The sequence below is a fragment of the Streptomyces montanus genome, from assembly GCF_005786655.1.
Lineage (GTDB): Bacteria > Actinomycetota > Actinomycetes > Streptomycetales > Streptomycetaceae > Streptomyces > Streptomyces sporangiiformans.
Genome location: NZ_VBZC01000030.1, coordinates 54,519 through 112,189, shown reverse-complemented (window position 1 = coordinate 112,189; position 57,671 = coordinate 54,519). Strand labels below are relative to the sequence as shown.

Below are 57,671 nucleotides of genomic sequence, written 5' to 3'. Positions count from 1 at the left end.
AGATCTTCCGGCTCTCCAGGTCCGAGCGCACGGTCAGATAGGTGTACGTCTTCTCCGTGCCGGTGCCCCACGTCAGCCGGACCGTCGTGTACGTGTGGCCCATGCCGCTGTCGCCGCGGGTGACCTTCCAGGCGCTCGGTACGTGCTGAGCGCGCAGGATGCCGTCCGTGTCGTGGCGCTTCTCGAAGTCGAGGAGGCGGGTGCGGAGATCGCGGGTCAGGTAGAACTCGCGGAGCTCGGCCGCGGCCGCGTTGCTGCCGGGGTCGTGTGCCACGTCGATGTACGCGCCGTAGAAGTGCGCGACCCGCTCGTAGACGGAAGCGGGGTTGCCGCTGTGGGACGGCGCCGGAGGCGGACCGCCGGGGGCGTCGGCACGCGCCGGGACCAGAACGACCGTCGCCAGCAGCAGTGTGGTGGCGACGAGCACCGAGCCGATCGTTCGTGAGCGATTCATGGCGGACCGCCTTTCACTTATGACCTGTTGAGGCCACGGGTGAACGGGCGGGTCGACCTCAAACGCCCCAAAGCCCCCCAACGCGGCAAACGGCTCATTGTGTTCGACGGGGCAACCATCCGGCGTACGTCATGCGTCCGTAGGTCAGTACATCAGTACGCCGATTGCTGTGGGAGGGACAAACCGTGGACAAGGCCGCGATACGCCGAAGGGCGGCGCTCGGTATGGCCGTGCTGACCGCCTCGGGCCTGCTGGTGGTCGCGGGCCCGGGCACGGGTGACGCCGAGGCGGCGGCGCTCTGCTCCGGACGCAAGGTGCGTACGCTGCCCTTCTCCACGGGCTCCGTTCAGGTCTACAAGAGCCGTGGTTACGTCTGCGCGGTGACTCTCCCCAAGAATCCGGGCCCTTGGCGGAAAATGTCCGTGAGCGTGCGGGCACGCGGCGGCCGGGCGGCATTCGACGGGGGGCTCTTCAGGCGGCATGCGGGCCCGGAGGACGTGTACGCGGGTCACCGCTGTGTGTGGGTGACGGGTTCCGTCGGCTCGGGCTCGGTGAGCTCCGGCTGGATTCTCTGCTGAGTTCCCCGCCGAGTGCACTGCCGAGTGCACTGCGGATTTCTCGCCGGATTCTCCGCCAAGTTCCCCGCGTAATCACCGCATAGCCACAGCTTTTCCCAAATCCCCCTGGTGTCACGCCAGTTGCTCCGCTAGGTTCCGGCGGACATCTGCGTTTTCCAGGGGAGAGTGCATGCGCAAGACGCTCAGATGGCTGCTGTCGCTCGTGGTGCTCACCGGCACAGTGAGCACGGCCGGCGCGGCCACCGCCGCCCAGCCGGAGGCCACCGGCACGAGTACCAGCGCCAGTGCCACCAACAGCACCACCACGGACACCGCCGCCGACATCAAGGACCGGCTCCTCGCGATACCGGGCATGAGCCTGGTCGAGGAGAAGCCCTACACCGGCTACCGCTTCTTCGTCCTCAACTACACCCAGCCGATCGACCACCGGCAGCCGTCCAAGGGCACGTTCCAGCAGCGCATCACGGTGCTGCACAAGGACACGGCCCGCCCGACGGTCTTCTACACCGGCGGCTACAACGTCTCCACGACCCCGAGCCGCCGTGAGCCGACCCAGATCGTGGACGGCAACCAGATCTCGATGGAGTACCGCTTCTTCACTCCGTCCCGGCCCGACCCGGCCGACTGGTCCAAGCTGGACATCTGGCAGGCGGCCAGCGACCAGCACCGCATCTTCAAGGCGCTGAGGCCGATCTACGACAAGAAGTGGATCTCCACGGGCGGTTCGAAGGGCGGCATGACCGCCACGTACTACGAGCGCTTCTACCCGCGCGACATGGACGGCGTCGTCGCGTACGTCGCCCCCAACGACGTGGTGAACAAGGAGGACTCGGCGTATGACAAGTTCTTCGCGAACGTCGGCACCAAGGAGTGCCGCGACAAGCTGAACGCCGTGCAGCGCGAGGCGCTCGTACGCCGTGAGCCGCTGGAGAAGCGGTACCAGGAGTACGCCGCAGCCGAAGGCCTCACCTTCAAGACGATCGGCAGCCTCGACCGGGCGTACGAGGCCGTCGTCCTCGACTACGTGTGGGGCTTCTGGCAGTACAGCCTGCTCGGCGACTGCGACACGATCCCGGCGGACGCGGCGACCGCGACCGACGACGAGATCTGGACCTCGATCGACACGATCTCCGGGTTCTCGGCCTACGCCGACCAGGGCCTCGAGCAGTACACGCCGTACTACTACCAGGCGGGTACGCAGCTGGGGGCACCGACGATCAAGTTCCCGCACATCGAGTCGAAGCTGATCCGGTACGGCTACCAGCCGCCGCGGAACTTCGTACCGCGCGACATCCCCATGAAGTTCCAGCCGTCGGCGATGCGCGACATCGACACCTGGGTCAAGCACAACGCCCGGCAGATGCTGTTCGTGTACGGCCAGAACGACCCGTGGGGCGCCGAGCCGTTCCACCTCGGCAAGGGCGCACACGACTCGTACGTCTTCACGGCCCCCGGCGCCAACCACGGCGCCCGGGTCACCGGTCTCGTCGCCGACGAGCAGGAGCTGGCCACGGCCCGCATCCTGAAGTGGGCGGGCGTCGCCTCCGCCACGGTCCAGGCGGACCCGTCGAAGGCGAAGCCGCTGGCGAAGTACGACGCGAAGCTGGACAAGCGCGAGGTGGAGCACCAGCTGCGTCCCTAGGACGGCAGTAGGACGGCAGTAGGACGGTAACTCCATTGCCGCGTCCGCCCGTTGACCACCCAGCCACCCGGTGTGGCTACAACGGGCGGGCGCAGCCCACTCGCTTGGGGCCGCCGAGCTGCACATACAGAGCCGTCGAGGACGGACAGTCGGTGCGCTCGTCGACCGCCGAGCTCACCTTGAATTCGGGCGCTTTCTTGCCCTTGCCGTCGCACGACGTCTCGCGGACCTCGCCCGCGCCCGTGCTGTAGACGCAGTCGCCGACGATGGTGCGCGGCCCGCCCCCGCCCCCCGGATCGCCGGGGTGCGGGGCTTCGAGGTTGCGCATACAGGCGTAGCCCTGCGGGACCGCGCCGTCGCCGTCCTCGTCCGCGGACGGTTTCTGTGCGCTGATGTGCAGCACGAAGTCCGTGGTGGCGGGGCACGACGGTCCCTCGTTCACCTTGCCGTCGTGGCGCGCCACCACCCGCGCCGCCGCCCTCTCGCTGGTGCACGGCACCTCGGTGAACGACTCGCGCCCGAAGGAACTGCACTCGTCGATGCCGAGGAACGTCGCCCCGTGCCCCGAGGTCCGCGTCGGCGTGGACGTCGCCCTTCCGTTCTCGTCGAGCCGCCCGTTCTCGGCTCCCGAGACCTGCTGGCACCCGGTGAGCGCCACCACCAGCATCAGCAGTGCGCCCACCACCCTCACACCACATGCATCGCGCATGACGCTCCCCCCCGATACCCCCGCCCAGCGTGACCCGCCACAGCGGGCGCACGCCAGACATGTGGGACGCTTTGCGTCACTTGGGGGTGGTGCGCCTTGTGTGCGACGTACGTCGGGTACGGCGGATTACCCAGCTGTACGTCATCCTCTGTCCGGCTGACGACCTAGTAACCCAGTCCGTGCCCGATCGGATACAGCACCCGCGCCGGATCGTCCGCCCGCTGCACCGGCACCGGCAGCCTGCCCGCCGGATCGACGCGGCCCGCGATCACCCGTGCCGCCGCGCGCAGTTCGACGTCCGTCCAGGAGTACGTCGCCAGGTACGCGCGCACATCGGGCAGGTGGGCCACGTCGTACGGATTGCGGACGGCCAGCGCGACCACCGGACGTCCGGTCGCGATCAACCGGCCGACGAGCGTCTTCTGGGAGCTCGTCGCCGTCACGTTGTAGGTGGCGACGAGTACCGCGTCCGCTTCCTGGGCCGCCGCCACCGCCTGCGCGATGGTCGTCGCGGAGGGGGCCGTACCGGTGGACAGCGGGGTGGCGGTGAAGCCCAGCTCCGTGAGCGCGGTGGCGAGTACGGTCGTGGGCGGTCCGGTGGTTCCGGACGGCGACGCGGGATCGGCGCCCACGACGAGCACCTTCTTCCGCGTACGGCGGGACAGCGGCAGCAGTCCGCCCTCGTTGACCAGCAGCGTCGTCGTCCGCTCGGCGATGCGGTCGGCGGCCCTGAGATGCGCCGGGGTGCCCACCGTGCGGTCGACGCCGCGAGGGGAGACGTACGGGTCCTTGAGTAGCCCCAGCTTCGCCTTGAGCCGCAGGATCCGCAGGATCGACTCGTCGAGGCGCGCCTCGGTCAGCTCGCCGCCGCGGACGGCCTGGAGGACCGCGTTCCAGGCGACGTCCAGCTTCGGCGGGTTCAGCAGCTGGTCGACGCCGGCCTTCAGCGCGAGTACCGGCACCCGGTCGTCGCCGTACTTCGTCCGTACGCCCTGCATGCCGAGCGAGTCCGTCACCACGACCCCGTCGTAGCCGAGCCGTTCGCGCAGGATGCCGGTGAGGATGGGGCGGGAGAGCGTGGCCGGGTCGCCGGACGGGTCGAGCGCCGGGACCATGATGTGGGCGGTCATGATCGAGTCGATCCCGGCCGCGATCGCCGCCCTGAACGGCGGCGCGTCCAACTGCCCCCACTGCTCTTCGGTGTGCTCGATGACCGGGAAGCCGTAGTGGCTGTCGGTCTCGGTGTCGCCGTGCCCCGGGAAGTGCTTGGCCGTCGCCGCGACATCGGCGCCCTGATAGCCCTTCACCTGGGCGGCGACCATACGGGACACGGCCTGCGGGTCGGCGCCGAAGGAGCGTACGCCGATGACCGGGTTGGCCGGGTTCACATTGACGTCGGCGACCGGAGCGTAGTCCTGGCGGATGCCCAGCGCGCGCAGCTCCGCGCCCGCGATCTGCCCCGCCCTGCGGGCGTCCGTGCGCGAGCCGCCCGCGCCGAGCGCCATGGCACCCGGGAAGAGCGTCGCGGGCTTGCCCACGCGGGCGACGATCCCGTGCTCCTGGTCGGTGGAGATGAGCAGGGGCAGGCCGCGTGGCTGAGCCAGGCCGGCTCGCTGGATCCCGTTGGACAGGTCGGCGATCTGGTGCGGGTCACGGGTGTTGTGCGCCCAGGCGAAGTAGATGATCCCGCCCACCCGGTACTTGGCGATCAGCTCGGCGGCCGTCCGTACGCCGATCTCGCTGAGGTTCGCGTCGATGTCGGCCTGGTCGGGCGCGGTGGCCGAGTGGCCGTACACCCGCATCACGAAGAGCTGGCCGACCTTCTCTTCGAGGGTCATACGGGAGATGAGCGCGCGCAGTCGCTGGTCGTGCCGCTTGTCGTCGTCCGCCCGGGCAGGGGTTCCACCGACGGCGACGGCCGCCGCCGAACCCGCTGCCGCGGCGAGCAACGTACGTCTGGAGGTGCCGGACTTCCTCGTGCGTTCGTACACGTGCGCTCCTTCCGGAGAGGGCCTCAAGGGCCCGTGGAGGGGCGGGAATGAAGGAAACTTCCGAGAAGTCACGGATATCGGGGAAATTTCTGCCCGTCAAGACAGGGGCCGCCATCGGCGCTGTTGGAGGGGGCGCGCCGATGACGGCGTGCTGCCGGCCGCAGGCGGCGGAGAGGGTTGGTCAGCGATCGCAGCCAGCAGCGAGGGCCGACACCGCACTGCGGAGACTCATCCGGCAGCTTGCGGGTTGGACGGGGGGTGGCGCATAAGGGTTCCCCGATTTCCGGAGATTCAGGGAAAGTGGTGCGGAGGCGGTCACAGGGGTGTGTGGGCCGCGGTGTGCGGGTTGAGTGGTGGCATCTCAGACTGCGGAGGTGACGCGGCGCTCCTGTTCGGCGCGGAGCTTCACATGGAGGAGGGCGGCCACCGAGCACACGGGCGGCAGGATCACCAGGGGGAGCAGCAGGAGGGCCGCCGCGGTCGGTGTGATCAGGACCAGGACGCCCGTGATGTACACGTTGTCGTCGCTGAGCCGGAGCATGGCCAGCCCCAGCGGATGGGCGACGGGTTTCGCCGCGTACTGGACGAGGGTGAAGACGAGCGCGACGGTGGCCGTGAGCAGCAGACCGAGGCCGTACGTCTTCCACGGCGCGCCACCCGTCAGCGCCCACGAGCGCCGCACGGCCGCTTTCGGCGAGGACTGCTCGGACACGAGCGCGGCCGAGGCCACGGAGTGGCGGAAGTACACGAGAAGACCGAGCCCGGCGACGGCGATCGGCAGAGCCCAGCCCACGATCCGGTACTGCATGGTCGCGGTCTCACCGACCAGCGTGCGCTCCACACCGGGCACCGCGCCCGCCTCGACCAGGTTCCACAGGACGATCCCCGGAAAGGCCGTGCCCAAGGCGCGCAGCCAGGTCCGTGCCTGGACCCGGACGGCGGCACCGACGTACGGGCGCGTGCGCGCCCACAACTCTCCGGTGCTCAGGCTTCCCCGGTCGTTCAGGTCGTGGTCGACGGCGACCGCATGTGCGGTGAGCAGCACCGCCAGAACGACCGCCGCAACGATCAGGAGCAGCACCGTGACGACGACTGCGACCATCCACAACGTGTCCATCTGTTCGGCGTACGCCACGTAGGAGTCCTCGGCGGCGATGGAAAACTCCGCGTCTTTCCGGGCGTCCTCGAAGGCGCCCCAGGACACGAGGAAACCCGCCGCCACGATTCCGCCGCCCACGAGGGTGGTGAGGGCGGTGACGACGAGGCCGAACCCGTACAGCGGGCGCCGGTTGCGGCGCAGGACGCGGAGGGCGTCGCCGACAACACTCACGCCCGCACGCCCGAGGTCACGCCGACTCGTTGAGCAACCGCGCCAGATGCTCCCGGCCGGGCCCCAGCAGGTCCGGCAGGGGGGCGGCCGTCTCGTACCAGCGCTTCTCGTACTCCCAGCACAGCCAGCCGTCCCAGCCCTCGCGGCTCAGGACTTCGACGCACTCGGTGAGCGGGAGGACTCCCGAGCCGAGCGGCAGGGGGGTCTTGTCGTCGGCGGAGGCGATGTCCTTGACCTGGACATACCCGAGGTACGGCGAGAGCGCGGGGAACGTCGACGTGGGCTGTTCGCCGCCGAGCCAGGTGTGCATGACGTCCCAAAGGGCGCCGACCTGGCGGTGGCCGACCAGGCCGAGGACGCGCATGGCGTCCGCGCCGGTGCGGTGCGAGTCGTGGGTCTCCAGCAGGATGCGTACGCCGAGGTCGGCGGCGTACTCGGCGGCCGTGCCCAGGCGGCGCGCGGCCGTCGCGTCGGCTTCCTCGGGGCTCTGTTCGGTGCCCGCGCCGGGGAAGACCCGGATGAAGGGCGCGCCGAGGTCGCGGGCCAGCTCCAGGAGGTCGCGGATCTCCTGGAGCACGGGCTCGTCGTCGCCCGGAGCCGCCACGCGCGCGTATCCCGCCAGTCCCAGGATCTCGATGCCGGCCGCCTTGAACTCGGCGGCCACGTCCGCCCGTTGGGGCAGATGCAGGCCCGGATGGACCGGCTCCTCGGGGTGAGCTCGCAACTCGACACCGTGGTAGCCGTGCGTGGCCGCGAGCCGTACCACGTCGGGGATCGGGAGTCCGGGAACGCCGAGGGTGGAGAACGCCAGTTTCATGCGGTGGACCATACCGTTCCTAGCGATGTCGGCCGGTGTTGGCCGAACCAACGCGTTCCGGGCCAGGTGTGAGGCGTCTGGCGCCGGGTGCACCCCGAACGGTCCTGGGTGCTGGGAACAGCACGAGCTGGTCACCTCGGCTCCAGCAGGTCTTGCCGCCCTCGTGGGGCGTGCCTGTGGTCCTGGGTGAGCTCGTGGCCCCACGCGGCCTGGGCACGCATACGGTCTGGCCGGTAGCTCTCCGCTGCCCGATCCTCCGGTCGGAAGCGGTCACACCTGGCCGACGCCGGATCCGTTGTCCCAGGCCGCGTCTGCCGATCGCCACGGCGGCCGCGTGATGCCGGGTGACAGTGGTCTTCGATTGATCGTCGAGGGGCCCTTGCCAATGCTGGGCGCCCCAGCGAGATGTGTAGGCCGGGTCCACGGCGACTACGACCAGCCCCTGGTGGTAGGCCATGCCGCGCAGTCGTTCCCGGAACCTCGCGGTCGGGATACCGGCCACAGTGCGGCGGAAGGCCTTGCCGCGCCGACCGCGTCCCATCGTCTCCCGGCCCGTCTGCCGGGCGTCGGTGAAGCTCAGGTTCTCGACCACGATCCCAGTACAGTCGTGTGTCCTGGCCATCCCGATCAGCGAGCTGACAGCGGCCCTCAGCCTGCCGTCCCGCCGGGACGCGTCACCGGTCAACTTCAGTGGCACCGTGATGGGTTCGCCGACGGGGTTGCCCTGCGGGTCGAGCACGTACGCTGCGAATGGTCGGCGTTCAGGTCGACCGCGAGCATGCGCCCGCCTGCCGCCCGGATCTCCTGCGGCGACGGCACCATGGCCTTTGCTGCCGACCACGAGGCATCGAGATACCAGCGCCCGCGTACGGGGTCGCGCACGATGTCGTAGCGGACGGCCTGGTTCGTGGCGACGCGGTCCAGCCACTCCTCCCTCCGATGGTGGAAGGCGACGATGCAGGTCAGCCGGTAGCGGCCACGTGATGCGTTCGCGAGATACCTGAGCGGTTCGGGCAGCACGATCGTCACGCTGCCGTCCGCCGGATCCACCGTGATGGTGTAGTTCCCGTGCGGGACCCCGGACTCGCCGTCCGCGGTAAGGAACAGCCGGGCCGCGTCCCACCGCGTGCGCCAGTCCTCGGTCGTGAGCTGGGCGTCGGCCAGGTTGTGCCGGGTCTTCGCCAGACGGCGGCAGCCCACCACAAGGGACGGCCGGCCCTCGCCGATGTGCTGCTCGACCACAGCAAGACGGGCTTTGAGTGCTTGGAGGCGGCGCTGCTTCTGGAAGCGTTCGCCCTGGCCCTGGTAGCCGCGCACCCGGCCCGTACGTTGCCCGCACGGCACCGCGAGACGACGGGTGATGTTACCGATCGCGCGACGGAGCCCGGCACGCTCGTTGTACAGACAGCGCATGCTGAGCTGGTACTGGTCCTCGCTGGCGCGGGTCATCGCCCCTGCCCAGCGCGACGACGACACCGTCGTCAGCTTCTTCTTCCGCTCGGCCCGCCGGTTGTCCTTCACCGGCACCGGGCCGATCGCAACGCGCTCAGCGAGATCCGCCCGCTGATGACGGCCGAGGTGCTGCCCGACCATGGTGAGGACCTTCTCGTCCGCGACATCGACGCGCAGCCGGTCTCGGATTCGGGCACCCGAGGGTGCGGCCACCGTGAACGGGGGTGCAATCGTACGCAACGCACGCTTCCTCCCGCGCTGCCGGGCCACTGGCCTCTCCCCTCTCGCCGGGTCACCACGAACTCAGCTGCCGTCACCGATCATGCGTTCCCCGCATGCGCGGGATCCCGGTAACCGGCCTCGTTCACTCTGACGAGGGATGCGCTGGCCAGCTGTGGCCAACAACCGAATCAGCAGTTGCTGACCCGTCACTCGTACGCGCAGTGCAGGTTCATTCCTGCGTCCCCTGCAGGTCCAGACGCCAGTCCTGGCCGACGAGGTCCACGCCGAAGGAGCGGTGCGGTTTCTCGGTGACGAGGACGAAGCCGTGGTGCTGGTAGATGCGGCGGGCGGAGGACAGGATGTCGTTCGTCCACAGGACCATCTCGCGATAGCCGACGTCTCGCGCGAACTCCACGCAGGCCCGGACCAGCCGGTCGCCGATGCCCAGGCCGCGGGCGTCCGGTTCGACGAGGAGGAGGCGCAGGCGCGCGGCGCCGGGTGCCTCGTCCCGTACGCACATGATGCAGCCCACCGCACGCCCGCCCAGCTCCGCGATCCACACCCGCTCCAGGTGCGGGTCGTGATCCTCCGCGTAGTCCGCGACGATCCGCGCGACGAGGCCCTCGTAGTCCAGGTTGAACCCGTATTCGGCGGTGTAGAGCGCGGCGTTGCGCTGCACGATCCAGCCGAGGTCGCCGGGGCCGGATTCGCGCAGGACGACGTCCTCGCGGCGCGGCGGCCTGCCCTTCGAGAGGACCTCCTGGATCGTGCCCATCGCCTCGGAGAGGCGGGGCCGGTCGGCCTCCGGAACCGTGGCCAGCAGCGACCCGACGGCCTGCCCCGAACGCTCGTCGAGCAGGTCAGCCATCTCGCGTCCGCGCGCGGTGAGCGTGATACGGCGGCGCCGGCTGTCCTTCTCCGAGGGCGTGCGCTCGATCAGTCCGTCCTGCTCGAATTTCGCCAGGATCCGGCTCAAGTACCCGGCGTCCAGCGACAGTTCGCCACGCAGGTCGGCGGCGTCCGTGCGCGGCGAGTGCACGAGTTCGTACAGCACGCGGGCCTCGGTCAGCGTGTACGGGGCGTAGAGCGGGCGACTGTAGTCCAGCGCGCCGATGACGTTGGTGTAGAAGCGGTTGAACGAGCGGATGTCCTGCACGGTCATGGGTCCCACCCCCGGATAGTTGACTCAGTCAGAGATATCGCTGACCTGAGAGTAAGCCGACTCCGGCCCCTCGTCCACGGAAATGCAGAGAACGGCGAACGACAGGCCTGCTGGGTCCTGACCGGACCGTCCAGCCGTAGGCGATCACAGAAGCGGGGCCGGCGCTGCTGTGCAGTGCCGGCCCCGCTGCGATTCAGAAAGCCACCCGATGCGCGTTCCTCGCGTGCAGTTCAGGAGTGATGCGTGTCAGTTCTTGGGCACCCCGGTGGACCCCCGCACCATCAACTCCCCCCGCACCGTGGCGATCCCGCCCGGCGGCGGCTCCTCCCGGCCCATCGCGATCCGCCCGGCCCGGGCGCCGGCCTCCGACAGCGGCAGCCGCACCGTCGTGAGGGCGGGCACGGCGTCGACGCTGAAGGGCAGGTCGTCGAAGCCGACGACCGAGATGTCGTCGGGGATACGGAGTCCGGAGTCGCGCAGAGCGGCGCACGCCCCGAGGGCGACGGTGTCGTTCGCGGCGACGACCGCGGTCAGATCCGGGTCGCGGCGCAGAAGTTCGAGCGTGGCCTCGTAACCGGAGCGCCGGTCGTAGCGGCCGTACACGGTGTGGCGGGGGTCGTCGGGAAGACCGTGCGCCGCCAGCGCCGCCCGGTGGCCCTCCAGGCGGTGGCGGGTCGTGGTGCGTTCCTCCGGGCCCGCGATGTAGCCCATGCGGCGGTGACCGAGTTCGATCAGGTGCTCCGTGAGCTGCTGCCCGCCGCCGCGGTTGTCGAAGGTGAGCGCCACCGCGTCGGTGCCGGCCGGTGCGGGCGGCCGCCCGCACAGCACCACCCGCGTCCCCGCGTCCGCCAGCTTCCGCAGCTTCGTCGCGACGGCCGCCGCATGCGCGGAGTCCTCGACGGCCCCGCCGGTCAGCACGACCGCCGCGGCACGCTGGCGCTGAAGCAGCGTGAGGTAGGTGAGTTCGCGCTCCGGCGAGCCGCCCGTGTTGCAGACCACGCCCAGCCGCTCCCCGCCCGCGCGCCCGCCCGGACCGCCGATCTCGGACTGGATCGCCGCCGCCATGATCCCGAAGAACGGGTCGGCGATGTCGTTGACCAGGATCCCGACCAGGTCGGAGGTCGCGGCGGCCAGCGCGCTCGCCGGGCCGTTGAGTACGTAGTCCAGCTCGTCCACGGCCCGCAGCACCCGCTCCCGCGTCGATGCCGCCACGGGATAGTTGCCGTTGAGCACACGGGACACGGTGGCGGGCGAGACCTCCGCGCGAGCCGCCACGTCCGCCAGGGTCACGGTCATCTGGTTGTCCTCCGGTCACGCCTGTCGCCTGTCGACGCCGGCACGTCGTCCACGTCGTCCGTCATCTTCGTCGTCCGTCATCTTGTCGGTACGCCGTCCACGTCGATACACCGTTGTCGCGGGTACGTCGTCTTCGTCGGTGTGTCGTCCACGCCGGTCGTCCTCAGGACGCGGATCGTACGACCGCATATCTCACCACCGCACGGTCTTGTCCGATCCGCTGCACAGAGGCTAGCTTCTCATCAGGTAGAAAGCGCTTGCTGTAACGCTCACCTGTTCAGCTGTGGGGCGTACCCGGCGCAGGACGCGTACGAAAGGAATGACGTGACACGCAAGACGGTGCGCATCGCGATGAACGGCGTGACGGGACGCATGGGCTACCGACAGCACCTCGTCCGCTCGATCCTCGCCCTGCGCGAACAGGGCGGCCTGGATCTCGGCGACGGCAACGTGCTGTGGCCGGAGCCGGTTCTGGTCGGCCGCCGCGAGCATGCGCTGAAGGCCCTCGCGGACCAGCACGGACTCGAGCGCTGGTCCACCAGCCTGGACGCCGTGCTCGCCGACCCGACCATCGACATCTACTTCGACGCCCAGGTCACCTCCGCCCGCGAGGAGGCGATCAAGAAGGCGATCGACGCCGGCAAGCACATCTACACCGAGAAGCCGACCGCGACCGGCCTCGAGGGCGCCCTGGAGCTCGCCCGGCTGGCGGCAGCCAAGGGCATCAAGCACGGCGTCGTGCAGGACAAGCTCTTCCTCCCAGGCCTGCTCAAGCTGAAGCGTCTCATCGACGGCGGCTTCTTCGGGCGGATCCTGTCCGTGCGCGGAGAGTTCGGCTACTGGGTCTTCGAGGGCGACTGGCAGTCCGCCCAGCGCCCGTCCTGGAACTACCGCGCCGAGGACGGCGGCGGCATCGTCGTCGACATGTTCCCGCACTGGGAGTACGTCCTCCACGAGCTGTTCGGCCGGGTCAAGTCCGTACAGGCGCTGGCCGCGACCCACATCCCGCAGCGCTGGGACGAGCAGGGCAAGCCCTACAACGCCACCGCCGACGACGCCGCGTACGGCATCTTCGAGCTGGAGAACGGCGCCATCGCCCAGATCAACTCCTCCTGGGCCGTCCGCGTCAACCGGGACGAGCTGGTGGAGTTCCAGGTGGACGGGACCGAGGGCTCGGCGGTCGCCGGGCTGCGCAACTGCCGTGCCCAGCACCGCAGCGCGACCCCCAAGCCGGTGTGGAACCCCGACATCCCGGCCACCGAGGTCTTCCGCGACCAGTGGCAGGAAGTCCCCGACAACGCCGACTTCGACAACGGCTTCAAGGCCCAGTGGGAGCTCTTCCTCAAGCACGTGTACGCCGACGCCCCCTACCACTGGGACCTCCTCGCCGGCGCCCGCGGCGTCCAGCTCGCCGAACTGGGCCTGAAGTCCTCGGCCGAGGGCCGTCGTTTCGACGTACCGGAGATCTCGCTGTGACCATCCAACTGCCGGGCGCGGGCGGGGAGCTGCGCGCCTATACGCCGCGTACCGAACCGCTCGCCGTCACCACCGGAGCCCCGCTCACCTCCCGTACGGTCTTCTCGGCGGCGCACGTCGTGGCCGACCCGTACGCGGACGTTTCCCCCGACTCGCCCGCCGTCGTCGACTGGGACGCCACCCTCGCCTTCCGCCGCCACCTGTGGTCGCACGGGCTGGGCGTCGCCGAGGCCATGGACACCGCCCAGCGCGGCATGGGCCTGGACTGGGCGGGCGCGGCGGAGCTGATCCGCCGCTCCTCGGCCGAGGCGAAGGCGGTCGGCGGCCGGATCGCCTGCGGGGTGGGCACCGATCAGCTGCCCGCCACCGAGATCGGCTACCCGTACAACCTCGACGAGATCCGGGCCGGGTACGAGGAGCAGCTCGCCGTGGTCGAGGCGGCGGGCTCCCAGGCCATCCTCATGGCCTCCCGGGCCCTGGCCGCCGTTGCCAAGAGCCCCGAGGACTACCTGGAGGTCTACGGTCATCTGCTGCGCCAGGCGTCCGAGCCGGTGATCCTGCACTGGCTCGGCCCGATGTTCGACCCGGCGCTGGAGGGCTACTGGGGCAGCACCGACCTGGACGCCGCCACCTCCACCTTCCTGGAGGTCATCGCCGCCCACCCCGACAAGGTCGACGGCATCAAGGTCTCCCTGCTGGACGCCCAGCGCGAGATCGACCTGCGGCGCAAGCTCCCCGACGGGGTGCGCTGCTACACCGGCGACGACTTCAACTACCCCGAGCTGATCGCGGGCGACGACCAGGGCTTCAGCCACGCCCTGCTGGGCATCTTCGACCCGCTGGGGCCCCTGGCGGCCGAGGCCGTACGGGTGCTGGACACCGGCAATATCGAAGGCTTCCGCGAACTCCTCGATCCCACCGTCGAGTTGTCCCGCCACCTCTTCCAGACCCCGACCCGTTTCTACAAGACCGGGGTCGTGTTCCTGGCGTGGCTGGCCGGCCACCAGTCGCACTTCACGATGGTCGGCGGCCTCCAGTCGGCGCGCTCGCTCCCGCACTTCGCCCGCGCGTACGAACTGGCCGACGGGCTGGGCCTGTTCCCGGACCCGGCGCTGGCGGAGGCGCGCATGAAGAACCTGCTCTCCCTGTACGGAGTGAACCAGTGACCGAACTGTCGCGCTTTTCCATCAACCAGATGACAGTGAAGCAGCTGTCCATGCCCGAACTGGTCGAGGCATGCTTGGAGTTGGGCGTTCCGGGCATCGGTCTCTGGCGTGAGCCGGTCCAGTCGTATGGCCTGGAGGCGACCGCGAAACTGGTCCGCGACGCGGGCCTGACGGTCACCACCCTGTGCCGGGGCGGCTTCTTCACGGCGATCGACCCGGAGGAGCGCGCGAAGGCCCTGGACGACAACCGGGCGGCCATCGATGAGGCCGCCACCCTCGGCACGGACACGCTGGTCCTGGTGTCGGGCGGCCTCCCGGCGGGCTCCAAGGACCTGCACGGCGCACGCGAGCGCATCGCCGACGCCCTGGGGGAAATGGGCCCGTACGCGGCCGAACGGGGCGTCCGCCTCGCCATCGAGCCCCTGCACCCGATGTACGCCTCGGATCGCTGCGTGGTGTCCACCCTGGCCCAGGCCCTGGACCTCGCGGAACGTTTCCCGGCGGACCAGGTCGGCGTGACGGTCGACACGTACCACATCTGGTGGGACGACACGGCTCCGGCCCAGATCGCCCGCGCGGGCGCCTCGGGCCGCATCCACACCTTCCAACTGGCCGACTGGACGACCCCGTTGCCCGAGGGCGTCCTCACCGGCCGTGGGCAGATCGGCGACGGCTCGATCGACATGCGCGAGTGGAAGGGCTACGTCGAGGCGGCGGGCTATACCGGGCCCATCGAAGTCGAGCTGTTCAATGATGTGTTGTGGGCGCGAGACGGGCGAGAGGTCCTCGCGGAGACGGCGGCGCGGTTCGTGGAGCACGTGGCGTAGCCCGCAACAGGATTCGCGGATCGCGGATCGCGGATCACGAATCACCGTCATCCGGAGTCGCTGCCCGCCCGTGGTCTCTTCCACGGGCGGGCAGCGAGCGGGCATTGTGGTGCCTGTGAGTGACGTTGCGCTCTACTTCCCGTATGTCAACCTCCCCGCCGACGCCTGGGTCAAGGCTGCCGCCCTGCACTGGCCACAGCTCGGGCGGATCCGCCCGCTCGGCTACTACGGCCTGCGGGACTCCGACACGGTCAAGCGTCTGAAGGACGAGTTCGACTTCGTCGTGGACGTAAGGCCCGGCTGGGGCAACGAGTCCTGGGTGGACGACGACGTTTTGGGGAGAGTGGGTGGTGATTACGCCCTTCGGGATCACCGGCCTGTGAATACCGAGGATCAAGTCGACGCGCTGTTCTACGACTTCCTCGACAGACACCAGGATGAGCTGATCTCCCGGTACGGGGCCGCCGCGCTCGGTGTTGAATCCCTGCGCACGTGGGAGGTGTACGACGAACTCCTGCCGCTCGATCCCCGGCTGGAGAAGGTGCATCCGGGCAAGGTGTCCTATCAGCTGGCGCAACGACTGGCGGACGCCGGTTTGTTGGTGTCCTGGAGCTACCAATGGCGCCGCGCATCCGACGGGAAGGTCCTCCATGTGAGTGACCTGGCGATGCACCCTCGCCTGGCCGGTGTCTATCTGGCGATCCTCGCGGACGTGGTCGCCCGGGAGAACGGGATGACCCCGGTCACCGATCAGGCGCTGATCTCTGCCGTCACCTCCGGCTGGACGATCGAGGCCATGGCGGAGATCCTGCTCGCCGACGACTCCGGGACGACGACGCAAGGCCCGACGGACTACAGCCACGTGTTCGCGGTGATGGCCATGCAGACGGTCGTCCCCCGCGACCTGGCCGAGGTGCCGGTCGAGCGGATCATCGAAGCCCGGCGGAGGCTGCTGCCGGAGCTGATGCGCTATCGCGAGTTCCTGGACTCGCTCACGCCGGACTTCGTCGAGATCAGCGGGGTACCGGACCCGGGGGTGCGAGCGGCGAAGCTGCGCAACCACGTGGAGAGCAAGATCGCGCAGCCGATCGACGAGATGGAACGTGAGCTCGGCCGTCTCGGCCTGCAGCCCGTCCGAGCCGTCCTGAGTCTCCAGACGCTCGCACCGCCGGCGGCGTTGGGCGTACTCGCCGGCGCCGTTCACCTGCCGTCCGTCGTCACTGGCGCGGGCGTGGTCGCCGGGTGCCTCGTCGGAGCGGCGAGCAGCGCCCTCGACCAGCGAAGGCAGGTCCTCGCCGGCCACCCCGCCGGCTACCTGCTGAACCTGCGGCACGAACTGAGCCCCTCCGACACCGTCGCCCAGATCCGCTCCGCCATCCGCCGGGCGGCACCGGTCAGTCCCGGACGGCGTACGAGACGAAGTCGTCCCCGGTGGTGGGGGAGAGGGTGAGTTGGGCACGGTTGGCCCTCACGTGTCCGTGAACGACCAGCGGCGGCTTGCCGCACTCGGTGCCGATCCCCTTGAGGTCGGCACCCGCGCAGAACGCTGAACCGGCATGGCGGAACCCCTTTCTGGTCCCCCTCCGCGGGGGTACCAGCTGCGAAAAGCGTGAACACTTTCCGGGAAAGTGTTCACGCTTTCGCGGAGTGCATGCGTGGATCGGGCGCCGCCGGCGAGTCAGTCCTGGGCGGCGTAAGAGACGAAGTCGGCCCAGGTGCTGGGGGAGAGGGCGAGGTGGGGCCTCTTTGCACTCAAGGCAGCATGAAAGGGACCCGAACTTCCCGATCAGCCGTGCCAGCCTGCCCGTTGCTGCCCTGGACATTCATCAAGGACGGAGAGATCATCGACCCATGGTCTGGCGCAGAAAGAAGCGTGAGCAAGTAGTCCACAATGCAGATGTAGCCAAAGTGATGTGTCGGATCTTCGATTCACTCCCGACAACGAGTGATCCAGATCAAGTGGCCAAGCACTACGTGAAGCGCCTAATGAAGCCCGCTACTGGGCAGCTCGTCAGCGCGAAGAAGCTGAGCGGATCGGATTTCTATATCGGGCTATCGGCCGAGGATCCTGCCTACAACCTTGAACGGCTGACAAAGAGGGCGACCCTAGTTTCTGACACGTTGCTGTTAACGCATGGGAGGTCTGCGCCGTATCGACACATCGAGACTTACCGAACTCTTCCAGTAACTAACAGTATGCAGTCGGCCATCGTTCAGTCGGAGATCTCCTATGGCATTCACTGCCCGGACGTCAGCCGCTTGGGGAGATACCTGATTGACTCGGAACCTCTGCTCAGGACGGGGCTTGCCTGGTACCTGCCGTACCTTTCAGGAACGAATGTAAACCTGTCCTTTATCGCGTCACCCGGCAGAGCCGACGGATCCCCTCGCTCACACCAAATAACCGCAGTTGACTACCTGGTTCGCGATGGCAGGGCTGTGAATGTATCGGAATCTGCCCCAATGAAGAGCGCCGCCGTTCGGTTCATTCTTGGCGTCGACCTTCCATTCATCGACGGTATCGCCATGAGTGAGTTCAGCAAGATAACAGTCGAAGAGTTTAATGGTCATCGATCGGTTCGCAACTTCATTCAAGGCAGAATTAATCAGCTGGATGACGCGATGAATGCGGAGCAGTCGGAGCGAGAGATTCGACAGATTGGTCTCGATATCAAAGGCTCCATCATCAAGGCGACGGAGGATCTCAATAAAGCCTCAAGGACAGGAGCAATTGCCGCCACGAAAGCCGGAGTGAGTACGGTCACGGGAGTTCTCGTTGCTGTCTGCGGTCCTTTCCTCCAAGAAGCGTTGGCTGTCTTAGGAGTGTCCGGGGGGTTGTGGGCATTCATCGACGCCAAGGCGCAACAGAATCCCCGCCAGATAATTGAAGATAAGTGGTACTATGTGTGGGTTCTATATCAAAAGGGTGGATCAGTTCTCTAGGTCGATTCGCTCTTGCGCTCCCACCCCGCCTCGAGTTCTTCCTCGCCGCTTTCCCGGCCGCCAGCAACCCCGACCAGCCCACGGGTCAGTGAGACCCGGCGTGATCGTGCCAAAAAATCTTCAGAGGCTGTACAACCCTCCCCGCATTCCGTGGGTCGTACCTGGCATCAGAACACCTGGAGGGGGATCCGGGGGGATCGCGGGGGTTTCTGATGTAAGGGGAGGGAAACCGAGGGGGCCTGGTCGACGGATCAGGCCCCCTCGAAGTTTTCGCGGGCACGTCAGCGGGTGCGTCAGAAGAAGACCCCGCAGCGCAGCAGCACATTCGCGTACGGGCGGGCCTCGCCGGTCCGTACGATCAGGCGCGCGCCCGCCGACAGTTGCTTCAGCTCCTCGTGCGAGACGAGCTCCAGCTCCGGGAAGTGTGCGTCCAGCAGCGCCGACGCCGCCGGGTTCGCCGCGCGGATCTCGGTGGCGGCCGTGGCGCCTTCCACCACCAGTTCCGCCAGCAGGCCGTCGAGCACCTCGGCGAAGGACGGCACCCCGGCCCGGAAGGCCAGGTCCACGAGCCGTGGGCCCGCCGGGACGGGCATGCCGACGTCGCAGATCAGTACGCCGTCGCCGTGGCCCAGCTCGGCCAGGGCGCCGGCGAGATGGCGGTTCAGTATTCCGGCCTTCTTCACAGGGCGGCGACCTCCTCGGCAGTCGGGAAGGAAGCCTGGGCGCCCTCCCGGGTGACGGCCGCGGCGCCCACGCGCGCCGCGTACGCCGCGGCTTCCGCCAGGGACTCCCCGAGCCCCAGCCGCCAGGCCAGCGCCGCGGTGAACGCGTCGCCCGCGCCGGTCGTGTCCACGGCGTCCACCTTCACGGACGGGACACGGGCCGATCCTGCAGTGTCGGCGACCAGCGCGCCGTCCGCACCCAGGGTGACGACCACCGAGCGCGGGCCGCGGGCGAGCAGCGCCTCGGCCCACTGCTCCGGTGTGTCGCCGGTGTCCACGCCGAGCACCACCCGCGCTTCGTGCTCGTTCAGGATCAGCGGGTCGCAGGCGGCGAGCACGTCCTCGGGCAACTCCCGGGGCGGGGAAGGGTTCAGTACGAAACGGGTGCCGGGCCGCAAGCCCCGTACGACCTCCACGACCGTTTCCAGGGGGATCTCCAGCTGGGCCGAGACCACCCGGGAGGCGGCGAGCAGGGCCGACGCCGCGCGGATGTCCTTCGGGGTCAGGTGTCCGTTCGCGCCCGGCGACACCACGATGCTGTTGTCGCCCGACGGGTCGACCGTGATCAGCGCGACGCCGGTGGGCGCCCCGCCGACCAGAACAGCGGCCGTGTCGACTCCGGCGTCCCGCTGCGAGTCGAGCAGCAGGCGCCCGTGCGCGTCGTCGCCGACGCGGGCCAGCAGCGCCGTACGGGCTCCCAGGCGGGCGGCGGCGACCGCCTGGTTGGCGCCCTTGCCGCCCGGGTGGAGGGCCAGATCGGAGCCGAGGACCGTCTCACCGGCACCGGGACGGCGGTCGACGCCGATCACCAGGTCGGCGTTGGCCGATCCCACGACCAGGAGGTCGTAGTCGTACATGAACTGTCTCCCTGTGCAGGTGAGTTGGAGCCCTACGCGGTCGGTGGCCGGGACGGGCCGAGCGGGTCCTCCCGCCCGGCCACCGTTCCGTGTCAGCCGCTGAACTCGCCCACGTTCTCAGCCGTGGCCACCTTCACCGGCACCTTGACCGTCTGCTCGACCTTCTCGCCCTTCGCCGCCTTGACCGCGTTCTGAATCGCGATCTTGCCGATTTCCTTCGGCAGCTGCGCAACCGACGCGAACAGCGTGCCGTCCTTGACCGCCTTGAGACCGTCCGGCGTGCCGTCGAAGCCGACGACCGTGACCGACTTGCCGGCCTTGCTGCCCAGCGCCTTGATCGCGCCCAACGCCATCTCGTCGTTCTCGGCGAAGACACCGTTCACGTCCGAGTGCGCCTGGAGGAGGTTGGTCATGACGTCCAGGCCCTTGGTGCGGTCGAAGTCCGCGGGCTGCTTGGCGAGGACCTTGATGTCCGGGTAGGCCTTGATGCCCTCGGCGAAGCCCTGGCCGCGTTCACGGCTGGCGGATGTTCCGGCGGTGCCCTGAAGGATGACGACCTTGCCCTTGCCGCCCAGCTTCTCGGCCAGGGCCTTCGCGGCGAGCCGTCCTCCCTCGACGTTGTCGGAGGCGACGGTGGCGGCGAGGTCGGCGCCGTTGACCGTGCGGTCGGCCGCGACGACCGGGATGCCCGCCTTGTCGGCCGCCTTCACCGACGGCGCGGCGGCGTCCGAGTCCACCGGGTTGATGATGACGGCCTTCACGTTCTGGCCGGTGAAGTTCTGCAGCTGGTTGGCCTGCTGCGAGGCGTCGTTCTGGGCGTCGTTGACGGTCAGGTCGACGTCCAGGGCCTTGGCCTCCGCCTCGGCGCCCTGCTTGAGCTGCACGAAGAACGGGTTGTTGAGCGTCGAGATCGACATGCCGATCTTCGTGCTTCCGGAACCGTCGGATCCGGAGGCCGAGTTGCAGGCGGTGGCGGTCAGGGCGAGGGCCGCGACGGCCGTGACGACGGCGAACTTCCGGTTCAGATTCGTACCCATGGCTGCTTCCTTGCAGTGAGCGGGGCTGGGACAGTGGGGGGGCGGCACCAATCAGCCCGTCCGGCGTTTGAGGACGAGGCCGTTCAGGCCGATCGGGGGTCCAGGGGGCGGAGCCCCCTGGCGGGGTCTGGGGCGGAGCCCCAGAAGGATGGGACGGGTAAGGGCGGCGGGGGCGAAACCCCCTGGTTCAGGCAGCGCGCCGGCGCACCGTGTCCAGCAGGACGGCGAGCGCGATGACCACACCGATGACGACCTGCTGCCAGAAGGCCGAGACGGACAGCAGGTTGAGGCCGTTGCGCAGCACGGCCAGGATCAGGGCGCCGATGAAGGTGCCCGAGGCCTTGCCGACGCCGCCGGAGAGGCTGGCGCCGCCGATGACGACGGCGGCGATGGCGTCGAGCTCGTACCCGAGGGCGGCCTGCGGCTGGGCGGAGACCAGGCGGGAGGCGAGCACGATGCCCGCGACGGCCGCGAAGCCGCCGGACAGCGCGTAGATGGCGAGCTTCTGCTTCTTCACGCGCAGCCCGGACAGGCGCGCCGCCTCCTCGTTGCCGCCGATCGCGTACATGGAGCGGCCGATGTACGTACGGGACAGGACGACGGCGGTGATCACGCCCATCGCCACCATGACCAGGACGGGCACCGGCAGCCAGCCGCCGAGGGTGTTGCCGAGCGCGGAGACCGAGTCGGGGAAGGCGATCGGGCTGCCTTGCGAGATGACCAGCGCCAGGCCGCGGCCCACCGAGAGCATGGCGAGCGTGGCGATGAACGGCGGGAGTTTGCCGTACGAGATCAGTGCGCCGCTGACCAGCCCGCACGCGATGCCGGTGCCCAGGGCCAGGACCACGGCCAGCCACACGGGCAGGCCTTCGGAGGTCGCGGTCCAGGCGAGGACGGTCGCGGCGAGCGCGGCCACCGAGCCGACGGACAGATCGATGCCGGCCGAGACGATGACGAAGGTCACGCCGAAGGCCAGGATCGCCGTCACGGCGGCCTGCACACCGACGTTGAGCAGGTTCTGGGTGGTCAGGAAGTCGCCGGAGAGCAGCGACATCGCCACGATCAGGACGATGAGGGCGCTGAGCGCGCCGTTGTCGAGCAGGACGCGCCGGGCCGCCGTGGCGTTCCCCGCGCCGGGGCTGGACTTGAGCGTGTCAGTGGCCACGGCCGGCCTCCACTTCTTTCTTCTCGTCCTTCACTGGTGGGTGCGTGGTGACGGCGAGCGCCATGACGGCGTCCTGGGTCGCCTGGTGGGCGGGGAGTTCACCCGCGATCCGGCCCTGGGCCATGACCAGCACCCGGTCGCTCATGCCGAGCACCTCGGGCAGATCGCTGGAGATCATCAGCACCGCGTGGCCGGCGGCGGTCAGTTCGTTGACGAGCTGGTAGATCTCGACCTTGGCGCCCACGTCGATGCCGCGGGTGGGTTCGTCGAGGATCAGCACTCTGGTGTCGGCAAGGAGCCATTTGCCGATGACGACCTTCTGCTGGTTGCCGCCGGACAGGGTGCGCACATGCTGGCCGAGGCCCGCCATCCGCACGCCGAGCTGTTCGGCGATCCGGGCGGCGGCGGTGCGCTGCGCCCCGCGGTCCACCCAGCCGGCGCGGCTGGCCGCACGCAGGGTGACCAGGCCCAGGTTCTCCTGCACGGAGGCGTTCAGCACCAGGCCCTGGCCCTTGCGGTCCTCCGGCACCAGGCCGATCCCGGCCTCCAGGGCCGCGCCCACGTCGTGGCGGGGCAGCCGGCGGCCGTCCACCTCGACCGTCCCGGCGTCGTAGGGGTCGGCGCCGAAGACCGCCCGGGCGACCTCCGTGCGGCCCGCGCCGACCAGGCCCGCGACGCCGACCACTTCACCGGCGCGCACCTCGAAGCTGACGTCGTGGAAGACGCCGTCGCGGGTGAGGCCGGAGACCGAGAGCAGGGGCGCTCCGAAGTCGGCCGGCTCGCGCGGGTACTGCTGCTCGATGGACCGGCCCACCATGAGCCGGACGAGTTCGTCCCGCGGGGTCGAGGCGGGTACCTGGCCGACGCTCCTGCCGTCGCGCAGCACGGTCACCCGGTCGCCCAGGGCGGCGATCTCCTCCAGGTGGTGGGTGATGAAGACGACGGCGACGCCGTCCTCGCGCAGCCTGCGCACGATCGAGAAGAGCTTGTCGACCTCCTCGGAGGTGAGCACGGCGGTCGGCTCGTCCATGATCAGCACGCGGGCGTTCAGGCTCAGCGCCTTCGCGATCTCGACCATCTGGAGCCGTGCGATGCCGAGTTGACGCACACGCGCGCGTGGGGACACGTTGACGCCGACCCGCTCCAGCAGCTCGGCCGCGTCCGCCTCCATCTTCTTCCGGTCGATCATCCCGAAGCGGCGCGGCTGACGTCCCAGGAAGATGTTCTCGGCGACCGACAGGTCGGGGACGAGGTTGAACTCCTGGTAGATGGTGGCGATCCCGAGGCGCTCGGAGTCCTGCGCCCCGTGGATGCGCACCTCGGCGCCGTCGACGAGGACGCGCCCGGCGTCGGGCCGGTAGGCGCCGGACAGCATCTTGATGAGGGTGCTCTTGCCCGCGCCGTTCTCGCCGAGCAGTACGTGCACCTCGCCGCGGCGCAGGTCGAAGCCCACGTCGTCGAGCGCGACGACACCGGGGAAGGTCTTCCGTATGCCTTCGAGGCGCAGCAACGTGTCCGGGTCGCTCACGGCTTGCTCCTTTGTGCGGGGGAGGACCTTCGGGCGGAGGAGGGCTCGGTGGCGGGCGCGGGGGAGGGCTCAGGGGAGGGTTCGCCGCACGAGCGGCGTACGACGAGACGCGCGGGGAGGGTGACGGACTTCGGGGTGCGGCCCTCGATACGGGCGACGAGGGCGCGCACCGCGGCCCGGCCCAGCTCGCCCGTCGGCTGGGCGACCGCGGTGATCGGCGGATCGGTGTGCACGAACCAGGGGATGTCGTCGAACGCGGCGAGCGCGATGTCCTCGGGGACCCGCATCCCGCGCGCGCGGATGGCGTCCAGCGCGCCGAGCGCCATCAGGTTGTCGGCGGCGAAGACGACCTCGGGCGGCTCGGGCAGGTCCAGGAACCGCTCGGTGGCCCGGCGCCCGCTCTCGGCCTGGAAGTCGCCCTGGCCGATGTAGTCGTCGGGGAGGGTGAGCCCGTACTCGGCGATGGCCGCACGGAAGGCCTCGACGCGCTCGCGGCCGGTCGTGGTCGCCGCCGGGCCCGCGATGATGGCGAGCCTGCGGTGGCCGAGCCCGTGCAGATGGGCGACGAGATCGCGTACGGCCGCCCGTCCGTCCGCCTGAACCACCGGGACGTCCACGCCCGGGATCCAGCGGTCGACGAAGACCATCGGCGTTCCGGCGCGGGCGGCGTCCAGCATCAGGGGCGAGCCGCCGTCGGTGGGGGAGACCAGGAGGCCGTCGATCCGGCGGTCGAGCAGGTTGCGGATGTGGTGGTCCTGCAACTCCGGCCGTTCGTCGGCGTTTCCGAAGATCACGCTGTAGCCGAGCGCGCGGGCCTCCTCCTCGACGGAGCGGGCCAGTTCGGTGAAGTACGGGTTGAGGACGTCGCTGATGACGAGGCCCAGGGTGTGGGTCTGGTCGGTGCGCAGGGAGCGGGCCACCGCGTTGCGCCGGTAGCCGAGAACGTCGACGGCGGCGAGGACGCGGGTGCGCGCCGCGGGGCTCACGGACGGGTGGTCGTTGAGCACACGGGACACCGTGGCAACGGAGACGCCCGCCTTGGCGGCGACATCCTTGATGCTCGCCATCGCGGCCCCACCTCCTTGTGGAATCCCTCGTGGAATCGATTACACGAGGAGGATTGGAATCGATTACACGGCTGTTGAGCAAGACCTCGGAACCGGCGAAATCGGATCGTGATGAAGTTGTCCACAGGCTCCGTTCGTTGTCAGAGGTCGGAGGTAGCGTCGGATCATGTCCAATCAGGCGGGGAACCAGGCGGGGAGCGGAGCGCGGAACCTGGCGGTTCTGGAAGGCGTACTGGAGCGCATCACGTACGCCAACGAGGAGAACGGGTACACGGTCGCCCGCGTGGACACCGGCCGAGGCGGCGGCGATCTGCTCACGGTCGTGGGCGCGCTGCTGGGTGCCCAGGTGGGGGAGTCGCTGCGCATGGAGGGCCGCTGGGGCTCCCACCCCCAGTACGGCAAGCAGTTCACGGTGGAGAACTACACGACGGTGCTGCCCGCGACCGTCCAGGGCATCCGCCGCTATCTGGGCTCCGGCCTGGTCAAGGGAATCGGCCCGGTCTTCGCGGACCGCATCACGCAGCACTTCGGGCTGGACACCCTCCAGATCATCGAGGAGGAGCCGAAGCGCCTGATCGAGGTCCCGGGGCTCGGCCCCAAGCGGACCAAGAAGATCGCCGAGGCCTGGGAGGAACAGAAGGCGATCAAGGAGGTCATGCTCTTCCTGCAGACCGTCGAGGTGTCGACGTCGATCGCGGTCCGCATCTACAAGAAGTACGGCGACGCGTCGATCTCCGTCGTCAAGAACCAGCCCTACCGCCTGGCGTCCGACGTCTGGGGCATCGGCTTCCTCACCGCCGACAAGATCGCCCAGTCCGTCGGCATCCCCCACGACAGCCCGGAGCGCGTCAAGGCCGGTCTCCAGTACGCCCTTTCCCAGTCCACCGACCAGGGCCACTGCTTCCTCCCGGAGGAGCAGCTGATCGCGGACGCGGTGAAGCTGCTCCAGGTGGACACGGGCCTGGTCATCGAGTGCCTCGCCGAACTGGCGGCACCGGCCGAGGACGGCGAGGACCCGGGTGTCGTACGGGAGCGGGTGCCGGGTCACGACGGCGGTGACCCCGTGACAGCCGTGTACCTGGTGCCCTTCCACCGGGCCGAACTCTCCCTGTCCGCCCAGCTGTTGCGTCTGCTGCGCACCGACGAGGACCGGATGGCGGGTTTTCGGGACGTGGCCTGGGACAAGGCGCTGGCATGGCTCAAGGACCGTACGGGAGCGGAGCTGGCGCCCGAGCAGGAGGAGGCCGTCCGCCTCGCGCTGACCAAGAAGGTCGCCGTGCTCACCGGAGGTCCGGGCTGCGGCAAGTCCTTCACGGTCCGCTCGGTCGTCGAATTGGCCCGAGCCAAGAAGGCCAAGGTCGTGCTGGCCGCGCCCACGGGCCGCGCCGCCAAGCGGCTGTCGGAGCTCACGGGCGCGGAGGCGTCGACGGTGCACCGGCTCCTGGAGCTGAAGCCGGGCGGCGACGCGGCCTACGACAAGGACCGCCCGCTGGACGCCGATCTGGTGGTGGTCGACGAGGCGTCCATGCTGGACCTCCTCCTCGCCAACAAGCTGGTCAAGGCGGTGCCTCCGGGTGCGCACCTGCTGTTCGTGGGGGACGTGGACCAGCTGCCGAGCGTCGGCGCGGGGGAGGTCCTGCGGGATCTGCTCGCCGAGGGCGGTCCGGTCCCGGCCGTCCGTCTCACCCAGGTCTTCCGCCAGGCCCAGCAGTCCGGTGTCGTCACCAACGCGCACCGCATCAACTCCGGCCGGCATCCGGTCACCGACGGCATGAAGGACTTCTTCCTCTTCGTCGAGGACGACACGGAGGAGGCGGGCCGGCTCACGGTGGACGTGGCGGCCCGGCGCGTCCCCGCGAAGTTCGGCCTCGATCCGCGCCGTGACGTGCAGGTGCTCGCTCCCATGCACCGCGGCCCGGCGGGCGCCGGCAACCTCAACGCACTGCTGCAGCAGGCGATCACCCCCGCCCGCCCCGACCTCGAGGAGAAGCGCTTCGGAGGCCGCGTCTTCCGTGTGGGCGACAAGGTCACGCAGATCCGCAACAATTATGAAAAGGGCAGGAACGGTGTCTTCAACGGCACGGTCGGCGTAGTCACCTCGCTCCATCTCGACGACCAGCGTCTGACGGTGCTGACGGACGAGGACGAGGAGGTGCCGTACGAATTCGACGAGCTCGACGAGCTGGCGCACGCGTACGCGGTGACGATCCACCGTTCCCAGGGCAGTGAGTACCCGGCGGTGGTGATCCCGGTGACCACCGGCGCCTGGATGATGCTCCAGCGCAATCTGCTCTACACCGCGGTCACCCGCGCCAAGAAGCTTGTGGTGCTGGTCGGTTCGCGCAAAGCGATCGGTCAGGCGGTGCGCACGGTGTCGGCGGGACGACGCTGTACGGCCCTTGATTTCAGGCTCTCACCGCGGTCTCTCGACGCGTGAGCCAAATTTGATCGATCAAATGAGTCACAAAGCTCACAGAGCACTTCCGGAACCGGAGCGAAGGGGGGCAGGATGAGTGAGTTGACGGCACTGAGTGCCGCCAGTAGGCCCAATGGTCGACCCCGAGTGCACTCTCCTGCGCCAAATGGGGGATGGTAGAGACAGTCAGGGCACCTCGAAGAAGAGGCACAACGTCGGTGAGGGATGACGTGAGCGACAACTCTGTAGTACTGCGGTACGGCGACGGCGAGTACACCTACCCGGTGATCGACAGCACCGTCGGCGACAAGGGCTTCGACATCGGGAAGCTCCGCGCCCAGACCGGTCTGGTAACGCTGGACAGTGGTTACGGCAACACCGCCGCCTATAAATCCGCCATCACCTATCTCGATGGTGAGCAGGGCATCCTCCGCTACCGCGGCTACCCGATCGAGCAGTTGGCAGAGCGCTCCTCCTTCCTCGAGGTGGCCTACCTGCTGATCAACGGCGAGCTGCCGACGGTTGACGAGCTCTCCACCTTCAGGGGCGAAATCACGCAGCACACCCTGCTGCATGAGGACGTCAAGAACTTCTACCGTGGCTTCCCGCGTGACGCCCACCCGATGGCGATGCTGTCGTCGGTGGTCTCCGCGCTGTCGACGTTCTACCAGGACAGCCACAACCCGTTCGACGAGCGGCAGCGCAACCTCTCCACGATCCGCCTGCTCGCCAAGCTTCCGACGATTGCGGCGTACGCGTACAAGAAGTCGATCGGCCACCCCTTCGTCTACCCGCGCAACGACCTCGGTTACGTCGAGAACTTCCTGCGCATGACCTTCTCGGTGCCGGCCCAGGAGTACGAGCTGGACCCGGTCGTCGTCTCCGCGCTCGACAAGCTGCTGATCCTGCACGCGGACCACGAGCAGAACTGTTCGACGTCGACGGTCCGTCTGGTCGGCTCCTCGCAGGCGAACATGTTCGCCTCGATCTCCGCCGGTATCTCCGCGCTCTGGGGCCCGCTGCACGGCGGCGCCAACCAGTCCGTCCTGGAGATGCTGGAGGGCATCCAGGCCTCCGGCGGCGACGTGGACTCCTTCATCCGCAAGGTGAAGAACAAGGAGGAAGGCGTCCGCCTGATGGGCTTCGGCCACCGGGTCTACAAGAACTTCGACCCGCGCGCGAAGATCATCAAGGCCGCGGCGCATGATGTCCTCTCCGCCCTCGGCAAGTCCGACGAGCTGCTGGACATCGCCCTCAAGCTGGAGGAGCACGCGCTCTCCGACGACTACTTCGTCTCGCGCAGCCTCTACCCGAACGTGGACTTCTACACCGGCCTGATCTACCGCGCCATGGGCTTCCCGACCGAGATGTTCACGGTCCTGTTCGCCCTCGGCCGCCTCCCGGGCTGGATCGCCCAGTGGCACGAGATGATCAAGGAGCCCGGCTCCCGCATCGGGCGCCCGCGCCAGATTTACACGGGGATCGTCGAGCGGGACTTCGTCCCGGTCGAGGCCCGCTGACACGGCTCCCACAAGCAACGGCGCCCTACGGCGAGTGAGCCAAAGGGGCGCGCCGGTGTCCAGACGGCGAACGCGCGGAGGCCCGACGAAGGAGGGTCGAGCACGATCGCCGTCTCGACACCGGCTTTTGCGCCCCGGCGGCGAACCGAGCCCCAAAAAAGGGGGAAGGCGCCCTGCTACGGTCCCCCCACGGGCCGTAGATCAGGGCGCCTTCCCATGTTCCCGGTGCGGATTCCCCCCACGGGATCCGGGCCGGGCGTCTGTGAGACAGCGCCTGAATCGCTGCGAGCCAAACGAGCAAAACTGCCTGTACTGCTGCGCTGCGGTCTGCCGGGACGCGTACGTACGGGAGGGCCGCTCAAAGCTCCCCGGTGCACGTGCCCCGGCAACGCAATCCCGGGAACGTCCCCCAAGACGTCCCCGATGCCAGACACGCCCCCCAAGACGCCTCTGACATCGCCAACTTAGACTCACGAACCCCTTCGATGGTTACGTTCGCTTCTCTGTGATCTGCGTCTCCTGCATATGTCCTGAAGATGCGCAAGAGACCCGATATGGCGATCGGAGCCCAAGCGTAAGGATGATGCGCGAGCCTTGTGAAGAGTTTATGTGAGGCTCGCGTCGGACTCTAGAGGGGTTCTTACCTCGACATCACCGAAATGCCCGGAGTCGGAGGCTGTTCGACACCACGAACACCGACGAGAACGCCATCGCGGCGCCCGCGATCATCGGGTTCAGCAGCCCCGCCGCGGCCAGCGGCAGCGCGGCCACGTTGTAGCCGAAGGCCCAGACGAGATTCCCCTTGATCGTCGAGAGGGTCTTCCGCGACAGCCGGATCGCATCCGCGGCGACCCGCAGATCCCCGCGTACGAGCGTCAGATCGCCCGCCTCGATCGCCGCGTCCGTGCCGGTCCCCATGGCCAGACCCAGATCGGCCGTGGCGAGCGCGGCCGCGTCGTTGACGCCGTCGCCGACCATGGCCACGGTCCGGCCCTCGGCCTGGAGCCGCTTGATCACCTCGACCTTGTCCCGCGGCAGCACCTCGGCGTGGACGCACGCGTCGTCGATACCGACGCGGCGGGCCACGGACGCGGCGACGGTCCGGTTGTCCCCGGTCAGCAGCACCGGCGTGAGCCCCAGGGCGCGCAGCTCGCGAACCGCCTCGGCGCTGGTCTCCTTGACCGCGTCGGCGACGGTCAGGACACCGCGTGCCACGCCGTCCCAGGCGACGGCGACGGCGGTACGTCCGTCCTCCTCGGCCCGCGTCTTCAGCGCGGCCAGTTCGTCGGGCAGCGTGACACCGGCCTCTTCGAGCAGCCGTGCGCGCCCGACCAGCACCTCGTGCCCCTCGACCGTGCCGCGTACGCCGAGCCCCGGGACGTTCTCGAAGGCGGAGGCCGAGGGCAGCGGGACTCCGGCCCTCCCCCAGCCTTCGGCCGGGGGGACCCCCATCTCGCTTCGCTCCTCGGCGCCCGCGGCGACGGCCCGCGCGACGGGATGCTCGGAGGCGTGCTCCACGGCGCCCGCGAGCCGCAGTACCTCCTTCTCGTCGGCGTCCTCCGTGACGTACACGTCCTGGAGGGTCATGCGGCCGGTGGTGACCGTTCCGGTCTTGTCCAGGACGACCGTGTCGACGCGGCGCGTGGACTCCAGGACCTCGGGACCCTTGATGAGGATGCCGAGCTGGGCGCCACGGCCGGTGCCGACCATCAGGGCCGTCGGGGTGGCCAGGCCGAGGGCGCACGGGCAGGCGATGATCAGCACCGCGACGGCGGCCGTGAAGGCGGCGGTCCGCTCGCCCGTCATGCCGAGCCAGGCACCGAAGGTGGCGGCGGCGAGCAGTAGAACGACGGGCACGAAGACGGCGGAGATCCGGTCGGCGAGGCGCTGCACCTCGGCCTTCCCGTTCTGCGCGTCCTCGACGAGCTTCGCCATCCGCGCCAGCTGTGTGTCCGCGCCGACGCGGGTCGCCTCGACGACGAGCCGGCCCCCGGCGTTCACGGTCGCGCCCGTCACGGCGTCGCCGACCGTCACGTCCACCGGCACGGACTCGCCGGTCAGCATCGAGGCGTCGACCGCCGAGATGCCCTCGACGACGGTGCCGTCGGTGGCGATCTTCTCCCCGGGCCGCACGACGAAACGGTCGCCGACCGCGAGCCGGCCGACGGGGACGCGTACTTCCTTCCCCGCCCGCAGTACGGAGACGTCCTTGGCGCCGAGGTGGAGCAGTGCCCGCAGCGCGGCGCCCGCGCGCCGCTTGGAGCGTGCCTCCAGATAGCGGCCGAGCAGGATGAACGTGACGACTCCGGCGGCCACTTCGAGATAGAGCGCCGACGAGCCGTCCGTACGAGAGACAGCGATATCGAAGCCGTGCCGCATGCCCGGCATCCCCGCGTGTCCCCAGAACAGCGCCCACACCGACCAGCCGAAGGCGGCCAGCGTGCCGACCGAGACGAGGGTGTCCATGGTGGCCGCGCCGTGCCGGGCGTTCGTGAACGCCGCCCGGTGGAACGGGAGCCCGCCCCAGACGACGACGGGCGCGGCGAGCGTCAGCGACAGCCACTGCCAGTTGTCGAACTGGAGGGACGGGACCATGGAGAGGAGGACCACGGGGAACGCGAGAAGGGCGGAGACGGTCAGGCGTTCGCGCAGGGCGGCGAGTACGGGATCGTCCTCGCCCCGGCGGGCCTCCTCCGACGGTTCTGAAGACTCCGGCGGCTCCGGCGGCGGTGGCTCCTCGGCCGTGTAGCCGGTCTTCTCCACCACGGCGATCAGGTCGGCGACGCGCACCCCGTCCGCGTACGAGACCTTCGCCCGCTCCGTCGCGAAGTTCACCGTGGCGGTGACACCGTCCATGCGGTTGAGCTTCTTCTCGACGCGGGCCGCGCAAGAGGCGCAGGTCATTCCGCCGATGGTGAGCTCGACCTCGGCGGGCGGCGCCTCTTCCATGGCCGGTGGTATTGCCGTGCTGCTCATGTCCGGACTCCAGACAGCGGACCGGGCCGTACGGAGCCAGTGTCACTGGTGGTCGGTGCGGCCCGATCCGCGGAGGTGTGTGATCAGGCCTGGCCGACGAGCTCGTAACCGGCCTCGTCGACCGCGGCGCGCACCGCGGCCTCGTCGAGCGGGGCGGCGGAGACGACAGTGACCTCGCCACTGGAGGCCGCGGCCTTCACCGAGCTCACGCCGGCGATCTCGGAGATCTCTTCGGCGACGGAGCCTTCACAGTGTCCGCAGCTCATCCCGCTCACCTTGTAGACAGTGGTCACGGGGCCCAGGGTGTCGGTCTGCGCGGTCATGTCGTTACTCCTCATCGGGGCGTGTGGGGCCGTGGGGCGTTTGGAGCTTGTGTGGCCCGCGGGGGGGTCTTTCACACCCCCACACTATACCCCTAGGGGGTACGTTCCCAAGGGGGGTGCGCCGGAGCGCGCGAACGTAACCCCTAGCGTTCGGTCCGCGACGGTGATATCCGGGCAGCCGGGGCGGCTCGGAGGGGCGGAAAGGCGGGCGCATGCGGGCAGTGGTCTTCGAACGGTACGGGGAGCCGGCCGACGTACGGGAGGTGCCGGACCCGGTGCCCGCGCACCACGGGGTGGTGGTGCGGGTCGAGGCCACTGGCCTCTGCCGCAGCGACTGGCACGGCTGGCAGGGGCACGACCCGGACATCGCTCTGCCGCATGTGCCGGGGCACGAGTTCGCCGGGACCGTCGAGGCGGTGGGCGCTCTGGTGACGGGGTGGCGCCCCGGTGACCGGGTCACCGTGCCGTTCGTCTGCGCCTGCGGAAGCTGCGCCTCCTGCGCGGCGGGCGACCAGCAGGTGTGCGAGCGGCAGACCCAGCCCGGGTTCACGCACTGGGGGTCCTTCGCGCAGTACGTCGCCCTGGACCACGCCGATGTGAACCTGGTCGCGGTGGCCGAGGAACTCTCCTTCGGTACGGCGGCTTCGCTGGGATGCCGGTTCGCCACGGCGTTCCGGGCGGTCGTCGCGCAGGGGCGCGTGACGGCGGGGGAGTGGGTGGCCGTCCACGGGTGCGGGGGAGTCGGGCTGTCCGCCGTGATGATCGCGGCGGCCTGCGGGGCGCGGGTCGTCGCGGTCGACGTCTCGCCACAGGCGCTCGACCTGGCGCGGAAGTTCGGGGCGGCGGAGTGCGTGGACGCGTCCATGACGGAGGGTACGGCGGAAGCGGTGCGTGAACTCACGGGCGGCGGCGCCCATCTCTCGCTCGACGCGCTCGGATCGCCGGTCACCTGCGCGGCCTCGGTGGACGGCCTGCGCCGCCGGGGCCGTCACGTCCAGGTCGGCCTGCTTCCGTCGGCGAGCGGTTCCACTCCCGTTCCGATGGCGCGGGTGATCGCCCTCGAACTCGAGCTCCTCGGCAGCCATGGGATGCCCGCGCACGCGTATCCGCGAATGCTGGAGCTGGTGCGGGCGGGTGTGCTGCGGCCCGACCTCCTCGTCACCTCCACGATTTCGCTGGGCGCTGTGCCTGGGGCGTTGGCTGCGATGGGGGCGGGTTCGGGGTCGGTGTCGGGGGCGGGGGTCACGGTCATCGCGCCGTGGGGGTGAGCGGGGTGGGTCAGTCGTTGCGGCGGGCTTTGCCTCGGTTGCCGGGGCGGGCGGCCACCCAGGCGCGGATGGTGTCCGCGTACCAGTAGGGCTTGCCGGTCTCCACGTGGTCGGGTGGGGGCAGCAAGCCGTGTTTGCGGTAGGAGCGGACGGTGTCCGGCTGGACTCTGATGTGTGCCGCGATGTCTTTGTACGACCAGAGCGTTTGGTCGGTCATCAGTTGCACCTCCCCGCGTGGGCGCTGCGCCGGCGGTCACGAAGCGTTGTGTTCGGTGAACGACGTGGTGTGACCGTGGGTCGGTGTTTGTCGCCCGGGTGTGACGGAAGGTTCGCTGATACGCGACATGTGTGACAGGGGGCGGGTATTCGTGACACGGGCGGGTTTTTCTTCCCTCAACCCCACCCCTTCCCGAAACAGGGGCTGCACCCCCAGGCCCCCCATACGACTGGTCGCGCAGTTCCCCGCGCCCCTGAAGGGCGCGCCCCACGCGCGGGAGGGGCGGAGTCGGGGCACCCAGCCGCGGTCGCACGGCCCCGACCCACCCACCAGCAGCAGGCGCCCCCGCCCAACCGCCGGAGGCCACGGCCTGGTCCGAATGTCTGGACAACCAATTGACAGGCATCCCGCGGCGCGGCTAGACCTGGGATCCCAGTCGAAGCGAAAGGAACTCGATGGGCGAGTTCGCGGAGTCCAGTGCGTACGACCTGATCACCATGGGGCGGATCGGAGTGGACCTCTACCCCCTGCAGGCAGGTGTACCCCTCGCCAGGGTGACGTCCTTCGGGAAGGTCCTCGACGGCCTCGGCGCCGGCGACGCGTTCGGCGGCTCTCTGTGCCACGGGCTGCGCGCGGGGGCCGTCCAGTGAACCCCACCGACCCCAGCATCGGCCCGAGGACGGACGACGTGACGAACAGCCGCCTGTACATCCCCCAAGGCAGCACCGCCACCGCCCCGTACGCCCTCGACATCGACCCCGAACGGGCCGGCTGGACGCACAGCAGCCTGCGGATCGTGGAGCTGGACGCGGGCGGTACACATCTGTTCACCACCGGTGACAGCGAGTGGATCGTGCTTCCGCTCAGCGGCGCCGCTACCGTGCGCATTGAGGACAAAACACTTGAACTCCTGGGCAGGGAGGACGTGTTCAGCGGAGTCACCGACTTCGCGTACGCCCCTCGTGACGCCCAGGTGCAGATCGCCTCCGGCGCGGGAGGCCGCTTCGCCCTGGCAGGAGCGAAGTGCGAGCGCAGACTCCCCGCCCGCTACGGCCCCGCGCCGGAGGTCCCCGTCGAAGACCGCGGCAGCGGCACCTGCGCCCGCCAGGTGCGCAATTTCGCCTCGGCCGACGCCTTCGACTGCGACAAGCTGATCGCAGTCGAGGTCATCACGCCCGGCGGCAACTGGTCCTCGTATCCGCCCCACAAGCACGACGAGCACCGGCCCGGCGTCGAAACGGAACTCGAGGAGATCTATTACTTCGAGATCGAAGGCCCGAACGGATTCGGCTATCAGCGCGTATTCCCTTCGCGCGAGGGCGGAACCGATGTCCTCGCGGAGGTCCGCACCGGCGACGCCGTCCTCGTCCCCGACGGATGGCACGGCCCGTCCATCGCCCAGCCCGGCCACGCGATGTACTACTTGAACGTGATGGCCGGCCCGGGGGAGGACAGGGAGTGGCGGATCTGCTTCCACCCGGAGCACACGGAGGGCTACCGATGACAGAGCCGAAGACGTCAACGTCGACGACAAGGCTGACGGTCGCGCAGGCGCTGGTGCGGTTTCTCGCCGCCCAGTACACGGAACGGGACGGGGTCCGGCGCCGCCTGATCGGCGCCACCTGGGGCATCTTCGGGCACGGCAACGTCGCCGGGCTCGGGCAGGCCCTCGTCGAGTACGCCGACGAGATGCCGTACCACCAGGGCCGCAACGAACAGGCCATGGTGCACGCGGCGGTCGGCTACGCGCGCCAGTCGCACCGCCTGTCCACGCACGCCGTCACGACCTCCATCGGACCCGGCGCCACCAATCTCGTCACCGGCGCCGCCCTCGCGACGATCAACCACCTCCCGGTGCTGCTCCTGCCGGGCGACATCTTCGCGACCCGCCCCGCCGACCCGGTCCTCCAGCAGCTCGAGGTCCCGTACGCGGGCGACGTGTCCGTCAACGACTGCCTGCGTCCGGTGTCGAAGTACTTCGACCGCGTCACCCGCCCCGAGGCCCTCATCCCGGCCGCCCTGCAGGCCATGCGCGTGCTGACCGACCCCGTCGCCACGGGCGCCGTCACGCTCGCGCTGCCGCAGGACGTGCAGGCGGAAGGCTTCGACTGGCCGGAGGAGTTCTTCGCCGAGCGCGTCTGGGCGGTCCGCCGCCCGGGAGCCGACCCGGAGGAGCTGGCCGCCGCCGTCAGGGCCGTACGGGATGCCCGGCGCCCCCTGATCGTCGCGGGCGGCGGTGTCCACCACAGCGAGGCCGAGGACGCGCTCAAGGAGTTTGCCGACGCCACCCGCATCCCGGTCGCCTCGACCCAGGCGGGCAAGGGCTCCCTCAGCTGGGACCACCCGGCGGACGTCGGCGGCATCGGCCACACCGGCACCGCCACCGCCGACGAACTCGCCCGCATGGCCGACCTGGTGATCGGCGTCGGCACCCGCTACACCGACTTCACCACCGCCTCCGGCACCCTCTTCTCCGCCCAGGGTGTCCGCTTCCTGAACCTGAACATCGCGCCCTTCGACGGCCACAAAATGTCCGGTCAGCCGCTGATCGCGGACGCCCGCACGGGCCTCGAAGCGCTCACCGAGGCACTCACGATGCACGGGCACCGCGCCGAGCCCGCGTACGTCACCGAGTACTCGGACGACAAAGAGCGCTGGGAGTACCGGGTCGACGCGGCCTACGAGGCGGACGAACCGGACACCCGGCCCACCCAGCCGCAGGTCCTCGGCCTGCTCGACGAGCTGGTCACCGGGGACGACATCGTGATCAACGCTGCCGGCTCGCTCCCCGGCGACCTGCACAAACTCTGGCGGACGCGGTCCCGGGACCAGTACCACGTCGAGTACGGCTACTCCTGCATGGGCTACGAGATCCCGGCCGCGATCGGCGTGCGGATGGCGGCGCCCGACCGCCCCGTGTGGGCGCTGGTCGGCGACGGCACGTATCTGATGATGCCGACGGAGCTCGTCACGGCCGTACAGGAAGGCGTCGCGATCAAGGTCGTGGTCCTGCAGAACCACGGGTACGCGTCCATCGGCGGGCTCTCCGAGACCGTGGGCGGTGAGCGGTTCGGCACCGCGTACCGCTATCAGTCCGAGGACGGTACGTACACCGGGCGGCCGCTGCCCGTCGACCTCGCCGCCAACGCGGCCAGCCTCGGCATGCGGGTCCTGCGCGCGAAGACCGTACGCGACCTGCGGACCGCCCTCGCCGAGGCACGCGCGGCCGACACTCCCACATGTGTCTACGTGGAGACCGAAACGGCCGACACAGTGTCGGGCGCACCCCCGGCCCAGGCCTGGTGGGATGTACCCGTGGCCGAGACCGCGACCCGCCCGTCGGCGGTCAAGGCGCGTGAGGAGTACGACCGGCACAGCGCCGCCCGACGCCGCCATCTGTGAAGGAGCTTGGGGACATGACGAAGACCGTCAACCACTGGATCGGTGGGAAGACCGTCGAGGGTACGTCGGGTACGTACGGGCCGGTGACCGACCCGGCGACCGGCGCCGTGACCACCCAGGTCGCCTTCGCGACCGTGGACGAGGTGGACGCGGCGGTCGCCACCGCCAAGCAGGCGTACGCGACCTGGGGCCAGTCCTCGCTCGCCCGGCGGACCGAGATCCTGTTCAGGTTCCGGGCGCTGCTCGACGCCCACCGCGACGAGATCGCCGAGCTGATCACCGCCGAGCACGGCAAGGTCCACTCCGACGCGCTCGGCGAGGTCGCGCGCGGCCTGGAGATCGTCGACCTGGCCTGCGGTATCGCGGTGCAGCTGAAGGGCGAGCTGTCCACGCAGGTCGCCACCCGGGTGGACGTCTCGTCCATCCGCCAGCCGCTGGGTGTCGTCGCCGGCATCACGCCGTTCAACTTCCCGGCCATGGTGCCGATGTGGATGTTCCCGATGGCCATCGCCTGCGGCAACACCTTCGTGCTCAAGCCGAGCGAGAAGGACCCGTCGGCCTCGATGAAGGTCGCCGAGCTGCTGGCCGAGGCCGGCCTGCCGGACGGCGTCTTCAACGTCGTGCACGGCGACAAGGTGGCCGTCGACCGGCTGCTTGAGCACCCGGACGTGAAGGCGGTGTCCTTCGTCGGCTCGACGCCCATCGCGCGCTACATCCACACGACGGCCTCGGCGAACGGCAAGCGCGTACAGGCCCTCGGCGGCGCCAAGAACCACATGCTGGTGCTGCCGGACGCGGACCTGGACGCGGCCGCCGACGCCGCGGTCTCGGCCGCCTACGGCTCGGCCGGTGAGCGCTGCATGGCGATCTCGGCGGTCGTGGCGGTGGGCGCGGTCGGCGACGCCCTGGTGGAGAAGATCCGCGAGCGCGCCGAGAAGATCAAGATCGGTCCGGGGAACGACCCCACGTCCGAGATGGGCCCGCTGATCACGGCCGCGCACCGCGACAAGGTCGCCTCGTACGTGACGGGCGCGGCGGCCCAGGGCTCCGAGGTCGTGCTCGACGGCACCGGCTACAGCGTCGAGGGCTATGAGAACGGTCACTGGATCGGGCTCTCGCTGCTGGACCGCGTGCCGGTGACGTCGGACGCGTACCGGGACGAGATCTTCGGTCCGGTGCTGTGCGTGCTGCGCGTCGACACCTACGAGGAGGGCGTCGACCTCATCAACGCCTCGCCGTTCGGCAACGGCACCGCGATCTTCACCCGGGACGGCGGCGCGGCACGCCGCTTCCAGCTGGAGATCGAGGCCGGCATGGTCGGCGTGAACGTGCCGATCCCGGTCCCCGTGGGCTACCACTCCTTCGGTGGCTGGAAGGACTCCCTCTTCGGCGACCACCACATCTACGGCAACGACGGCACGCACTTCTACACCCGCGGCAAGGTCGTGACGACCCGCTGGCCCGACCCGTCGGACGCTCCGGCGGGCGTGGATCTGGGGTTCCCCCGTAACCACTGACCATGATCGCGAGAGCGGTGCGCGTACCACGAACGCGGTACGCGACAGGGGCGCCGTACTCCCGCGGGATGGTGGAGGGTTCCGACCGATGTCTGCTTCGGCTGTCGGCGGGTGCCCTTACCGTTGATGCATGGATCTTCGACTGCCCCGACTGCGCGGGGCCGTACTGCGGAGGCCGCGGCGGTTGATTGCCGCCGCGGCTTCCGTGGTCGTGCTCGCCGGCGCCGGTACGTGGACGGCCGCCGCCTCGGACGAGGCCCCACCCGTGCACCGCTCCGACAGAGTCATGGCCATGGGCGGCGGTGTGAAGATCGACACCTCGTACTTCACCGCGGGCTCCGGCCGCCGTCCCGCGGTGCTGATCGGGCACGGCTTCGGCAACAACAAGGAAGAGGTGCGGTCCCAGGCGGAGACCCTGGCGCGCGACGGGTACGCGGTGCTGACGTGGTCGGCGCGCGGCTTCGGAAAGTCCACCGGGAAGATCGGCCTGAACGACCCCAAGGGCGAGGTCGCCGACGTCTCGAAGCTCATCGACTGGCTCGCCGAGCGGCCCGAGGTCGAGCTGGACAAGGACGGCGACCCGCGCGTGGGCGCCACCGGAGCCTCGTACGGCGGCGCGGTCTCGCTGCTCGCGGCCGGATACGACCAGCGGGTGGACGCGATCGCCCCGTCGATCACGTACTGGAACCTCGCGGACGCGCTGTTCCCGAACGGCGTGTTCAAGAAGCTGTGGGCCGGCGTCTTCATCAACTCCGGCGGCGGCTGCGACAGGTTCGAGCCCCGGCTGTGCGCGATGTACGAGCGGGTCGCCGAGTCCGGAAAGCCGGACGCGGCGGCGAGGGAGCTGCTGGCCGCCCGCTCCCCGTCCGCCGTCGGCGACCGCATCAACGTGCCCACGCTCATCATGCAGGGCCAGTCCGACTCCCTCTTCCCGCTCGGCCAGGCCGACGCGATGGCCAAGGCGATCCGCGCCAACGGCGCGCCCGTGGACGTCGACTGGATCTCCGGCGGGCACGACGGCGGTGACATGGAGGCCGACCGGGTGCTCGCGCGCGTGGGCTCCTGGTTCGACCGCTATCTGAAGGACGAGAAGGGCGTCGACACGGGGCCCGCGTTCCGCGTCACCCGCACCGGGGGCATCGACTCCACCGACGGCGCGGCCCAGTTGCGGGGCGCGAGCGGGGACGCGTACCCCGGACTGTTCAGCGGTGAGCGCCAGGTGGCGCTGACCGGGCGTGAGCAGGAGTTCAGCAACCCCGCGGGCGCCAACCCGCCCGCCATCTCCGGACTCCCCGGACTCGGCAGCGCCGGCGGCCTCACCCAGCTGTCGTCTCTCGGCGTCGGCGTCTCGCTCGACTTCCCCGGACAGTCAGCGAGTTTCGAGTCCAAGCCGCTGAGCGACGACATGCGGATCACCGGGTCGCCGACGGCGACGGTGCACGTGGAGTCCACGAGCGGCGAGGCCGTGCTGTTCGGGAAGGTGTACGACGTCGGACCGGGCGGCGGGCAGCGGCAGGTCCTGCCCTCCCAGCTCGTCGCCCCCGTACGGGCCGAGAGCGGCAAGGACGTCCGGATCACCCTGCCCGCCATCGACCACGAGGTGGAGAAGGGGCACCGGCTGCGCCTGGTCCTCGCCTCGACCGACCTCGGCTATGCCTCTCCGATGGCTCAGGCGACGTACAAGGTGTCCCTGAAGAGCGAGCTGAACGTCCCCACCGCGCCCGGTGTGAAGACCGCGGCCGTGCCGATGCCCGCGTGGGTGTGGTGGCTGCCGCTCGCCGGTGCAGTGGTGGCGCTGGGCCTGCTGCTGACGGGCCGCCGCCCCACGAGCGCGGCGGCACCCGACCCCGAGCTCGCCGAAGTCCCGCTCCAGATCACGGACTTGAGCAAGCGGTACGCGAAGTCCGCGGACCGGTACGCGGTACGGGACCTCTCCTTCCGCGTCGAGAAGGGCCAGGTGCTGGGTCTGCTCGGCCCGAACGGCGCGGGGAAGACGACCACTCTGCGCATGCTCATGGGCCTGATCAAGCCCGACGGCGGCGAGATCCGTGTCTTCGGGCACGCGATCCGGCCGGGTGCCCCGGTGCTCTCCCGGGTCGGCTCCTTCGTGGAGGGCGCGGGCTTCCTGCCGCACCTCTCCGGGCGCGAGAACCTGGAGCTGTACTGGAAGGCGACCGGGCGCCCGCCCGAGGACGCCCACCTGGAGGAGGCCCTGGAGATCGCGGGTCTGGGCGACGCGCTGGCCCGCGCCGTCCGTACCTACTCGCAGGGCATGCGCCAGCGCCTGGCCATCGCCCAGGCCATGCTCGGCCTCCCGGACCTGCTGATCCTCGACGAACCGACGAACGGCCTCGACCCGCCGCAGATCCGCGAGATGCGCGAGGTGCTGATCCGCTATGCCGCGGCAGGCCGCACGGTCATCGTGTCGAGCCACCTCCTCGCCGAGGTCGAACAGTCCTGCACGCACCTGGTGGTCATGGACCGTGGCCGTCTCGTCCAGGCGGGCCCGGTGAACGAGATCATCGGCTCCGGCGACACCTTCCTCGTCGGCCTGGCCGCCGACATCGAAGACCCGCTGGTGGAGAGGGTGGTGGCCCTGCCGTCCGTGGAGTCCGCGGTGCGGACGGAGGACGGGCTGCTGGTACGGCTGGCGGCGCCGGGCGCGGCCGCGCCGAGTGCCGGCACGCCCGTCGGCGTGGGTGCGGTGGGCGTGGGGATCGACGAGGCCGAGCCCACGGCCAACGGCAGCTCCGCCCACGGCAGTTCCGTCGGCGGCAGCCTCACCAACGGCAGCTCTGCCCACGGCACCAACGGCTCCACCACAGCCGCCCAACTCCTCGTCGACCTGGTCCGGCTCGAAGTGCCGGTCGCCTCGCTCGGCCCGCACCGCCGTCTAGAGGACGCGTTCCTGACCCTGATCGGAGGCTCCGAATGAGCACCCTTGTCGAGAAGGCAGAGGTGGCGGAGGGCTACCGGGCGGGGCGGACACTGCCGCTGCGGGTCGAGCTCGTACGGCAGCTGAAGCGACGGCGGACGCTGGTCATGGGGGCGGTCCTCGCGGTATTGCCCTTCGTGCTGGTCGTCGCCTTCGCCATCGGCGGGGATCCGGGCGACGACCCTGGCGACCGGCTGACGCTGATGGACACGGCCACCGCGTCGGGCGCGAACTTCGCCGCGGTGAACCTGTTCGTGTCCGCCGGGTTCCTGCTCGTCATCCCGGTCGCGCTGTCCTTCGGAGACACCATCGCCTCGGAGGCGAGCTGGTCCTCGCTGCGGTATCTGCTGGCGGCCCCCGTGCCGCGAGCACGCCTGCTGTGGTCCAAGCTCACCGTCGCGCTCGGCCTCAGCCTCGCCGCCATGGTGCTGCTGCCCGTCGTCGCGCTGGCGGTGGGCACGGTGGCCTACGGATGGGGCCCGCTGCAGATCCCCACCGGCGGCGCCCTCCCCACGGGCACGGCGGCTCAGCGCCTGCTGATCGTGATCGCGTACATCTTCGTGTCCCAACTGGTCACCGCGGGCCTCGCGTTCTGGCTGTCGACGAAGACCGACGCCCCGCTCGGCGCGGTCGGCGGCGCGGTGGGCCTGACGATCGTCGGGAACGTGCTGGACGCGGTCACGGCCCTCGGCGACTGGCGCCACTTCCTGCCCGCGCACTGGCAGTTCGCCTGGGCGGACGCCGTACAGCCCCGCCCGGAGTGGGGCGGCATGATCCAGGGCACGGCCGTCTCCGTCACGTACGCGCTCGTGCTGTTCGCGCTGGCCTTCCGCGGGTTCGCCCGTAAGGACATCGTGTCGTAAGGGATATCGCGATCGTGTCGTAGGGATCCTCCGGACACCCGCAGGTCTCCGGAGGATCACCCGCCGGTCTCAACTGCCGCCCGCCGTGGCCGCATCGAGACTCATCCGCAACGCCTCGGACCGCTCCTTCCGGCCGCCTCCGACGTCACAGTCACAAGGGCCGACTGGTCGGCTCACCAGGTCACCGAGGGGGCACATATGTGGCGCGACGGATGGCACGACGGACGGCACGACCGGAACAACCGGCTCCACCGAATACGGGCCCGGCGGGGCGGCCGCATCCGTGTGCGCCGCACCCGCCGTGCCCTGCCGGCCGGCCTCCTGGCCGGCACCCTGGCCGCCGCCCTGCTGCTCACCGCATGCGGCGGCGGGGACGACGGCGACTCGTCGTACGGCGGCGACAAGGCCCGCGACAGCGAGGCCTTCCCGGCGCCCACCCCCGCCCAGCCGACGGGCCCCGCGGGTCCCGAGAGCGGCACCGCCCCGAGCGACCAGAAGGGCGAGATCCGCGAGACCACCCCGCCTCCCGCCGACTACCTCTCCACCTTCGCCCTGGACGTCGACACCGCCTCGTACGGCTACGCGCGCCGCACCCTCGCCGACGGCGGGCGGCCCGACCCGTCGACCGTCCGCCCGGAAGAGTTCATCAACAGCTTCCGCCAGGACTACGAACGCCCTGACGGCAACGGCTTCACGGTCACCGTGGACGGCGCCCGCACGGACGCCCGTACGGACTCGGGCCCGGACTCGGGTACGGAGGACGGAACAGGAGGTCGAACGGACGGCGGGGACTGGCGGCTCGTGCGGGTCGGCCTCGCCACCCGGGCTGCCGCCCCGTCCGAGGACGACAAACGCCCGCCGGCCGCTCTCACCTTCGTCATCGACGTCTCGGGTTCCATGGCCGAGCCGGGCCGCCTCGACCTGGTCAAGGACTCGCTCGGCGTGATGACGGACCAGCTGCGCGACGACGACTCCGTCGCGATCGTCACCTTCAGCGACGAGGCCGAGACCGTTCTCCCGATGACCCGCCTCGGTGATCACCGCGGCCGCGTCCACGAGGCCATCGACACTCTGAAGCCGACCCTCTCGACCAATCTCGGCGCGGGCGTCGAGACCGGATACGGCACCGCGGTCGAGGGCCTGCGCGAAGGCGCCACCAACCGTGTCGTCCTCCTGTCCGACGCCCTCGCCAACACCGGCGAGACCGACGCCGACACCATCCTGGACCGCATCGCCGACGCCCGCCGCGAGCACGGCATCACCCTCTTCGGCGTCGGCGTCGGCAGCGACTACGGCGACGCCCTGATGGAACGCCTCGCCGACAAGGGCGACGGCCACACCACCTATGTGTCGAGCACCGAGGACGCCCGCACGGTCTTCGTCGAGCAACTGCCCCGCAACATCGACCTCACGGCCCGCGACGCCAAGGCACAGGTCGCCTTCGACCCGCGGACCGTCGACCAGTTCCGGCTCATCGGCTACGACAACCGCCAGGTCGCCGACGAGGACTTCCGCGACGACCACGTCGACGGCGGCGAGGTCGGCCCCGGTCACACCGTCACGGCCCTCTACGCGGTCCGCACCAAGCCCGGCGCCTCCGGCCACCTCGCCACGGCGACCGTCCGCTGGCTCGACCCCAAGACCCGCGTCCCGCACGAGGAGTCCGGCCGACTGGACGCCGAGTCTCTGGACCGGCCCCTGTGGAACGACGAAAACGCCGACAGCGGACTCCAGGTCACGGCCATAGCCGCCTACTTCGCCGACGCGCTCCGCTCGGGCGACACCCGCTGGAGCCGCCTGCCCGCCGCTCCCTCAATGACCGCACTGGCCGACCGCGCCGACGCACTGGCCAGCGCCACCGAGGACAAGGACGTACGCGAACTCGCCGAAGCGATCGAACAGGCAGGCCGGTACACGGAGTAGTCGGTACACGCAGCAGCCGGTACACGGAGTAGCCGGTACACGGAGTAGCCGGTACATCCACCAGGCGCACGGCCTCAGTCACCGCACAACTCCCTTTCGGCCCGCGCCGGATCACTGGGAAAACGGAACGAGGTGCGCTCCCAGGCCCCGGCGACGTTGCGCAGAAAGCGCCCCGGGGTGAGCGGATCCCGCGTCGCGTCCCGCAGTTCCGCGAGCGCTCCGCAGCGCAGCGCGCGCCGGGCCGCGTCGACCTGGGCCGGGTCGATCCACGGCGGCAGATCGGCCGGATCGCCACGGTCTGCCGCCAGCCACGCCGGCGGCAGACGCTTGTCGTGTCCTACGCGTCCACCCCCGATCCGTTCGGAGTGGGCGGCCAGCGGATAGGAGAGCCCGACCGGATCGAGCGCCACTCCGTCCAGGGGTACGGCGGATCCGTTGAGCCCGAGCACCACATAACTGGCCGTCACGGAGGGCGGGTGCGGGTGCGAGTGCGAGTGCGAGGGCGAACCGGCGGGGGCGGTGGCGGCGGCGGTGCGCGCGGCCCTGCCGAACAGCAGCTCCGGCGCCCCGGAGCGCGCGGCCGCCCGCACCATGCGTGCGTAGTCCCGGTGATGCGCCGCCCCGACGAAGGTGTGGTGCACCGGATGCGGATCCGCGTTGTGGCGGACGTACACCCCGCGCTCGTCGGCGATCCCGCCCGGACCGATGTGTCCGGCGTACGGGGTCCGCAGCCACCCGGCGCACACCACCGCCCACGCCCCGACCCCGACCGCCGCGAGCACGCCCACCCGCGACACCGGCACCACGAACACGGGCAGCAGCACCAGCAACAGGCCCGGCAGCAGCATCCGACCATGCATGAAATCGCCGCCGACCTTGACGACGTACACCCAGCACAACAGCCCGGCGACGACGGGCGTGAGCATCGCGACGATCCGTGCGGCCGTCCGCGGGTCACGTTCGCCGCGCCCGCCGTACACGCCGCGTCCATCGCGCGAGGCCCGCACCGCGGCGACCACCACCAGCGCGACCACGAACAGCGCGGGCACCCACAGCAGATAGGGGTGCGCGAAGTCCCCGAGATACCCGAAGCCCCGTCCCCACAGACTCTCCGCCGCCTCCTTCGTCACGGCGGGCAGCGGCACCAGATGCCCGTAGTAGCCCGCCCGGAAGATCTCGTACGCGCCCGGCAGCGCACCCGCCGCCACGGCACCCGCGAGCACGCCCCGCCGCGAGGGGCGCGCGAGCAGCCACTGCGCCCCCAGTAGGACCGCGGAGACCAGCCCCAGGTCGGGTCGTACGAGCGGCCCGAGACCGAGGAGCACCGACGTCGCGAGCGACGCGGGCCGCGTGCTCAGCGCCAGCCACGCGCCGGCGATCCAGCAGGTGGCGAGCCCCGTCTCCAGCCCGGAGGTGGCGAAGTCCCACACGGGAGGCAGCCCGAGCAGCACGAGCGAGCCCAGCGGCACGGCGGCCCGGTCGCCGTACAGCCGCAGCGCCCCGAGGCCCGCGAGCGCGAACCCGACACCGGTCAGCACCAGCCCCCCGTACACCGCGGCCGTCGCCGGATCCGCCCCCACCGCCCCGGCCGCCACCAGCAGCCACTGCCACAGCGTCCCCGTCGACGACTCGACCCGCTCACCCGCGTTGAAGACGGGCCCGTTCCCGGCCAGTACCTGCCGCACGGTCCGTACGTAGATGAAGGCATCGTCGGACATCCACCGCCGCTGGAATCCCGCGTACGTCACGACGACCGCGGGCAGCAACCACACCGCGAGCCGCACCCGGGCCGCACGCACGGCAGGCGGCCGGGACACCTGGGGGAGTAGGGAGGAGGACGGGGGCGGAGGGGTCTTCCGGTGCTCGGGCGGATAAGTCGACGTCACACGTTCATCGCACCACGTCAGCCGGGCCTTGACGCCGCCGGTGGGCCGAACGGGGGACAGTGACGCTCCATCAGGCAGCCATTCGCGTAGTCACTGTCCGACAGTCACCCGTTCGAACATTCGCGCACAATCGATTGAACTTCCGCTACGCCTGAGTAATTTGACCCCCCAGTAAGAACGCAGGTGAGCCGCGAACGGGAGTGCTGTCATGGGCGTACGCAAGGACTTGAAACGGGCAAAACAGCGCACCGACCTGGCGTCCCGCAGCAAGGTCGAGCTGATCAGGGACGAGACCGGCACGGTGCGTGAGGCCCGTACGCCCCGCCTCGCGCCGGACGCCACCACGGGCAGCACCGCCGACATCCCCTTCACCAACGCGAGCGAGGCGCCCGACGCCGTGGTCCTGCGCCGCAGGGACCACAGCGGCTGGCTCCCGGTGACCGCGGCCGCCTTCGCCGGCGAAGTCACCGCCGTCGCCAAGGGGTTGATCGCGGCGGGGCTCGAACCGGGCGGGCGCGTCGCCGTGATGTCCCGCACCCGCTACGAGTGGACGGTTCTCGACTTCGCGATCTGGGCGGCGGGCGGTCAGAGCGTCCCCATCTACGCCACCTCCTCGGCCGAGCAGATCGAGTGGATCGTCCGCGACTCGGGCGCCCGCTTCGTCATCGCCGAGACCCCCGAGAACGCGGAGGCGGTCACCACCGGCACGGCCGACCACCCGGCCCCGCCGCGCGTGTGGCAACTCGATGACAACGCGATCCCCGAACTCACCGCCCAGGGCCGGGACATCCCCGACGACGAGGTCACCAAGCGCCGTACGTCCCTGACCCCCGACACCGTGGCGACGATCTGCTACACGTCCGGCACCACCGGCAAACCCAAGGGCTGCCTCCTCACGCACGCCAATCTGCACGCCGAGGCCGCCAACACGGTCGAGCTCCTGCACCCCATCTTCAAGGAGGTCTCGGGCCAGATCGCCTCGACGCTCCTCTTCCTCCCGCTCGCCCACATCCTGGGCCGCAGCATTCAGATCGCCTGCCTGATGGCCCGTATCGAGCTGGGCCACTGCCCGAGTCTCAAACCGGACGAACTCCGGCCCGCCCTGCGGGAGTTCCGCCCCACCTTCCTGGTCGGCGTCCCGTATCTCTTCGAGAAGATCCACGCCACGGGCCGCGCGACCGCTGAGAGGATCGGCCGCGCCGCCTCCTTCGACCGCGCGGACCGCCTCGGCGTCCGCTTCGGCGAGGCGCACCTCGACAGGTTCCTCGACCGGGGCAAGGGCCCGAGCCTTGGCCTGTACGCCGCCTGGGCCCTGTACGACCTGCTGGTCTACCGCCGCATCCGCAGGGAACTGGGCGGGCGCATGCGCTACGCCATCAGCGGCGGCTCCCCCCTCGACCGCAACCTCAACCTCTTCTTCTACGCCGCCGGAATCATCGTCTACGAGGGCTACGGCCTGACGGAGACCACGGCCGCCGCGACGATCGTCCCGCCCCTCAAACCCCGCCCCGGTACGGTCGGCCTCCCGGTTCCCGGCACGGCGATCCGCATCGCCGATGACGGCGAGGTCCTCATCAAGGGCGGTGTCGTCTTCGGCGCGTACTGGAACAACCCGGCCGCCACCGACGCCGTCCTGACCGACGACTGGTTCGCGACGGGTGACCTCGGTTCCCTCGACGAGGACGGCTACCTCACCATCACGGGCCGCAAGAAGGACATCCTCATCACCTCCGGCGGCAAGAACGTCTCACCGGCCGTCCTGGAGGACCGCCTCCGCAGCCGCCCGCCGGTGGGCCAGTGCGTCGTCGTCGGCGACAAACGTCCCTACGTCGCCGCTCTGATCACCCTGGACCGCGAGGACATCGACCACTGGCTCCATGTCCGCGCGATGCCCGCGGACACCCCGATGTCGGAGCTCGTACGCGACCCCGGTATGCGCGCCGACGTCCAGAAGGCCGTGGACTACGCGAACCAGGCGGTCTCCCGGGCCGAGTCGATCCGTGAATTCGTCCTGGTGGAGGGCGAGTTCACAGAGGAGAACGGCCTGCTCACCCCGTCCCTGAAGACCAAGCGGCACGCGGTCACGGCGGCATACGCGGACGAGATCGAGGCGCTCTACCGCGACTGAGGGGAGACGCGGTACAGAACGGTGCAGGAGCAGGAGAGCGGGCCGGCGCATTTCTCGGTGGTGACCCGCATTTTCGACGACCCCGCAATCTCGGTGCTCCCGTATTCTCGGCGAACCCGCATTTCTCTTGCCCGCACTTCCGGCGTTTGGGCGCAGGGCGATTCGAGTGAATTCCCGCGAGGCCGGCGTTCCGCGGTTTCTTCGTCCGCGTGTCTCTCGTTCACCACCTGTAGGTCATGGCGCGAGCCGCTCAAGCTGCTCGCTCGGTCTCGGCCGACACAGGGGCATGACCGCAGAGAAGGGAAAGCACGTGAAGCACAAGAAGAGCGCTGCTGTCGTCGCCGGTGTGATCATGGCCATGGGCATGGCCGCGCCGGCCGTCGCCGACTCCGGTGCCGATGGCGCCGCCGACAACTCCCCGGGCGTCGGTTCCGGCAACGTCGTCCAGGTCCCCATCAACGTTCCGATCGAGGCGTGCGGCAACACCATCTCCATCACCGGGCTGCTGAACCCGGCGCTCAGCAACACCTGCCTCAACGGCTGACGCAACACACCAGTCGCTCGCCACGTCGCGGCCGGCCTTGGAGGTCCCTTCAGGTTCCAAGGTCGGCTTTCCCCTGTCCGGTTCATGCCAGGAGTTCACTCCATTGGAGGCAGAACCCGGGCCGTCGCAGCGCGTTGATCCAGCGTCGGGCGTTCCGCCCGGTGCTTGTGTCAACCCCAAGGAGCACTTCCCCATGTCGCGTATCGCCAAGGGCCTGGCCCTGACCTCCGTTGCCGCCGCCGCCATGGCGGGCGGCGCCGGCGTCGCCGCCGCCGACAGCGGAGCGAGCGCCGCCGCCACCCAGTCGCCGGGCGTCGTGTCGGGCAACCTCGTGCAGACCCCGGTTTCGGGGGCGGCGGGGGTCTGTGGGAACACGGTGACCGCCGCTGGGCTGCTGAACCCGGTGTCCGGCAGCACCTGCACCAACGGCTGACGCCCCGCGTCGTCGCTGAGGACCCTTTCGGGCCGGCTGCCCTCCCTTCGGGAAGGCAGCCGGCCCGTGTCACTTCCGTTCCATCATGGGGCCGCGCGTTCCGTCGACGGGCGCACAGGAGGACGTGCGCCCGGTCACGCGTGCTCGTGGGCCCGGGACGCCCGCATGCGAGACGTCTGTCCGGGGTGTGTTCTCCATGGGTACGGCCGGGAGTTGCCGCTCCCGGCCGTACGTTCCGGTTTTGTCCGGTCCCCCTATTCGATCTCGCGCATCATCTTCTCCATCGAGCCGACCGCGAGCCGGGTCTGGGTCAGTTCGTCGAGGGTCTGCCGCTGTTCTTCCGCCGTGCGGCGCTGCAACTCGACGGTGTCCTCCAGGAGTTGCGCGTACCTCGCCGCCAGCTCCTTGTACTGCTGCTCGCGTGCGGCCAGCATCCGGGCCCGCCAGGTGGCGGCGCCCTGCCAGACGATCACGATCAACAGGGAGAAGAACCCGGCCGCGCCGACGACTGCGACCAGCACGCCCAGCGCTTCGTCCGCCGAGGCGGACGTCACCAGTTGCTCCTTCACTTGGCTTCCTCTTTCGCGGTCCGATCCGTCGCGGTCCGATCCGTTGTCTCGGTGATCGTCGTGGCCGCGCTCGCGATGACGTGCGGCGTCAGTTCGTAGCAGAACGGAGCGACCTCGAAGTACTTCATCGTCTTGCCGTCCTCCGAGAGTTCGAGCGTGCCGACGACCAGTCCGGCTGCCTCCAGCCGCTGCAGGTGCATGTGCAGCAGCGGACGGCCCATACCGATCTCGCGAGCCAGCGCGCTGACGTAGTTACGGCTCTTCATGAGCGCCGCGACGATCCGCAGGCGATGCGGATTGCCGAGCGCGGAGAGCACTTTCAGCAGCTCGTCGCCGGTCGGTGCCGGAGGCGGAACCTCAGGCATCCCGGCCCCTTTCGTTCGTACCTGTCAGAAAACGCTGACAGCCCCTCAGGCACCTGTCAAAGAGTTCTGACACATATCGGGGTGAGACCCGGGGGGATCTCAGGGTGGGATGGGGGACGTATCAGGGTCGGGTCGGGGATGCGTGCGCCGGCGCTGTTCGACCGCCTTGGGTCAGGGGGCGGTTACGGGCGTGTGCAGCGGCCGGTCGGGTTGGCGGCCGGAGGGCGGCACTGCAGGCCGAAGTCGGCCGCGTCCTTGCTCAGGTAGCGGCCGATGCAGAGGTTCGCGGAGGTCCGGCCGCGGTCGCGGCAGAACTTCAGCGCGGCACGCCCGTTGGGGAACGGGCCGGGGGCGTAGAAGACCCAGAAGCCCGGGCGCAGGGACGCGAAGTCGTCGCTGCGGAGGAAGCGGGCCCCGGGCACGGACTCCCGGATCCTGGCGAGCCGTTGGTCTCTCGCGGCGGTGCCCGCGCCGACGGGCTCGGAGTAGAGCTGGGCGATCCAGCGGCCTTGTGGGGTGGGAGCGGGGGCGGGGGGCGAGGTGGGTGGCCGGGTGGTCGCTTGCGTCGGGGAGGGGGTCGGTGTGGGGGTGGGGCTCGTCGGTGATGCGGCCGGCGCGGATGACGTACTGGCTGCCGGGCGGTCGGCCTTGCTGTCGGCCTTGTCGCCGAGGGCGAGGATCAGGGTGGTCGCGGCGGTGACCACGAGGGCGACCGCGACGACGGCGATGACGATCGGCATACGGCGGCGAGGCCTGTCCCCCGGCGGGTGCGGCGCCGGCCGGGGCGTGTCCAGCTGGGTGGGTGTGTGCGGCGGTGCGGGCGCGGGCGTGGGCGCGGGAGGTGCGGGTTCGGCCGGTGCGGCGTGGTCGAGCGGTGTCGGCGTGATCAGCGTCGGCTGTGTCCAGTGCGGTGTCGTGCCCGCCTCCGCCTGCGCCAGCATCGCGTCCAGCCGTGCCGCGTCGGGGCGGGCGGCCGGGTCCCGTACCAGCAACGCCTGGAGTACGGGCGCGAGCGGGCCGGAGCGCACCGGCGGCGGCACCGGATCGTCGAGTATGGCGGCCAGGGTGGCGAGCGTGGTCCCGCGGCGCAGCGGGCTGACGCCCTCGACGCAGACGTACAGCACGAGCCCCAGGGACCAGAGGTCGGACGCGGGATCGTCGTCGGTGCCGCGGATCCGCTCCGGGGCGATGTACTCGGGCGAGCCGATGAGTTCGCCGGTGGCCGTCAGCGAGGTCGAGCCCTGAAGGGCCGCGATGCCGAAGTCGGTGAGTACGGCGGTGCCGTCGGGGCGCAGGAGGATGTTGGCGGGTTTGACGTCCCGGTGCTGGATGCCCGCCGCGTCCGCTGCCCGCAGGGCGGCGAGCACCTGACGGCCGATGTGCGCCGCCTCCGCGGGGCTGAGCGGTCCGGTGTCGAGCCTGTCCTGGAGCGAGGTGCCGGGCACCAGCTCCATCACGAGCCAGGGGTGCGGGTCCTCGTCCACGATGTGATGGATGGTCACCACGTGCGGATCGCTGAGCCGGGCGAGCGCCCGCGCCTCCCGCAGGACCCGTTCCCGCATGGCGTCCGACGACGCCGCCTCCGCCCGTACGGCCTTGAGGGCGACCTCTCGGTGCAACACGGTGTCGCGCGCCCGCCACACCGTCCCCATGCCTCCGCTGCCGAGCGGCTCGACCAATTCGAAGCGGCCGTCGATCAGGTCCCCCGGTGCGTTCATGAACGACAGGTTAGGGGAGGAGGCCCGCTTTTCGCGTAATCTTGCTTGACTTACGCAAGTAGCTGTTAGAGTGACTTCATGTCCACACCGCAACCCGCTGCCGCCCCCGTCTCGACGCACGTGATCGAGATCGAGCGGGCCCTCACCCGCATCACGTACCTCATCAGCCGGGCCCGGCAGCACGAGCGCCTCATGGCCGTGGCCGGACTGCCCCTGGACCGTGCCGCCGTGGCGCTCCTGCGGCGGCTCGCCGAGGCCGAGCCGCTGCGTACGGGGGAGCTGGCGGCCCGGCTGTCAGTGGAGGCGTCCCATGTCAGCCGGCAGGTGCAGCGGCTGGACAAGAGCGGCTACGTCACCCGGGTCCCCGACCCCGACGACCGCAGGGCCCAGCGCATCCGGCTCACGGACGCCGGCCGGACCGCGGTCGACCGGATGCGGGACGTGAGCCGGTCGGGCATGCAGATGGCCCTGGCGGACTGGTCTCCCGAGGAGCTGGGGCAGCTCGCCACCTTGTTCCACCGGATGGTCGACGACTTCGTCGCCCGGACCGAGGCGGAGATCGACGCCAGGCCGCCTGCCTGATCGCGCGGCGGACGCCCCGGGCCGCCCGGGGTCCCGCCCGCGCCGCCGTTCGGACATGCAGTGTGTGCCCTACTTGGGCCCTATACGAATGGTCTGCCATGTACGGGAGCATCGTCAGCGAGAAACCGTCGCCGCTTCGCGGCGACAGGCAGCACGTCCTGGTCGTCGTCGACGATCCCGAGGTGGCCGAACTCCTCACGACCACTTTGGAGTTGGCGGGCTACGAGGTCGGCACGGCGGGCTCCGGGACCGAGGGGATGGCGCGGGTCGCGCGACACCGGTTCGACCTGGTGGTCCTCGACGCCACGCTGTCCGACCTGACCGACTTCGGGCGGGGCCGCCGGGTCGCCCCCGTGGATCGTCCTCCGGTTCTCTTCCTGACCGCGTGCGATTCCCTCCACGCACTGGTCCCCGAACTCGGCCTGGGGGCGGAGGACTACGTCACCAAGCCCTTTCGCATCGCCGAGTTCCTGGCCAGGGCGCAGGTGTTACTCCGAGGCCACGGCGCCGGCCGAGACCCCGGCGGGAACTCTGGCCGGCACGCCGGCCGGATCCCGGGCCGGAATCCCGGCCGTCGGGACGGCATGCCGCGATACGGCGACCTGATCCTGGACGACGCCGCCTGCCAGGCGCGGCGTGGACGGAGAGCCATCGACCTCACCCCCGCCGAGTACCGGCTCCTGCGTCACTTGCTGGCCAACGCGGATCGCGTGCTGTCGAAGGAGCAGATCAGCCGGCATGTCTGGGGCGAGTTCCGTGCCGACAACGCGATCGAGAAACTCGTCTCCCGCCTCAGGCGCAAGGTGGACCGGGAAGAACCCGCGCTGATCCACACCCGCCGGGGCTTCGGATACTGGCTCGGCTGTCCCGGCTTCTGAGCCGTCCCGGTTTTCCACAGCACGAGGACAGCGCCGGGTGGGCAGTTTGCCTTTCCTTTACAGTAGGGCGGAGAAGCAAGACCGCTTTTCTCCGCCACTATCTCCGTACGAGCAAGTCGTACCTGTTGCCAGAAGGAGCGACGGTCCCGCGATGGGTGAGCCTCCCAGTCCCAGCCGTGCCATTCCCCGACCTCGATGTCTGACTGATGAGGGAGCGGGGGTGGCACGGTGACCGAAGTTCTGCTGCTCCTGGTCGCTGTCCTCCTCATCCTTGCCTGCGCGCTGTTCGTGGCGGCCGAGTTCTCGCTGACCACCGTCGAGCGCGGTGAGCTGGAACGGGCCGCCGAGGCGGGCGAGCGCGGCGCGGACGGCGCGCTCAAGGCGGTGCGCCGGCTCACCTTCCAGCTGTCCGGCGCCCAGCTCGGTATCACCGTCACCTCACTGGTGATCGGCATGCTCGCCGAGCCGTCGCTGGCCTCGCTGCTGCGGGGCCCGCTCCAGACGGCCGGCCTCGGGGGCGCCGCGTCGTCCGTCGCCACGGTGCTGGGCGTGGTCGTCTCCACCGTCGTGCTGATGGTGGTCGGCGAGCTGGTGCCCAAGAACTGGGCGATATCCCGGCCGCTGGCGGTCGCGAAGGTGGTCGCGGGCCCGCAGCGCGGCTTCACGGCCGCGTTCGCGCCGTTCATCCGGCACCTGAACAACACCGCGAACCATTTCGTGCGCCGCTTCGGCCTGGAACCCGCCGAGGAGCTGGCCTCCGCCCGCAGCCCCGAGGAACTGGTCGCCCTCGCCCAGCACTCGGCCGCCCACGGCGCCCTGGAGGCGGACTCCGCCGAGTTGTTCGTACGGACCCTGCACCTAAGCGAGCTGACCGCGGAGAACGTGATGACCCCGCGCGTCGACGTCAAAGCCCTGGAGGCGCGCGCGACAGCCGCCGACGCGGCGAACCTGACGCACGCGACCGGCCTGTCCCGCTTCCCCGTCTACCGCGACAGCCTCGATGAGGTGGTCGGCACCGTCCACATCCGCGACGTACTCGCCCTGCCGCCCGAGAAGCGGCGGCTCACCCCGGTCACCGAGCTGGCCACCGCGCCCCTGCTGGTGCCCGACAGCCTGCCCGCCGACCGGCTGCTGGAGCGGCTGCGGGAGAGCCGGACCATGGCCGTGATCATCGACGAGTACGGCGGCACGGCCGGCCTGGCGACGGTGGAGGACATCGTCGAGGAGGTCGTCGGCGAGGTCCGCGACGAGCACGACCCCGTCGAGGTCCCCGACCTGCTGCCCGCCCCCGTCACTCAGGACGGCCGAGCGGTGTGGGAGGCGGACGGCGGGGTGCGCATCGACCAGCTCGCCCAGATAGGACTGGCCGCCCCCGAGGGCCCGTACGAGACCGTGGCCGGGCTCATCGCCACCCGGCTGGCCCGCATTCCCGCCAAGGGCGACACCGTCGACCTGGACGGCTGGCATCTGGCCGTCCTCGACGTCGAGCACCACACCGCCGACCGGATCCGCATCACTGAGCCGGAACCGGCCGCCCCGCCGGCCCACCAGGTCGCGGAGGAAGCCCGATGACCGTCGTGCAGCTCGCCATCGGCGCCCTGACCCTGCTGACCAACGCGTTCTTCGTCGGTGCCGAGTTCGCCCTGATCTCGGTGCGCCGCAGCCAGATCGAACCCCGCGCGCAGGAGGGCCACAAGGGGGCCCGGATGACCCTGTGGGGACTGCGGCACATCTCCGCGATACTGGCCACCGCCCAGCTCGGCATCACCGTCTCCTCGCTGGTGCTCGGCGCGGTCGCCGAGCCCGCCATCGCGCACCTGCTGGAACCGGCGTTCGACGCGGTGCACATCCCGCACGCGTTGGTGCACCCGATCGCGTTCGTGATCGCGCTGTCCCTGGCGACGTATCTGCACATGCTGATCGGCGAGATGGTGCCCAAGAACATCGCGCTCGCCGCTCCCGTCCCCACCGCACTGCTGCTGGGCCCGCCCCTGGTCGCGCTCACCCGCGCGCTCAAGCCGGTCGTCTTCGGCATCAACGCCTTCGCCAACACCCTGCTGAAGCTGCTGCGGGTGGAACCGAAGGACGAGGTGGAATCCGTCTTCACCGACGACCAACTGGCCCGCATGGTGGTCGACTCCAGCGAAGCCGGGCTGCTCGCGCCCACGGACAGCGCGCGGCTGCGCGACGCGCTGGAGCTGGGCACCCGCCCGGTCGGCGAGATCTTCGTACCGGCCCGGAAGATGCGTACGGTCGACCGCACGATCACCCCGGCGCGGCTGGAACGGGTGGCCGCCGAGGCGGGCTTCTCCCGTTTTCCGGTGACCGGAGCCGACGGGACCCTGCTCGGCTACCTGCACATCAAGGACACCCTCGGCGTCACCGACCGCGACCGGCCCTTCCCGCGGACCGCCCTGCACCCCGTCCCCCGGGTCCGCATCGACACCCCGCTGGACGACACCCTCACCGCCCTGCGCGCCGGAGGCAGCCATCTGGCCGCCGTCACCGGTGAGAAGGGCGCCGTGCTCGGCTTCGTCACCATGGAGGACGTCCTGACGGAACTCGTCGGCCCGACACCGGCCACCGCGTGACCGCCACCAGTCAGGAACTCGGGGTCCAGTCGGCCCGGGACTCGTTCAGCACCGCGGAACGCCTTGCCGCGTGGGTGCTGGGCTGCGCCCTGCTCGCCGCCTGATGGTGGCCGGCCGCGCCCATCGCGGCCGGCTGCGGGTCAGCGCTCTTCCGGAACGCCAACTGAACACCGACAGCCGTGACGCTTCGCACGCCGCGGCTGTCGGTGCTGGGCTCTCACGCCGTGCCGACGAGCTCGTACCCCGCCTCGTCGACGGCGCCGCGGACGGCCTCCTCGTCGAGCGGGGCGGCGGAGGTGACGGTCACCTCACCGGTCCCGGCGACGGCCGTGACCGCGGTGACGCCGTCCAGCGCGGATATCTCCTGCGAGACCGCGCCCTCGCAGTGGCCGCAGGTCATGCCGGACACCTTGTAGACGGTGGTGACCCCGTCGGCCCGGGCGCCGGCCGCCGCGTCGGAGTGGCAGGAACCGTCGGTGGAGCAGCAGGAGCCGGAGTTCTTCTGGTCGGTCATGGCTTTTCATCCTCACGTGTTGACGCGTGGGTGTCCTGGGGGCCTGGCGTCCGGGCCAGGCCCTCTCGATGCGCCCAATCATATACCCCCTCGGGGTATGCGAGTCCAGCGGTGGGGAGGTGAACGAAAGGCGGTGGAAAAAGATCGCGTGACCGGCAGACTGACCCCATGACCGCAACGGATCCCAAGGCTGATCTTCACTTCTACTTGCAGTCCGCCCGCGATGCCCTGTTGTGGAAGCTCGAAGGGCTCTCGGAGTACGACATCCGCCGCCCGCTGACGCCGACCGGCACCAACCTCCTGGGCCTGGTCAAACACGCGGCGAGCGTGGAACTGGGCTACCTCGGCGACACCTTCGGACGTCCGTCCGGCGAGCCGCTGCCCTGGCTCGAAGGCGGCGCCGAGCCCAACGCGGACATGTGGGCCACCGCCGACGAGTCACGCGAGTACATCGTGGAGCTCTACCGCCGGGCGTGGGTGCATTCGGACGCGACGCTCGACGCGCTGGCACTGGACGTGATCGGCAAGGTGCCGTGGTGGCCGAGCGACAAAAACGAGGTGACGCTGCTTCATGCCGTAGTGCGCGTGACCGCTGACACGCATCGGCACGCCGGCCACGCCGACATCCTCCGCGAACTCATGGACGGTGCCGTGGGGATGAACGAGGGCAACGACAGCATGGCTTCGAAGGATCCGGCGTGGTGGGAGAACTACCGCGGCCAACTGGAGCGCGTGGCCAGGCAGTCGACTGAGTCGGCGTAGGCCGAGGGGGTCGCCGAAGTAAACCGGTCATGTGCTTGGCTCGTTAACGTGATGTTGCGCGGAGGTTGGTGGATCAAGGTCCAAGAGCCGTTAGGATCACGGCATGGTTACGGCTTGGTCACCCCCGCGCATAGTGCGGGCCCGCGCTTCCGCGGGTCCGTTGCCGCGTGTGCTGGCCATGGCCGTGCTGCTGTTCTGCGTCGTGTTCACGCACGGAGCGAACGCCGAGAGTGTCGAAGGACACCTGGTGACCAGCGCGGCAGTGCCCGCGACCGGGTCGCCCGAAGAGGCCCGCGATGCCGCGGACGTGCAGGCTCTGCCTCGGCCTGCCGCGATAGCCGAACCGCACGGGGATCACGGCTCTTCGCATCCGAGCGAGCATTGTGTATCCGGCCAGCCGCAGCAGGGCCCGGTACTGACGCCCCCGTGCTTTGCGGTGTCGGTCAGCGAATCGCCCGCCTCCGGGCGTGACTCGGTCAGGCGGGGTCTCAATGAGCCGGCGCTGCTTGTCCCCTCGCCGGCGGCCCTGAGATCGTCCGTGGTCCAGCAGGTCTAGAAGTCGGAGTCGTCTCACTCTTTTCGGCCGTTCGCGAGCACCGGATTCCACACACGCACCGCTCACGCCACCGTGGACCCGGATCTCATCGTTGACGCCGTCCCACCCCCCACTCATGCCTGCCGCTCCCCTCCGCCATGGCTGTCTCCGTGGCCGATGAAGCGGTGGGCGCACGGAGGACCTGTGACGACCCACTTCTCCACGCCCGCGTACGCCCCGCGGGCCTCGGCCGGCTCGCGGTGGCCGCGCCCGCTCGTCGCCCTGTTACGGGCTGCCCTGCTGGCGGCGATCGCGCTGTGCGCCCTCATACACGGGCCGTCGGAAGAGGCGGAGCAGCACCGGAC

At 70.0% G+C, this 57,671-nt stretch carries 44 protein-coding genes and 2 pseudogenes (1 of these 46 only partly in view); 25 read left to right on the top strand and 21 right to left on the bottom strand.

The window, feature by feature from the left end:
- Positions 1-454, bottom strand: the 5' portion of a protein-coding gene (locus FE633_RS26085; protein ID WP_138047628.1) for a hypothetical protein. 23 nt of this gene lie to the left of the window's left edge; the window shows 454 of its 477 coding nt (coding positions 1-454); the start codon lies at positions 452-454; the stop codon falls past the left edge of the window.
- Between the two features lie 185 nt (positions 455-639).
- Here FE633_RS26085 and FE633_RS26080 point away from each other — a divergent pair, with 185 nt between their 5' ends.
- A complete protein-coding gene (locus FE633_RS26080; RefSeq protein ID WP_138047627.1) occupies positions 640-1,032 on the top strand; it encodes a hypothetical protein in 393 nt (130 codons plus the stop codon).
- A 169-nt stretch (positions 1,033-1,201) separates the two neighbouring features.
- Complete coding sequence (locus FE633_RS26075) at positions 1,202-2,674, top strand: S28 family serine protease (protein WP_138047626.1); 1,473 nt, start codon at positions 1,202-1,204, stop codon at positions 2,672-2,674.
- Between the two features lie 76 nt (positions 2,675-2,750).
- Here FE633_RS26075 and FE633_RS26070 read toward each other — a convergent pair whose 3' ends face one another.
- The 7 genes from FE633_RS26070 to FE633_RS26040 form a co-directional block, all read right to left on the bottom strand.
- On the bottom strand, positions 2,751-3,383 hold the full coding sequence (locus tag FE633_RS26070; RefSeq protein WP_138047625.1) for a hypothetical protein: 633 nt from the start codon (positions 3,381-3,383) through the stop codon (positions 2,751-2,753).
- Between the two features lie 164 nt (positions 3,384-3,547).
- The gene (locus tag FE633_RS26065; protein WP_171060123.1) at positions 3,548-5,374 is read right to left on the bottom strand and encodes a glycoside hydrolase family 3 protein; all 1,827 of its coding nucleotides are present in this window, start codon (positions 5,372-5,374) and stop codon (positions 3,548-3,550) included.
- A gap of 361 nt (positions 5,375-5,735) precedes the next feature.
- Positions 5,736-6,704: a hypothetical protein gene (locus FE633_RS26060; protein ID WP_138047623.1), complete on the bottom strand. Its 969-nt coding sequence runs from the start codon at positions 6,702-6,704 to the stop codon at positions 5,736-5,738.
- Between the two features lie 16 nt (positions 6,705-6,720).
- A complete protein-coding gene (locus FE633_RS26055; protein WP_138047622.1) occupies positions 6,721-7,521 on the bottom strand; it encodes a sugar phosphate isomerase/epimerase family protein in 801 nt (266 codons plus the stop codon).
- A 687-nt stretch (positions 7,522-8,208) separates the two neighbouring features.
- Entirely contained in the window at positions 8,209-9,213 is a 1,005-nt protein-coding gene (locus FE633_RS47865; protein ID WP_212747280.1) for a hypothetical protein, read from the bottom strand.
- Between the two features lie 211 nt (positions 9,214-9,424).
- A complete protein-coding gene (locus tag FE633_RS26045) occupies positions 9,425-10,357 on the bottom strand; it encodes a bifunctional helix-turn-helix transcriptional regulator/GNAT family N-acetyltransferase (protein WP_138047621.1) in 933 nt (310 codons plus the stop codon).
- A gap of 246 nt (positions 10,358-10,603) precedes the next feature.
- A complete protein-coding gene (locus FE633_RS26040) occupies positions 10,604-11,653 on the bottom strand; it encodes a LacI family DNA-binding transcriptional regulator (RefSeq protein WP_138047620.1) in 1,050 nt (349 codons plus the stop codon).
- A gap of 324 nt (positions 11,654-11,977) precedes the next feature.
- Here FE633_RS26040 and FE633_RS26035 point away from each other — a divergent pair, with 324 nt between their 5' ends.
- From FE633_RS26035 to FE633_RS26015, 5 genes are all read left to right on the top strand, one after another.
- A complete protein-coding gene (locus FE633_RS26035; RefSeq protein ID WP_138047619.1) occupies positions 11,978-13,129 on the top strand; it encodes a Gfo/Idh/MocA family protein in 1,152 nt (383 codons plus the stop codon).
- Positions 13,126-14,295: a dihydrodipicolinate synthase family protein gene (locus FE633_RS26030; RefSeq protein WP_138047618.1), complete on the top strand. Its 1,170-nt coding sequence runs from the start codon at positions 13,126-13,128 to the stop codon at positions 14,293-14,295. The genes FE633_RS26035 and FE633_RS26030 overlap by 4 nt, the downstream gene beginning before the upstream one ends.
- 29 nt (positions 14,296-14,324) lie before the next feature.
- Positions 14,325-15,122 carry a sugar phosphate isomerase/epimerase family protein gene (locus tag FE633_RS26025; protein ID WP_138047617.1) on the top strand — a complete coding sequence of 266 codons (798 nt, stop codon included), beginning with the start codon at positions 14,325-14,327 and terminating at the stop codon, positions 15,120-15,122.
- A 115-nt stretch (positions 15,123-15,237) separates the two neighbouring features.
- The gene (locus tag FE633_RS26020) at positions 15,238-16,572 is read left to right on the top strand and encodes a DUF6236 family protein (RefSeq protein ID WP_138047616.1); all 1,335 of its coding nucleotides are present in this window, start codon (positions 15,238-15,240) and stop codon (positions 16,570-16,572) included.
- A gap of 401 nt (positions 16,573-16,973) precedes the next feature.
- Complete coding sequence (locus tag FE633_RS26015) at positions 16,974-18,065, top strand: hypothetical protein (RefSeq protein WP_138047615.1); 1,092 nt, start codon at positions 16,974-16,976, stop codon at positions 18,063-18,065.
- A gap of 293 nt (positions 18,066-18,358) precedes the next feature.
- Here FE633_RS26015 and rbsD read toward each other — a convergent pair whose 3' ends face one another.
- From rbsD to FE633_RS25985, 5 genes and pseudogenes are all read right to left on the bottom strand, one after another.
- Positions 18,359-18,748, bottom strand: a complete 390-nt coding sequence (gene rbsD / locus FE633_RS26010; RefSeq protein WP_138047614.1) for a D-ribose pyranase — start codon at positions 18,746-18,748, stop codon at positions 18,359-18,361.
- On the bottom strand, positions 18,745-19,644 hold the full coding sequence (locus FE633_RS26005; protein ID WP_138047613.1) for a ribokinase: 900 nt from the start codon (positions 19,642-19,644) through the stop codon (positions 18,745-18,747). The genes rbsD and FE633_RS26005 overlap by 4 nt, the downstream gene beginning before the upstream one ends.
- Positions 19,645-19,736: 92 nt before the next feature.
- Positions 19,737-21,846: pseudogene (locus FE633_RS49835) on the bottom strand (ABC transporter permease/substrate-binding protein).
- Positions 21,836-23,374 carry a sugar ABC transporter ATP-binding protein gene (locus FE633_RS25990; protein WP_138047611.1) on the bottom strand — a complete coding sequence of 513 codons (1,539 nt, stop codon included), beginning with the start codon at positions 23,372-23,374 and terminating at the stop codon, positions 21,836-21,838. Before FE633_RS25990 ends, FE633_RS49835 begins: the two are co-directional and overlap by 11 nt.
- Positions 23,371-24,441 (bottom strand): LacI family DNA-binding transcriptional regulator, encoded by a 1,071-nt coding sequence (locus FE633_RS25985; RefSeq protein ID WP_138047610.1) that lies wholly within the window; start codon positions 24,439-24,441, stop codon positions 23,371-23,373. Before FE633_RS25985 ends, FE633_RS25990 begins: the two co-directional genes overlap by 4 nt.
- A gap of 166 nt (positions 24,442-24,607) precedes the next feature.
- Here FE633_RS25985 and recD2 point away from each other — a divergent pair, with 166 nt between their 5' ends.
- Positions 24,608-26,878, top strand: coding sequence for an SF1B family DNA helicase RecD2 (gene recD2 / locus FE633_RS25980; protein ID WP_138047609.1), 2,271 nt, complete (start codon positions 24,608-24,610; stop codon positions 26,876-26,878).
- A gap of 209 nt (positions 26,879-27,087) precedes the next feature.
- A complete protein-coding gene (locus FE633_RS25975) occupies positions 27,088-28,377 on the top strand; it encodes a citrate synthase (protein WP_138047608.1) in 1,290 nt (429 codons plus the stop codon).
- A gap of 651 nt (positions 28,378-29,028) precedes the next feature.
- Here FE633_RS25975 and FE633_RS25965 read toward each other — a convergent pair.
- Positions 29,029-31,353: a heavy metal translocating P-type ATPase gene (locus tag FE633_RS25965; RefSeq protein WP_138047607.1), complete on the bottom strand. Its 2,325-nt coding sequence runs from the start codon at positions 31,351-31,353 to the stop codon at positions 29,029-29,031.
- Positions 31,354-31,436: 83 nt separating this feature from the next.
- The gene (locus FE633_RS25960; RefSeq protein WP_138047606.1) at positions 31,437-31,676 is read right to left on the bottom strand and encodes a heavy-metal-associated domain-containing protein; all 240 of its coding nucleotides are present in this window, start codon (positions 31,674-31,676) and stop codon (positions 31,437-31,439) included.
- Between the two features lie 212 nt (positions 31,677-31,888).
- Here FE633_RS25960 and FE633_RS25955 point away from each other — a divergent pair, with 212 nt between their 5' ends.
- On the top strand, positions 31,889-32,944 hold the full coding sequence (locus tag FE633_RS25955; protein ID WP_138047605.1) for a zinc-dependent alcohol dehydrogenase family protein: 1,056 nt from the start codon (positions 31,889-31,891) through the stop codon (positions 32,942-32,944).
- Between the two features lie 10 nt (positions 32,945-32,954).
- Here the strand turns inward: FE633_RS25955 and FE633_RS25950 are convergent, their stop codons facing one another.
- Positions 32,955-33,161: a helix-turn-helix transcriptional regulator gene (locus tag FE633_RS25950; protein WP_138047604.1), complete on the bottom strand. Its 207-nt coding sequence runs from the start codon at positions 33,159-33,161 to the stop codon at positions 32,955-32,957.
- 455 nt (positions 33,162-33,616) lie between these two features.
- Here FE633_RS25950 and FE633_RS25945 point away from each other — a divergent pair.
- The 7 genes and pseudogenes from FE633_RS25945 to FE633_RS25915 form a co-directional block, all read left to right on the top strand.
- A pseudogene (locus tag FE633_RS25945) lies at positions 33,617-33,745 on the top strand (5-dehydro-2-deoxygluconokinase); the annotation flags it as partial.
- A gap of 104 nt (positions 33,746-33,849) precedes the next feature.
- The gene (iolB, locus tag FE633_RS25940; protein ID WP_138047603.1) at positions 33,850-34,665 is read left to right on the top strand and encodes a 5-deoxy-glucuronate isomerase; all 816 of its coding nucleotides are present in this window, start codon (positions 33,850-33,852) and stop codon (positions 34,663-34,665) included.
- Positions 34,662-36,563: a 3D-(3,5/4)-trihydroxycyclohexane-1,2-dione acylhydrolase (decyclizing) gene (gene iolD / locus FE633_RS25935; RefSeq protein WP_138047602.1), complete on the top strand. Its 1,902-nt coding sequence runs from the start codon at positions 34,662-34,664 to the stop codon at positions 36,561-36,563. The genes iolB and iolD overlap by 4 nt, the downstream gene beginning before the upstream one ends.
- Positions 36,564-36,577: 14 nt before the next feature.
- The gene (gene mmsA / locus FE633_RS25930; RefSeq protein WP_138047601.1) at positions 36,578-38,080 is read left to right on the top strand and encodes a CoA-acylating methylmalonate-semialdehyde dehydrogenase; all 1,503 of its coding nucleotides are present in this window, start codon (positions 36,578-36,580) and stop codon (positions 38,078-38,080) included.
- Between the two features lie 130 nt (positions 38,081-38,210).
- Complete coding sequence (locus tag FE633_RS25925; RefSeq protein WP_138047600.1) at positions 38,211-41,015, top strand: alpha/beta fold hydrolase; 2,805 nt, start codon at positions 38,211-38,213, stop codon at positions 41,013-41,015.
- Positions 41,012-41,878, top strand: a complete 867-nt coding sequence (locus tag FE633_RS25920) for an ABC transporter permease (RefSeq protein ID WP_138047599.1) — start codon at positions 41,012-41,014, stop codon at positions 41,876-41,878. The genes FE633_RS25925 and FE633_RS25920 overlap by 4 nt, the downstream gene beginning before the upstream one ends.
- Positions 41,879-42,076: 198 nt before the next feature.
- Positions 42,077-43,801 carry a vWA domain-containing protein gene (locus FE633_RS25915; RefSeq protein ID WP_138047598.1) on the top strand — a complete coding sequence of 575 codons (1,725 nt, stop codon included), beginning with the start codon at positions 42,077-42,079 and terminating at the stop codon, positions 43,799-43,801.
- A 74-nt stretch (positions 43,802-43,875) separates the two neighbouring features.
- Here FE633_RS25915 and FE633_RS25910 read toward each other — a convergent pair whose 3' ends face one another.
- Complete coding sequence (locus tag FE633_RS25910) at positions 43,876-45,618, bottom strand: arabinofuranosyltransferase AftB family protein (RefSeq protein ID WP_138047597.1); 1,743 nt, start codon at positions 45,616-45,618, stop codon at positions 43,876-43,878.
- Between the two features lie 277 nt (positions 45,619-45,895).
- Between FE633_RS25910 and FE633_RS25905 the strand changes: the two genes are divergently transcribed.
- From FE633_RS25905 to FE633_RS25895, 3 genes are all read left to right on the top strand, one after another.
- The gene (locus tag FE633_RS25905; RefSeq protein WP_138047596.1) at positions 45,896-47,815 is read left to right on the top strand and encodes an AMP-dependent synthetase/ligase; all 1,920 of its coding nucleotides are present in this window, start codon (positions 45,896-45,898) and stop codon (positions 47,813-47,815) included.
- A gap of 286 nt (positions 47,816-48,101) precedes the next feature.
- Positions 48,102-48,359, top strand: a complete 258-nt coding sequence (locus FE633_RS25900) for a chaplin (protein ID WP_138047595.1) — start codon at positions 48,102-48,104, stop codon at positions 48,357-48,359.
- A gap of 193 nt (positions 48,360-48,552) precedes the next feature.
- Positions 48,553-48,792: a chaplin gene (locus tag FE633_RS25895; protein WP_138047594.1), complete on the top strand. Its 240-nt coding sequence runs from the start codon at positions 48,553-48,555 to the stop codon at positions 48,790-48,792.
- 254 nt (positions 48,793-49,046) lie between these two features.
- Here the strand turns inward: FE633_RS25895 and FE633_RS25890 are convergent, their stop codons facing one another.
- The 3 genes from FE633_RS25890 to FE633_RS25880 all read right to left on the bottom strand — a co-directional run bounded on the left by FE633_RS25890 (position 49,047) and on the right by FE633_RS25880 (position 51,444).
- The gene (locus tag FE633_RS25890) at positions 49,047-49,361 is read right to left on the bottom strand and encodes a hypothetical protein (protein WP_171060121.1); all 315 of its coding nucleotides are present in this window, start codon (positions 49,359-49,361) and stop codon (positions 49,047-49,049) included.
- Positions 49,358-49,726, bottom strand: a complete 369-nt coding sequence (locus FE633_RS25885; RefSeq protein WP_138047593.1) for an ArsR/SmtB family transcription factor — start codon at positions 49,724-49,726, stop codon at positions 49,358-49,360. The genes FE633_RS25890 and FE633_RS25885 overlap by 4 nt, the downstream gene beginning before the upstream one ends.
- A gap of 182 nt (positions 49,727-49,908) precedes the next feature.
- The gene (locus tag FE633_RS25880) at positions 49,909-51,444 is read right to left on the bottom strand and encodes a serine/threonine-protein kinase (protein ID WP_138047592.1); all 1,536 of its coding nucleotides are present in this window, start codon (positions 51,442-51,444) and stop codon (positions 49,909-49,911) included.
- 78 nt (positions 51,445-51,522) lie between these two features.
- Here FE633_RS25880 and FE633_RS25875 point away from each other — a divergent pair, with 78 nt between their 5' ends.
- From FE633_RS25875 to FE633_RS25860, 4 genes are all read left to right on the top strand, one after another.
- Entirely contained in the window at positions 51,523-52,026 is a 504-nt protein-coding gene (locus FE633_RS25875; protein ID WP_138047591.1) for a MarR family winged helix-turn-helix transcriptional regulator, read from the top strand.
- 98 nt (positions 52,027-52,124) lie between these two features.
- Positions 52,125-52,904, top strand: a complete 780-nt coding sequence (locus tag FE633_RS25870) for a response regulator transcription factor (RefSeq protein WP_138047590.1) — start codon at positions 52,125-52,127, stop codon at positions 52,902-52,904.
- Positions 52,905-53,132: 228 nt separating this feature from the next.
- A complete protein-coding gene (locus FE633_RS25865) occupies positions 53,133-54,476 on the top strand; it encodes a hemolysin family protein (RefSeq protein WP_138047589.1) in 1,344 nt (447 codons plus the stop codon).
- Positions 54,473-55,495 carry a hemolysin family protein gene (locus FE633_RS25860; RefSeq protein ID WP_138047588.1) on the top strand — a complete coding sequence of 341 codons (1,023 nt, stop codon included), beginning with the start codon at positions 54,473-54,475 and terminating at the stop codon, positions 55,493-55,495. The genes FE633_RS25865 and FE633_RS25860 overlap by 4 nt, the downstream gene beginning before the upstream one ends.
- Positions 55,496-55,712: 217 nt before the next feature.
- On the opposite strand, the gene FE633_RS25855 is transcribed toward FE633_RS25860, so the two are convergent.
- On the bottom strand, positions 55,713-56,009 hold the full coding sequence (locus tag FE633_RS25855; RefSeq protein ID WP_138047587.1) for a heavy-metal-associated domain-containing protein: 297 nt from the start codon (positions 56,007-56,009) through the stop codon (positions 55,713-55,715).
- Positions 56,010-56,177: 168 nt separating this feature from the next.
- Between FE633_RS25855 and FE633_RS25850 the strand changes: the two genes are divergently transcribed.
- Positions 56,178-56,771: a DinB family protein gene (locus FE633_RS25850; RefSeq protein ID WP_138047586.1), complete on the top strand. Its 594-nt coding sequence runs from the start codon at positions 56,178-56,180 to the stop codon at positions 56,769-56,771.
- Positions 56,772-57,671: the final 900 nt, after the last annotated feature.

Excerpts from the sequence above, each read along its gene's own strand:
- FE633_RS26015 (WP_138047615.1), top strand. The coding sequence starts at position 16,974 with ATGGTCTGGCGCAGAAAGAAGCGTGAGCAAGTAGTCCACAATGCAGAT.
- FE633_RS25880 (WP_138047592.1), bottom strand. The coding sequence starts at position 51,444 with ATGAACGCACCGGGGGACCTGATCGACGGCCGCTTCGAATTGGTCGAG.
- FE633_RS25895 (WP_138047594.1), top strand. The coding sequence starts at position 48,553 with ATGTCGCGTATCGCCAAGGGCCTGGCCCTGACCTCCGTTGCCGCCGCC.
- FE633_RS25915 (WP_138047598.1), top strand. The coding sequence starts at position 42,077 with ATGTGGCGCGACGGATGGCACGACGGACGGCACGACCGGAACAACCGG.
- FE633_RS26040 (WP_138047620.1), bottom strand. The coding sequence starts at position 11,653 with ATGACCGTGACCCTGGCGGACGTGGCGGCTCGCGCGGAGGTCTCGCCC.
- FE633_RS25920 (WP_138047599.1), top strand. The coding sequence starts at position 41,012 with ATGAGCACCCTTGTCGAGAAGGCAGAGGTGGCGGAGGGCTACCGGGCG.
- FE633_RS26055 (WP_138047622.1), bottom strand. The coding sequence starts at position 7,521 with ATGAAACTGGCGTTCTCCACCCTCGGCGTTCCCGGACTCCCGATCCCC.
- FE633_RS25855 (WP_138047587.1), bottom strand. The coding sequence starts at position 56,009 with ATGACCGACCAGAAGAACTCCGGCTCCTGCTGCTCCACCGACGGTTCC.
- FE633_RS26070 (WP_138047625.1), bottom strand. The coding sequence starts at position 3,383 with ATGCGCGATGCATGTGGTGTGAGGGTGGTGGGCGCACTGCTGATGCTG.
- FE633_RS25900 (WP_138047595.1), top strand. The coding sequence starts at position 48,102 with ATGACCGCAGAGAAGGGAAAGCACGTGAAGCACAAGAAGAGCGCTGCT.
- FE633_RS25905 (WP_138047596.1), top strand. The coding sequence starts at position 45,896 with ATGGGCGTACGCAAGGACTTGAAACGGGCAAAACAGCGCACCGACCTG.
- FE633_RS25950 (WP_138047604.1), bottom strand. The coding sequence starts at position 33,161 with ATGACCGACCAAACGCTCTGGTCGTACAAAGACATCGCGGCACACATC.
- iolD (WP_138047602.1), top strand. The coding sequence starts at position 34,662 with ATGACAGAGCCGAAGACGTCAACGTCGACGACAAGGCTGACGGTCGCG.
- FE633_RS25885 (WP_138047593.1), bottom strand. The coding sequence starts at position 49,726 with ATGCCTGAGGTTCCGCCTCCGGCACCGACCGGCGACGAGCTGCTGAAA.
- mmsA (WP_138047601.1), top strand. The coding sequence starts at position 36,578 with ATGACGAAGACCGTCAACCACTGGATCGGTGGGAAGACCGTCGAGGGT.
- FE633_RS25870 (WP_138047590.1), top strand. The coding sequence starts at position 52,125 with ATGTACGGGAGCATCGTCAGCGAGAAACCGTCGCCGCTTCGCGGCGAC.
- FE633_RS26005 (WP_138047613.1), bottom strand. The coding sequence starts at position 19,644 with ATGTACGACTACGACCTCCTGGTCGTGGGATCGGCCAACGCCGACCTG.
- recD2 (WP_138047609.1), top strand. The coding sequence starts at position 24,608 with ATGTCCAATCAGGCGGGGAACCAGGCGGGGAGCGGAGCGCGGAACCTG.
- FE633_RS26025 (WP_138047617.1), top strand. The coding sequence starts at position 14,325 with ATGACAGTGAAGCAGCTGTCCATGCCCGAACTGGTCGAGGCATGCTTG.
- FE633_RS26045 (WP_138047621.1), bottom strand. The coding sequence starts at position 10,357 with ATGACCGTGCAGGACATCCGCTCGTTCAACCGCTTCTACACCAACGTC.
- FE633_RS25985 (WP_138047610.1), bottom strand. The coding sequence starts at position 24,441 with ATGGCGAGCATCAAGGATGTCGCCGCCAAGGCGGGCGTCTCCGTTGCC.
- FE633_RS25955 (WP_138047605.1), top strand. The coding sequence starts at position 31,889 with ATGCGGGCAGTGGTCTTCGAACGGTACGGGGAGCCGGCCGACGTACGG.
- FE633_RS25960 (WP_138047606.1), bottom strand. The coding sequence starts at position 31,676 with ATGACCGCGCAGACCGACACCCTGGGCCCCGTGACCACTGTCTACAAG.
- FE633_RS25860 (WP_138047588.1), top strand. The coding sequence starts at position 54,473 with ATGACCGTCGTGCAGCTCGCCATCGGCGCCCTGACCCTGCTGACCAAC.
- FE633_RS25925 (WP_138047600.1), top strand. The coding sequence starts at position 38,211 with ATGGATCTTCGACTGCCCCGACTGCGCGGGGCCGTACTGCGGAGGCCG.
- FE633_RS25850 (WP_138047586.1), top strand. The coding sequence starts at position 56,178 with ATGACCGCAACGGATCCCAAGGCTGATCTTCACTTCTACTTGCAGTCC.
- FE633_RS25965 (WP_138047607.1), bottom strand. The coding sequence starts at position 31,353 with ATGAGCAGCACGGCAATACCACCGGCCATGGAAGAGGCGCCGCCCGCC.
- FE633_RS26075 (WP_138047626.1), top strand. The coding sequence starts at position 1,202 with ATGCGCAAGACGCTCAGATGGCTGCTGTCGCTCGTGGTGCTCACCGGC.
- FE633_RS25875 (WP_138047591.1), top strand. The coding sequence starts at position 51,523 with ATGTCCACACCGCAACCCGCTGCCGCCCCCGTCTCGACGCACGTGATC.